This window comes from Streptomyces sp. NPDC021622, from assembly GCF_040640795.1.
GTDB lineage: Bacteria > Actinomycetota > Actinomycetes > Streptomycetales > Streptomycetaceae > Streptomyces.
In genome coordinates this window covers 56,376-112,031 of the sequence record NZ_JBFACK010000024.1, presented here as the reverse complement: position 1 = coordinate 112,031, position 55,656 = coordinate 56,376, and the positions used below count along the sequence as shown (strand labels likewise).

General features: G+C 70.8%; 50 protein-coding genes and 4 pseudogenes (2 of these 54 running past the window's edge). 30 read left to right on the top strand and 24 right to left on the bottom strand.

From position 1 onward, the window contains the following. Positions 1–1,023, top strand: the 3' portion of a protein-coding gene (locus AB0G47_RS36735) for a 4-hydroxybenzoate 3-monooxygenase (protein WP_360779082.1). The gene continues 156 nt to the left of window position 1, outside the view; the window shows 1,023 of its 1,179 coding nt (coding positions 157–1,179); its start codon lies beyond the left edge, outside the window; its stop codon occupies positions 1,021–1,023. Positions 1,024–1,057: 34 nt separating this feature from the next. On the opposite strand, the gene AB0G47_RS36730 is transcribed toward AB0G47_RS36735, so the two are convergent. The 4 genes from AB0G47_RS36730 to AB0G47_RS36715 all read right to left on the bottom strand — a co-directional run bounded on the left by AB0G47_RS36730 (position 1,058) and on the right by AB0G47_RS36715 (position 6,194). Then, positions 1,058–2,449: an NADP-dependent succinic semialdehyde dehydrogenase gene (locus tag AB0G47_RS36730; RefSeq protein ID WP_360779079.1), complete on the bottom strand. Its 1,392-nt coding sequence runs from the start codon at positions 2,447–2,449 to the stop codon at positions 1,058–1,060. Positions 2,450–2,573: 124 nt separating this feature from the next. Then, the gene (locus AB0G47_RS36725) at positions 2,574–3,518 is read right to left on the bottom strand and encodes an aldo/keto reductase (protein WP_360779076.1); all 945 of its coding nucleotides are present in this window, start codon (positions 3,516–3,518) and stop codon (positions 2,574–2,576) included. Between the two features lie 83 nt (positions 3,519–3,601). Beyond that, a complete protein-coding gene (locus tag AB0G47_RS36720; protein ID WP_360779073.1) occupies positions 3,602–4,981 on the bottom strand; it encodes an alpha-amylase family protein in 1,380 nt (459 codons plus the stop codon). Between the two features lie 163 nt (positions 4,982–5,144). Then, positions 5,145–6,194, bottom strand: a complete 1,050-nt coding sequence (locus AB0G47_RS36715) for a LacI family DNA-binding transcriptional regulator (protein ID WP_360779071.1) — start codon at positions 6,192–6,194, stop codon at positions 5,145–5,147. 336 nt (positions 6,195–6,530) lie between these two features. On the opposite strand from AB0G47_RS36715, the gene AB0G47_RS36710 reads away from it, so the two are divergent. The 7 genes and pseudogenes from AB0G47_RS36710 (at position 6,531) to pulA (ending at position 17,005) form a co-directional block, all read left to right on the top strand. Further along, positions 6,531–7,802: an extracellular solute-binding protein gene (locus AB0G47_RS36710; protein WP_360779067.1), complete on the top strand. Its 1,272-nt coding sequence runs from the start codon at positions 6,531–6,533 to the stop codon at positions 7,800–7,802. Further along, the gene (locus AB0G47_RS36705) at positions 7,803–8,813 is read left to right on the top strand and encodes a sugar ABC transporter permease (RefSeq protein ID WP_360779065.1); all 1,011 of its coding nucleotides are present in this window, start codon (positions 7,803–7,805) and stop codon (positions 8,811–8,813) included. It begins immediately after the preceding gene. A 5-nt stretch (positions 8,814–8,818) separates the two neighbouring features. Beyond that, positions 8,819–9,688, top strand: coding sequence for a carbohydrate ABC transporter permease (locus AB0G47_RS36700; protein WP_360779062.1), 870 nt, complete (start codon positions 8,819–8,821; stop codon positions 9,686–9,688). 59 nt (positions 9,689–9,747) lie between these two features. Then, the gene (locus AB0G47_RS36695; RefSeq protein ID WP_360779059.1) at positions 9,748–11,406 is read left to right on the top strand and encodes an alpha-amylase family glycosyl hydrolase; all 1,659 of its coding nucleotides are present in this window, start codon (positions 9,748–9,750) and stop codon (positions 11,404–11,406) included. Further along, entirely contained in the window at positions 11,394–12,452 is a 1,059-nt protein-coding gene (locus AB0G47_RS36690) for a LacI family DNA-binding transcriptional regulator (RefSeq protein ID WP_360779056.1), read from the top strand. Before AB0G47_RS36695 ends, AB0G47_RS36690 begins: the two co-directional genes overlap by 13 nt. A gap of 332 nt (positions 12,453–12,784) precedes the next feature. Then, positions 12,785–14,182, top strand: a pseudogene (locus AB0G47_RS36685) (alpha-amylase family protein); the annotation flags it as partial. Positions 14,183–14,296: 114 nt separating this feature from the next. Continuing rightward, a complete protein-coding gene (gene pulA, locus AB0G47_RS36680) occupies positions 14,297–17,005 on the top strand; it encodes a pullulanase-type alpha-1,6-glucosidase (RefSeq protein ID WP_360779054.1) in 2,709 nt (902 codons plus the stop codon). 32 nt (positions 17,006–17,037) lie between these two features. On the opposite strand, the gene AB0G47_RS36675 is transcribed toward pulA, so the two are convergent. Together AB0G47_RS36675 and AB0G47_RS36670 are read right to left on the bottom strand one after the other, a co-directional pair. Then, positions 17,038–17,340, bottom strand: coding sequence for a carboxypeptidase-like regulatory domain-containing protein (locus AB0G47_RS36675; protein ID WP_360779051.1), 303 nt, complete (start codon positions 17,338–17,340; stop codon positions 17,038–17,040). Between the two features lie 10 nt (positions 17,341–17,350). Continuing rightward, positions 17,351–18,283, bottom strand: a complete 933-nt coding sequence (locus AB0G47_RS36670; RefSeq protein ID WP_360779049.1) for an endopeptidase — start codon at positions 18,281–18,283, stop codon at positions 17,351–17,353. A 473-nt stretch (positions 18,284–18,756) separates the two neighbouring features. Here AB0G47_RS36670 and AB0G47_RS36665 point away from each other — a divergent pair, with 473 nt between their 5' ends. After that, positions 18,757–19,227 carry an SRPBCC domain-containing protein gene (locus AB0G47_RS36665; protein ID WP_360779046.1) on the top strand — a complete coding sequence of 157 codons (471 nt, stop codon included), beginning with the start codon at positions 18,757–18,759 and terminating at the stop codon, positions 19,225–19,227. On the opposite strand, the gene AB0G47_RS36660 is transcribed toward AB0G47_RS36665, so the two are convergent. The 3 genes from AB0G47_RS36660 to AB0G47_RS36650 all read right to left on the bottom strand — a co-directional run bounded on the left by AB0G47_RS36660 (position 19,224) and on the right by AB0G47_RS36650 (position 21,676). Next, positions 19,224–19,904 carry a YoaK family protein gene (locus AB0G47_RS36660; RefSeq protein WP_360779043.1) on the bottom strand — a complete coding sequence of 227 codons (681 nt, stop codon included), beginning with the start codon at positions 19,902–19,904 and terminating at the stop codon, positions 19,224–19,226. The genes AB0G47_RS36665 and AB0G47_RS36660 overlap by 4 nt on opposite strands. Positions 19,905–19,918: 14 nt before the next feature. Continuing rightward, positions 19,919–20,197 (bottom strand): hypothetical protein, encoded by a 279-nt coding sequence (locus AB0G47_RS36655; RefSeq protein ID WP_360779041.1) that lies wholly within the window; start codon positions 20,195–20,197, stop codon positions 19,919–19,921. Between the two features lie 186 nt (positions 20,198–20,383). Then, positions 20,384–21,676, bottom strand: a complete 1,293-nt coding sequence (locus tag AB0G47_RS36650) for an ROK family transcriptional regulator (RefSeq protein WP_360779039.1) — start codon at positions 21,674–21,676, stop codon at positions 20,384–20,386. A 164-nt stretch (positions 21,677–21,840) separates the two neighbouring features. Between AB0G47_RS36650 and AB0G47_RS36645 the strand changes: the two are divergent. Beyond that, positions 21,841–22,079: pseudogene (locus AB0G47_RS36645) on the top strand (beta-glucosidase); the annotation flags it as partial. 60 nt (positions 22,080–22,139) lie between these two features. Here AB0G47_RS36645 and AB0G47_RS36640 read toward each other — a convergent pair. From AB0G47_RS36640 to AB0G47_RS36630, 3 genes are all read right to left on the bottom strand, one after another. Next, the gene (locus AB0G47_RS36640; RefSeq protein WP_266872860.1) at positions 22,140–22,586 is read right to left on the bottom strand and encodes an SPW repeat protein; all 447 of its coding nucleotides are present in this window, start codon (positions 22,584–22,586) and stop codon (positions 22,140–22,142) included. A gap of 105 nt (positions 22,587–22,691) precedes the next feature. Further along, a complete protein-coding gene (locus AB0G47_RS36635; protein WP_360779036.1) occupies positions 22,692–24,584 on the bottom strand; it encodes an ABC transporter ATP-binding protein in 1,893 nt (630 codons plus the stop codon). After that, positions 24,581–25,027, bottom strand: a complete 447-nt coding sequence (locus tag AB0G47_RS36630; protein ID WP_360779033.1) for an NUDIX domain-containing protein — start codon at positions 25,025–25,027, stop codon at positions 24,581–24,583. The genes AB0G47_RS36635 and AB0G47_RS36630 overlap by 4 nt, the downstream gene beginning before the upstream one ends. A 356-nt stretch (positions 25,028–25,383) precedes the next feature. Here AB0G47_RS36630 and AB0G47_RS36625 point away from each other — a divergent pair, with 356 nt between their 5' ends. The 4 genes from AB0G47_RS36625 to AB0G47_RS36610 all read left to right on the top strand — a co-directional run bounded on the left by AB0G47_RS36625 (position 25,384) and on the right by AB0G47_RS36610 (position 28,702). Next, entirely contained in the window at positions 25,384–26,286 is a 903-nt protein-coding gene (locus tag AB0G47_RS36625) for a lytic polysaccharide monooxygenase (protein ID WP_360779030.1), read from the top strand. An 84-nt stretch (positions 26,287–26,370) separates the two neighbouring features. After that, entirely contained in the window at positions 26,371–27,051 is a 681-nt protein-coding gene (locus AB0G47_RS36620) for an ABC transporter permease (RefSeq protein WP_360779027.1), read from the top strand. After that, on the top strand, positions 27,048–27,731 hold the full coding sequence (locus AB0G47_RS36615; protein ID WP_360779024.1) for an ABC transporter permease: 684 nt from the start codon (positions 27,048–27,050) through the stop codon (positions 27,729–27,731). The genes AB0G47_RS36620 and AB0G47_RS36615 overlap by 4 nt, the downstream gene beginning before the upstream one ends. 23 nt (positions 27,732–27,754) lie before the next feature. Beyond that, positions 27,755–28,702: an ABC transporter substrate-binding protein gene (locus AB0G47_RS36610; protein WP_360779176.1), complete on the top strand. Its 948-nt coding sequence runs from the start codon at positions 27,755–27,757 to the stop codon at positions 28,700–28,702. A gap of 224 nt (positions 28,703–28,926) precedes the next feature. On the opposite strand, the gene AB0G47_RS36605 is transcribed toward AB0G47_RS36610, so the two are convergent. The 5 genes and pseudogenes from AB0G47_RS36605 to AB0G47_RS36585 form a co-directional block, all read right to left on the bottom strand. Then, a complete protein-coding gene (locus tag AB0G47_RS36605) occupies positions 28,927–30,090 on the bottom strand; it encodes a betaine/proline/choline family ABC transporter ATP-binding protein (protein WP_360779022.1) in 1,164 nt (387 codons plus the stop codon). A 22-nt stretch (positions 30,091–30,112) separates the two neighbouring features. Beyond that, a complete protein-coding gene (locus AB0G47_RS36600; protein ID WP_360779019.1) occupies positions 30,113–30,817 on the bottom strand; it encodes a lactate utilization protein C in 705 nt (234 codons plus the stop codon). Next, the gene (locus AB0G47_RS36595) at positions 30,814–32,307 is read right to left on the bottom strand and encodes a LutB/LldF family L-lactate oxidation iron-sulfur protein (protein ID WP_360779016.1); all 1,494 of its coding nucleotides are present in this window, start codon (positions 32,305–32,307) and stop codon (positions 30,814–30,816) included. The genes AB0G47_RS36600 and AB0G47_RS36595 overlap by 4 nt, the downstream gene beginning before the upstream one ends. After that, the gene (locus tag AB0G47_RS36590; protein ID WP_360779013.1) at positions 32,304–33,065 is read right to left on the bottom strand and encodes a (Fe-S)-binding protein; all 762 of its coding nucleotides are present in this window, start codon (positions 33,063–33,065) and stop codon (positions 32,304–32,306) included. The genes AB0G47_RS36595 and AB0G47_RS36590 overlap by 4 nt, the downstream gene beginning before the upstream one ends. A gap of 127 nt (positions 33,066–33,192) precedes the next feature. After that, positions 33,193–33,428: pseudogene (locus AB0G47_RS36585) on the bottom strand (rhamnulokinase); the annotation flags it as partial. Between the two features lie 63 nt (positions 33,429–33,491). Between AB0G47_RS36585 and AB0G47_RS36580 the strand changes: the two are divergent. From AB0G47_RS36580 to AB0G47_RS36565, 4 genes are all read left to right on the top strand, one after another. Beyond that, positions 33,492–34,532: a LacI family DNA-binding transcriptional regulator gene (locus AB0G47_RS36580; RefSeq protein ID WP_360779010.1), complete on the top strand. Its 1,041-nt coding sequence runs from the start codon at positions 33,492–33,494 to the stop codon at positions 34,530–34,532. 93 nt (positions 34,533–34,625) lie between these two features. Further along, positions 34,626–35,933: an alpha/beta fold hydrolase gene (locus AB0G47_RS36575; protein ID WP_360779007.1), complete on the top strand. Its 1,308-nt coding sequence runs from the start codon at positions 34,626–34,628 to the stop codon at positions 35,931–35,933. Between the two features lie 40 nt (positions 35,934–35,973). After that, positions 35,974–36,720 (top strand): PIG-L family deacetylase, encoded by a 747-nt coding sequence (locus AB0G47_RS36570; protein WP_360779003.1) that lies wholly within the window; start codon positions 35,974–35,976, stop codon positions 36,718–36,720. Between the two features lie 63 nt (positions 36,721–36,783). Beyond that, positions 36,784–37,623 (top strand): enoyl-CoA hydratase/isomerase family protein, encoded by an 840-nt coding sequence (locus tag AB0G47_RS36565; RefSeq protein ID WP_360779000.1) that lies wholly within the window; start codon positions 36,784–36,786, stop codon positions 37,621–37,623. A gap of 32 nt (positions 37,624–37,655) precedes the next feature. Here the strand turns inward: AB0G47_RS36565 and AB0G47_RS36560 are convergent, their stop codons facing one another. Next, on the bottom strand, positions 37,656–38,552 hold the full coding sequence (locus tag AB0G47_RS36560; RefSeq protein WP_360778998.1) for an SDR family oxidoreductase: 897 nt from the start codon (positions 38,550–38,552) through the stop codon (positions 37,656–37,658). A gap of 71 nt (positions 38,553–38,623) precedes the next feature. Continuing rightward, positions 38,624–39,688, bottom strand: a complete 1,065-nt coding sequence (locus AB0G47_RS36555) for an NAD(P)/FAD-dependent oxidoreductase (RefSeq protein ID WP_360778995.1) — start codon at positions 39,686–39,688, stop codon at positions 38,624–38,626. A gap of 77 nt (positions 39,689–39,765) precedes the next feature. On the opposite strand from AB0G47_RS36555, the gene AB0G47_RS36550 reads away from it, so the two are divergent. From AB0G47_RS36550 to AB0G47_RS36495, 12 genes are all read left to right on the top strand, one after another. After that, positions 39,766–40,377: an XRE family transcriptional regulator gene (locus AB0G47_RS36550; RefSeq protein WP_360778992.1), complete on the top strand. Its 612-nt coding sequence runs from the start codon at positions 39,766–39,768 to the stop codon at positions 40,375–40,377. A gap of 78 nt (positions 40,378–40,455) precedes the next feature. Then, complete coding sequence (locus AB0G47_RS36545) at positions 40,456–41,424, top strand: NADPH:quinone oxidoreductase family protein (protein ID WP_360778989.1); 969 nt, start codon at positions 40,456–40,458, stop codon at positions 41,422–41,424. Beyond that, positions 41,421–42,602: an acyl-CoA dehydrogenase family protein gene (locus tag AB0G47_RS36540; protein ID WP_360778986.1), complete on the top strand. Its 1,182-nt coding sequence runs from the start codon at positions 41,421–41,423 to the stop codon at positions 42,600–42,602. The genes AB0G47_RS36545 and AB0G47_RS36540 overlap by 4 nt, the downstream gene beginning before the upstream one ends. Then, a complete protein-coding gene (locus tag AB0G47_RS36535) occupies positions 42,599–43,690 on the top strand; it encodes an acyl-CoA dehydrogenase family protein (protein ID WP_360778983.1) in 1,092 nt (363 codons plus the stop codon). Before AB0G47_RS36540 ends, AB0G47_RS36535 begins: the two co-directional genes overlap by 4 nt. A gap of 151 nt (positions 43,691–43,841) precedes the next feature. After that, complete coding sequence (locus tag AB0G47_RS36530) at positions 43,842–45,437, top strand: ABC transporter substrate-binding protein (RefSeq protein ID WP_360778980.1); 1,596 nt, start codon at positions 43,842–43,844, stop codon at positions 45,435–45,437. A 32-nt stretch (positions 45,438–45,469) separates the two neighbouring features. Then, positions 45,470–46,435, top strand: coding sequence for an ABC transporter permease (locus tag AB0G47_RS36525; protein ID WP_360778978.1), 966 nt, complete (start codon positions 45,470–45,472; stop codon positions 46,433–46,435). Continuing rightward, positions 46,428–47,318 (top strand): ABC transporter permease, encoded by an 891-nt coding sequence (locus tag AB0G47_RS36520; RefSeq protein WP_360778976.1) that lies wholly within the window; start codon positions 46,428–46,430, stop codon positions 47,316–47,318. The genes AB0G47_RS36525 and AB0G47_RS36520 overlap by 8 nt, the downstream gene beginning before the upstream one ends. A 41-nt stretch (positions 47,319–47,359) precedes the next feature. Further along, complete coding sequence (locus tag AB0G47_RS36515) at positions 47,360–48,274, top strand: ABC transporter ATP-binding protein (RefSeq protein WP_360779173.1); 915 nt, start codon at positions 47,360–47,362, stop codon at positions 48,272–48,274. Beyond that, complete coding sequence (locus tag AB0G47_RS36510; protein WP_360778973.1) at positions 48,267–48,938, top strand: ATP-binding cassette domain-containing protein; 672 nt, start codon at positions 48,267–48,269, stop codon at positions 48,936–48,938. Before AB0G47_RS36515 ends, AB0G47_RS36510 begins: the two co-directional genes overlap by 8 nt. Before the next feature lie 163 nt (positions 48,939–49,101). Continuing rightward, positions 49,102–49,962, top strand: coding sequence for a phosphatidylinositol-specific phospholipase C/glycerophosphodiester phosphodiesterase family protein (locus tag AB0G47_RS36505; protein ID WP_360778970.1), 861 nt, complete (start codon positions 49,102–49,104; stop codon positions 49,960–49,962). Positions 49,963–50,061: 99 nt separating this feature from the next. Then, positions 50,062–50,256, top strand: coding sequence for a hypothetical protein (locus tag AB0G47_RS36500; RefSeq protein ID WP_360778967.1), 195 nt, complete (start codon positions 50,062–50,064; stop codon positions 50,254–50,256). A gap of 90 nt (positions 50,257–50,346) precedes the next feature. After that, positions 50,347–51,918, top strand: coding sequence for a hypothetical protein (locus tag AB0G47_RS36495; protein WP_360778964.1), 1,572 nt, complete (start codon positions 50,347–50,349; stop codon positions 51,916–51,918). 16 nt (positions 51,919–51,934) lie between these two features. Here the strand turns inward: AB0G47_RS36495 and AB0G47_RS36490 are convergent, their stop codons facing one another. From AB0G47_RS36490 to AB0G47_RS36470, 5 genes and pseudogenes are all read right to left on the bottom strand, one after another. Next, a complete protein-coding gene (locus AB0G47_RS36490) occupies positions 51,935–53,119 on the bottom strand; it encodes a phosphodiester glycosidase family protein (protein ID WP_360778961.1) in 1,185 nt (394 codons plus the stop codon). A gap of 200 nt (positions 53,120–53,319) precedes the next feature. Continuing rightward, positions 53,320–53,676, bottom strand: a complete 357-nt coding sequence (locus AB0G47_RS36485) for a DUF779 domain-containing protein (RefSeq protein WP_360778958.1) — start codon at positions 53,674–53,676, stop codon at positions 53,320–53,322. Between the two features lie 110 nt (positions 53,677–53,786). Next, entirely contained in the window at positions 53,787–54,224 is a 438-nt protein-coding gene (locus AB0G47_RS36480; RefSeq protein ID WP_360778955.1) for an ATP-binding protein, read from the bottom strand. Between the two features lie 136 nt (positions 54,225–54,360). Continuing rightward, positions 54,361–54,781 (bottom strand): annotated as a pseudogene (locus tag AB0G47_RS36475) (SAM-dependent methyltransferase). Beyond that, a protein-coding gene (locus AB0G47_RS36470) for a YncE family protein (protein WP_360778953.1) crosses the window boundary here: on the bottom strand, positions 54,778–55,656 show its 3' portion. 195 nt of this gene lie beyond the right edge of the window; only the last 879 of its 1,074 coding nucleotides appear in the window; the start codon falls outside the window, past its right edge — the gene reads right to left on this strand; the stop codon is at positions 54,778–54,780. The pseudogene AB0G47_RS36475 and the gene AB0G47_RS36470 overlap by 4 nt, the downstream one beginning before the upstream one ends.

The following is a 55,656-nucleotide window of genomic DNA, read 5'->3' as shown; positions in this document are numbered from 1 at the left end:
GCCCTGGAGGAGCGCGGGCTCGCCGACCGGCTCCTGGAACACGCGACGGCGCACAGCGAGTGCGAGTTCCGCAGCGCGGGGGAGCGGCACCGGTTCCGCTATGCCGAGTTGTCCGGGCACCGCCATTTCGTCTATCCCCAGCCGCTGTTGGTGACGGATCTGGTGCGCTCCTACGCCGACGACGCGGGCGGCGACATCCGTTTCGGCGTACGCGATGTGGAACTGCACGGCCTCGACACGGACCGGCCGTCGGTGTCGTACACGGACCCGGCGACGGGTGAGCGGGTGCGCGTCGAGTGCGACGCCGTCGCCGGCTGCGACGGGGCGCGCGGTGTGACGCGCGCCTGCCTGCCCGATGAGCACGTGACCGTCGCCCGGCACGACTACGGCATCGGGTGGCTTGCGCTGCTCGCCGAGGCACCGCCGTCATCGGACTGTGTCGTCTTCGGGCTCCACCCCCGAGGCTTCGCCGCCCATATGGCCCGCAGCCCCGAGATCACCCGCTACTACCTGGAGTGCCCGCCGGGCGACGACCCGGTCAACTGGCCCGACGAGCGGGTGTGGTCCGAGCTGCACGCCCGCCTCGCGGCGGACGGCGCGCGGCCGCTCACCGAAGGGCGGATCGTCGAGAAGCGCGTCCTGGACATGCACAACTACGTCGTGGAGCCCATGTCCTACGGGCGGCTCCACCTCGCCGGCGACGCCGCCCACCTCGCGGCCCCGATCGCCGCGAAGGGCATGAACCTCGCGCTGCACGACGCGTTCCTCCTCGGCGACGCGCTCGTCGCGTACGACAAGGACGGCGACGACAGCGGGCTGCGCGGCTATTCGGCGGCCTGTCTGCCGCGGGTGTGGCAGTACCAGGAGTTCTCGCAGTGGTTCGCGGACGTGCTGCACGGGACATCGTCCGGTGACGCCTTCAAGGCGGGCACCGCGGGTGCCCGCCTGCGCAGGGTGCTCGGCTCGCGCGCCGCGGCGGCCGCCTTCGCCGAGCTCTACATCGGCAGGGAAGTCGACAACTGAGCCGGTGAAGGCGGGAGTTGAGCCTTGGGGTCGCCTACTGCCCGTACCAGACCGTCGTCATGTTGCAGAACTCGCGGATGCCGTGCCCCGACAGCTCACGCCCGTAGCCCGAGCGCTTCACGCCGCCGAAGGGCAGGCCGGGGTGGGACGCCGTCATGCCGTTGAAGAAGACGCCGCCCGCCTGGATGTCCCGTGCGCAGCGTGCCATCTCGTCGTCGTCACGGGTCCAGACATTTGAACTGAGCCCGAACGACGTGGTGTTGGCGAGCTCCACGGCCTCGTCCAGGTTCGCCACGCGGTAGAGCGTGGCCACCGGGCCGAACGCCTCCTCGCGGTGGATGCGCATCTGCGGGGTGACATCGGCGAGGACGGTGGGGGAGTAGTACCAGCCCCGCTCCTGCTCCTTGGGGCGCTGCCCGCCGCACAGCGCGGTGGCGCCGTGGCCCAGCGCGTCGTCGACGAGCTCCTCCAGATCGGCGCGGCCCTGCTCGGAGGCGAGCGGGCCGACGTCGGTGTCCTCGTCCATCGGGTCGCCGACGGTCAACTCCCGCATTCCGGCGACGAATCGGTCGCGGAACGCGTCGTAGACGTCGGCGTGCACGATGAAGCGCTTCGCGGCGATGCAGGACTGGCCGTTGTTCTGTACGCGGGCCGTCACCGCGACCGTGGCGGCGCGGTCGATGTCGGCGCTCGGCAGCACGAGGTAGGGGTCGCTGCCGCCCAGTTCCAGGACGGTCTTCTTGATCTCGTGGCCCGCGATGGATGCCACCGACTGGCCCGCCGGTTCGCTGCCGGTGAGGGTCGCCGCGGCCACCCGCTCGTCGCGCAGGATGCCCTCCACGGCACCCGAGCCGACGAGCAGCGTCTGGAAGCAGCCGTGCGGGAACCCGGCGCGCAGGAAGAGATCCTCCAGGTACAGGGCCGTCTGGGGGACGTTCGACGCGTGCTTGAGCAGCCCGACGTTGCCGGCCATCAGGGCGGGGGCGGCGAAGCGGACGACCTGCCAGAGCGGGAAGTTCCACGGCATCACCGCGAGCACGGGGCCGATCGGCCGGTAGCGGACGACCGCACGGGACGCCCCGGAGTCCGCCACATCGGCCGGCGCGGGGTGCTCGTCGGTGAGCAGTGCCTCGGCGTGCTCGGCGTACCAGCGCATGGCCTTGACGCACTTGGCCGCCTCGGCCCTCGCGGCCTTGACGGGCTTGCCCATCTCCGTCGTCATGGTGCGGGCGACGAAGGGGACGTCCTCCTCCAGGAGGTCCGCGGCCCGGTTCAGGAGCCGGGCCCGCTCGGCGAAGTCGGTGAGGCGATGCTGGGCGTACGCGGCCTCGGCGGCCGCAAGGCGGCGCTCGACCTCCTCGTGCGCGAGCGGCTGGAAGGTCTCGAGCGTCTCGCCGGTGGCGGGATTGACCGTGGCGATGGGCATGCCGTTCCTCCTCGGGGCGCCTGTTGGGGCGTCCGGACGATGCGTCCCCCGGGATTTCCAGCGTAGGGGGACGGAGCCGAGGGGGCACGTGCACGAGCCGTGGTCGTTTAGGGCAAGGGGGCACCTAGGGCAACGGTTCACCGCGGGCGGCGACCCACAGCTCGTACCACTCCTCGTGGGTGAGGTCCGGCTCGCGGTGTGCGGCGTCGCGGCAGGCGAGGATGCGCTCGGGCCTGCTGGTGCCGATGACGGGCGCGATACGCGCCGGATGACGCTGGAGCCACCACAGGAGAATCGTCTCCGGCGTCGTCTGCTTGCGCTCGGCCAACCTGGTGACGAGCCGCCCGGCGGGTGAGTCCTGGCCTCCGCTGTAGCGGCCCTGGGCGAGGGATCCCCAGGCCTGCAGCTGGAGACCGTTGGCGGCGCAGTACTCGATCGTTCCGTGCGGGAAGCCGTTGCCGGTCGCGGCCGGAGTGTTGAGGAGCACGCCTGACTCGACCCAGTCGCGGCTGCCCAGGCTCATCTCCAGCTGATTGGCGACCAGCGGAACGTCGAGATGTGCCTGCAGATGGTCGATCTGCGCGGCGCTCATGTTGGACACGCCGAAGTGGCGCACCAGGCCCTGCCCGTGGAGCGAGGCGAGCGCCTTCGCGATCTCGTCGGGGCCGGTCAGCGGGTCGGGCCGGTGCAGCAGCAGTACGTCGATGACATCGGTGCGCAGCCGGGTGAGGCTCTCCTCGACGCGCTGAACGATGTTCGCCTCCCGCAGGTCGTACAGGCCGGGGCGCTCGCCGTCGGTGAGCCGGATGCCGCACTTGGTCTGCAGGAGGATGCGCCCGCGCAGTTCGGGCGCCCTGGCGAGGACCTGGCCGAAGACCGCCTCGGACTTGCCGTGCCGGTAGATGTCGGCGTGGTCGAACGCCGTGATGCCGACGGCGAGCGCGGCTTCCACCGACGCCTCGGCGTGCGCGATGTCGGCGGCCGTGTACGGCGTGGTGTCCCAGGTCCCGCCGATTCCCATGCACCCGTACAGCAGACGGTGGGTGCGTACGTCGGACTGCGCTGTCATGCCACTCCCTCGATGATGGATCCGCTCATCCTCGCGCGGGTGCCGCCGTCCTGGGAACGGCGGCACCCGCGCGAGACGCGGCGTCAGCCGGCCTTTGCCCCCGTGTGCAGGGCAAGGGCGCTGCGCGCGGGCAGCTTCGTCTCGATCTTGCCGTCGTCGCCGACGGTGACGGTGTTGCCGTCGCAGCTGTCCGGCGAGGCCTTGGCGACATTGCAGTATGTGCCGCCGGGCAGGGATGTCGCGAACGTCTGGGTGAGCTCGCCGTCGCCGTTGTTGAGGGCGACGAATCCCTTGGCGCCGCGGCCGAAGGCCAGCGCGCTGCCGCCGTTGTCCCACCAGTCGGTCAGCTCGGCCGTGCCGACCTCGTTGCGGAACCCGACCAGGCCGGTGACCGCCTTGTCGGCGTGCGTGTTCGTCCAGCCGTCGGCGCCGCTCGGCGGGCCTGCGTCCTTGTCGGACCACTCGTAGCCGGAGTACACGTTGGGCGAGCCGTAGGGCGATGCGAGCATGAAGACATTGGCCAGCGTGTAGCTCGCGCCGTCCTTGTAGGTGAGCGTCGAGCCGTTGCGCTCGGTGTCCCAGTTGTCGACGAACGTACGGGCCGAGGCGCTGCCCAGCTTGCCGTCCGCGACGGACTTCAGCTGGGCGATCGAGCCGCCCTGGAAGGCGCTCTTGAGGTGCCCGCCGTAACGGAACTCGTCGACGTCACCGATGCCCGTGTACTCCTCGGGCTGAACGGCCTCGCCGCCGCCGTGGATGACCTCCGACACCCAGTAGCCGGGGTCGCTCATCTTGCCCTTGATGGCGGCGATGTCGTCGGCGGCCATGTGCTTGGCGGCGTCGATGCGGAAGCCGTCCACGCCCAACGACCGCAGATCGCCGAGGTAGTCGGCGATCGTGGTGCGGACCGCGTCGCTGCCGGTGTCGAGGTCGGCGAGGCCCACCAGCTCGCAGTTCTGGACGTTGTCCCGGTTGGTGTAGTCGTTGATGTTCGAGCGGCAGGTGTGGAAGTCCGCGTCCCGGAAGTACCCGGGATAGCCGTACTTCGTGTACGCGGTGCCGCCGGTGCCCGTCCCGGAACCGGCCGCCATGTGGTTGATGACGGCGTCCGCGATGACCTTCACGCCCGCCTTGTGGCAGGCGTCGACCATGCCGGCGAACGCGTCGCGGTCACCGAGCCGTCCCGCGATCTTGTAGCTGACGGGCTGGTACGAGGTCCACCACTGCGCGCCCCGGATGTGCTCGGTGGCGGGTGACACCTCGACATAGCCGTACCCGGCAGGGCCGAGCTGATCGGTGCAGGCCGTGGCGACGTCCTTGAACGGGCGCTCGAACATGGTGGCCGTGACGGTCTTCTCGCCGGGGGGTGTCGCCTGTGACTGCCAGGGCGCGAACGTGGCGAGGCCGGCCGCGGCGAGTATTCCGGCCGACACCCCGCCCAGCAGGCGGAATCGGTGGTGCATGGATGCGGCTCCTTCGAGGAACGGGCACGGGTGTGCCCACGAAGACAGCCACGCGCCAGGCTGTCGTGGGGGGATTTCCGCGGCCGAGCCTGCCTGTTGCGCAGAAAACCGTCAAGATTTTCTGCAAGAACCGTCATGGGCTTGCACCCGGGCTCAGGCGCGCTCAGGTCGGACGCTGGTCCTGTCGTCCCGAGTCCTGTCGCCCCGATGCCGTCGAGTCGCGCACCACCAGCTCCGGCATGAAGACGAACTCGCTGTGCGGCGCGGGCGTTCCGCCGATCTCCTCCAGGAGCGTACGCACCGACGCCTGGCCCATCGCCTGGACGGGCTGGCGGATGGTGGTCAGCGGCGGATCGGTGAACGCTATGAGCGGGGAGTCGTCGTAGCCGACCACGGAGATGTCGCGCGGCACCGCCAAGTCCCGTTCCCTGGCTGCCCGGACGGCGCCGAGCGCCATCATGTCGCTGGCGCACACGATCGCCGTACAGCCACGGCCGATCAGCGTGCCCGCCGCGGCCTGGCCGCCCTCCAGCGTGTAGAGGGAGTGCTCGATCAGCTCCTCCGACTCCGCGGGCGACATCCCGAGGCGCTCGCGCATGCCGATCTGGAAGCCCTCGATCTTGCGCAGTACGGGCACGAAGCGCTTGGGCCCGACGGCGAGCCCGATGCGCGTGTGGCCGAGCGATGCGAGATGCGTGACGGCAAGGCGGGCCGCGGCCCGGTCGTCCGTGGAGATGAAAGGGGCCTGCACCTTGGGCGAGAAGCCGTTGACCAGGACGTACGGAACGCCCTTGCCGCGCAGCACTTCGTACCGCTCCATGTCGGCGGTGGTGTCGGCGTGCAGCCCGGAGACGAAGATGATCCCCGAGACGCCGCGGTCCACCAGCATGTCGGTGAGCTCGTCCTCGGTGGAGCCGCCCGGGGTCTGGGTGGCGAGCACGGGCGTGTAGCCCTGGCGGGTCAGGGCCTGGGCGATGACCTGGGCGAGCGCCGGGAAGATGGGGTTGTCCAGCTCGGGCGTGATCAGACCGACCAGGCCCGCGCTGCTGCGGAGGCGCAGCCGCGAGGGGCGCTCGAAGCCGAGCATGTCGAGTGCGGCGAGGACGGATTCACGGGTGGCGGCCGCGACTCCGGGCTTGCCGTTGAGCACCCGGCTCACGGTGGCTTCGCTGACGCCCGCCTGCGCTGCGATGTCGACGAGCCGTGCGGTCATGGACGGGACTGTACCGGGCGGCTGCCGGATTGCCCACAGGCTGCCGAAACTTGCAGAAAGTCCGTCTCTGCAAGGTACTTGCAGGGTTGCGGCGGCAGAAGAGGCGAGTCGGGGGCGCCTGAAGTGGCCTGTCAAGCGGGGTGACGGCAACCTTCAGGACACGCGGCGGTAACGATCAACAGTCCTTGCTGAAATTTCCCGCAAGGTCTTTCGGTCGCTTTTCAATCCTGTTACGTTCCGTGGCAACCCGGCGCCGCGTCCAGTGCGGCTCGTAGGAGACACCTCTCGTCGGGGTCCCGTCTCCCCTTGTCTTCGGGTTCAGTTGAAGGAGTTCACATGCGGCGTGGCATAGGAGCCACCGCGCTGGTCGCGGCCCTGACCTTGACGGCGGCAGCGTGCGGTGGCGACGACGGTGACAGTGGCAAGAACAGTTCGGGCAAACTGTCCGGCACCGTCACTTTCTGGGACACCTCGAACGACGCCGAGAAGGGGACGTACGAGAAGCTCGCCAAGGGCTTCGAGGAGCTTCACCCGGGCGTCAAGGTCAACTATGTGAGCGTCGCGTTCGGCGAGGCCAACGCCAAGTTCAAGAACGCCGCGGGCGGCAACTCCGGAGCCCCGGACGTGATGCGCACCGAGGTCGCCTGGGTCGCGGACTTCGCCAACCTCGGCTACCTCGCCCCGCTGGAGGGCACCCCCGCGCTCGACGACGCGGGCGACTACCTCCCGCAGGCCGCGGCGAGCACCAAGTTCAAGGGCAAGACGTACGCCGCCCCGCAGACCATCGACACCCTGGCGCTCTTCTACAACAAGAAGATGCTCAAGGCCGCCGGCGTCGAGGCGCCCAAGACCTTCGACGAGGTGAAGAGCGCCGCGAAGAAGATCAAGTCGAAGTCCGGCAAGACCGGCCTCTACCTGCGCGGCGACGACCCGTACTACTACCTCCCGTACCTCTACGGAGAGGGCGGCGACCTCCTCGACACCAAGAACAAGAAGATCACCGTCGACGACCCCCAGGGCGCGGCCGCGTTCAAGGTCATGAAGGACCTGGTCGACTCCAAGGCGGCGACCACCGACGCGAGCGACGGCTACAACAACCAGCTGAACGCCTTCAAGGACGGCGACGTCGCGATGGCGCTCGACGGCCCCTGGTCCATCGAGGGCGCCCTGCAGGGCGAGGAGTTCAAGGGCGACAAGGACAACCTCGGTGTCGCCCCGGTCCCCGGCGGCAGCGACCGGCAGGCGGCCCCGCAGGGCGGCTGGAACCTCGCGGCCTACGCGGGCTCCAAGAACCTCGACGCGAGCTACGAGTTCATCAAGTACATGAGCTCCGCCAAGGTGCAGCAGCAGACCACCGAGAAGCTGAGCCTGCTGCCGACCCGCACCTCCGTCTACGACGTGAAGTCCGTCAAGGGCAACCAGATGGTGCAGTTCTTCAAGCCGGCCGTGGACAAGTCCGTGGAGCGGCCGTGGATCCCCGAGGCGAACGCCCTCTTCGAGCCGATCCGGCTGCAGATGGAGAAGGTGCTCAGCGGCAAGACCTCGCCCGAGGGCGGGGCCAAGGGTGTCGGTGACGCGTACCGCAAGCTCCTGAAGGACTACAAGTAAATGGCTGTTGACAGCAGCCAGTCGCTGGCCAAGGCCGCGGACGCCCAGGGCGTCCGCGGCCGCGGCCCGCGGGCCGGCAAGACCCCCGGACGGCTGCGCAGGGCGCTGTCCACCCACTGGTACGCGTGGGCCATGGTCGCCCCCGTGGTGGCCGTGATCGGCGTGATCATCGGCTATCCGCTGGTGCGCGGCCTCTATCTGTCGACGACCGATGCCAACGAGGCGAACGTCGAGCGCACCATCGGCGTCAACCACATCCCGGCGACGTACAAGTCGGTCGGCCTGGACAACTACACCGCGGTCCTCCAGGACGGCGTGTTCTGGGACCGGCTGACCTGGACCGTCATCTGGACGGTCTCCTGTGTCGCGCTGTCCTTCGGGATCGGCCTGATCCTGGCGAACATGCTCAACCGCAAGCTCGCGGGGCGCTCCTTCTACCGGATGGCGCTGATCCTGCCGTGGGCGGTGCCGGCCTTCGTCTCCGTCTTCACCTGGCGGCTGATCTTCAACGAGAAGAACGGCATCCTCAACAAGATCCTCGCCGGCGGCGGCATCGACGCGATCCCGTGGCTGAACGACCCCACGTGGGCCAAGCTCTCGGTGATCACCGTCAACGTCTGGCTGGGCGTCCCGTTCATGCTGGTCGCCATGCTCGGCGGACTGCAGTCCATACCGGGCGAGCTGTACGAGGCCGCGGAGATGGACGGCGCGAACGCCTGGCAGCGGTTCCGCAACATCACCCTGCCCGGCCTGCGGTCCGTCAGCAGCACGGTCATCCTGATCAGCGGCATCTGGACCTTCAACATGTTCCCGGTGATCTTCCTGCTCACCCGGGGCGGTCCGGGAGACGCCACCGAGATCCTGGTGACGTACGCCTATCGGCTCTCGTTCGTGGTGAGCCCGCGCGACTTCGCCGGATCCGCCGCCTGGGGCGTGATCATTCTGCTGCTCCTTTCGCTCTTCGCGGTGGTCTACCGCCGTGCGCTCCGCAAGCAGGGAGAGGTGTGGTGACCGCCATGACCACGAAGACCACTACCACCACGAAGGCGAAGGTCCGGCCGCGCGGCGAGCGCGGGCCGCTGGCCTCCGTCGGGCTGCACCTGACCCTGCTGATCGCCTCCGCCGTCGCGGTCCTGCCGCCGCTGTGGCTCCTGATCACCTCGTTCAAGCCGAAGAGCGAGGCCTTCTCCACGGACGTGGTGAAGGACTTCACGCTCGGCAACTACAGCCACGTCATCAACGACACCGAGTTCCTCAGCTGGGTGGTCAACTCGCTGCTCGTCGTCGGACTGACCACGGTGATCGGCGTCTTCATCTCCGCGACCACCGGATACGCGGTCAGCCGCTTCAAGTTCCCCGGCATGCGCCCGCTGATGTGGATGCTCCTGATCACCCAGATGTTCCCCGTCGCGGTGCTCATCGTGCCGCTGTACAACCTGCTCGCGAACCTCGGCCTGCTCAACCAGCCGATCGGCCTGGTCGTCACGTATCTGACGATCGCCGTGCCGTTCTGCGCCTGGATGATGAAGGGGTACTTCGACACCATCCCGGTGGAGATCGACGAGGCGGGGCGGGTGGACGGGCTCAACCCGTTCGGCACCTTCTGGCGGCTCATCATCCCGCTGGCCAAGCCCGGTCTTGCCGTCACCGGCTTCTACAGCTTCATCACCGGCTGGGCCGAGGTCGCGTACGCATCCGCCTTCATGACCGGCGAGGAGAACCTCACGCTCGCGGGCGGCCTGCAGACCTTCGTCAACCAGTACACCAGCGACTGGGGTTCGCTGACGGCGTCCGCGGTGATCGTCGCGCTGCCCGCCGCGGTGATCTTCGGCTTCACCCAGCGCCACCTGGTCTCCGGACTGACGGCCGGCGCGACGAAGTCCTGACCCGGCGCCCAGCGCACGCACCCCCCTCGGTCTCTCGAACTCTCGATCTCAGGGAAGACATGACCCAGCATCTCGCTGCCCCTGCAGCCCCCGCCTCCGGCACCCACACGGACTGGTGGCGCGGCGCGGTGATCTATCAGGTCTATCCGCGCAGCTTCGCCGACGGCAACGGCGACGGAATGGGTGACCTGGAAGGCATCCGCACCCGCCTTCCGCACCTCAGGGACCTCGGCGTCGACGCCGTCTGGCTCAGCCCCTTCTACTCCTCGCCGCAGGCCGACGCCGGTTACGACGTCGCCGACTACCGTGCGATCGACCCGATGTTCGGCAGCCTCCTCGACGCGGACGCCCTGGTGCGCGACGCCCACGACCTGGGCCTGCGCATCATCGTCGACCTGGTGCCCAACCACTCGTCCGACCAGCACGACTGGTTCCAGCGCGCCCTGCGCGAGGGCCCCGGATCGCCCCTGCGCGAGCGTTACCACTTCCGGCCGGGCAAGGGCGCGGACGGCTCGCAGCCCCCGAACGACTGGGAGTCCATCTTCGGCGGCCCGGCATGGACGCGCACGCCGGACGGCGAGTGGTACCTCCACCTCTTCGCCCCCGAGCAGCCGGACTTCAACTGGGAACACCCGGCCGTCCACGACGAGTTCCGCTCGATCCTGCGCTTCTGGCTCGACATGGGCGTCGACGGCTTCCGCGTGGACGTCGCCCACGGCCTGGTCAAGGCCGAAGGCCTGCCCGACATCGGCACGCGCGACCAGCTGAAGCTGCTCGGCAACGACGCCATGCCGTTCTTCGACCAGGACGGCGTGCACGCGATCTACCGCAGTTGGCGCAAGGTCCTCGCCGAGTACGTGGGCGAGCGCATCCTGGTGGCCGAGGCGTGGACGCCCACCGTCGAGCGCGCCGCGGCCTACGTACGTCCCGACGAGATGCACCAGGCCTTCAACTTCCAGTATCTGGGCACCCATTGGGACGCCGCCGAGCTGCGCGAGGTCATCGACGTCTCGCTCGCCGCCATGCGGCCCGTCGGCGCCCCGGCCACGTGGGTGCTCTCCAACCACGACGTCACCCGCCACGCCACACGGTTCGCCAACCCGCCGGGCCTCGGCACCCAGCTGCGCGAGGCCGGCGACCGCGAGCTGGGCCTGCGGCGGGCCCGCGCGGCGACGCTCCTGATGCTTGCGCTGCCCGGTTCGGCGTACGTCTATCAGGGCGAGGAGCTGGGTCTTCCGGACGTCACCGACCTGCCCGACGAGGTGCGCCAGGACCCGTCGTTCGTGCGGGCCAGCGGGCAGGACGGGTTCCGTGACGGGTGCCGGGTGCCCATCCCGTGGACCGTCGACGGTTCCAGTTACGGCTTCGGCGCGGGCGGCAGCTGGCTGCCGCAGCCCGAGGGGTGGGGCGAGCTGAGCGTCGAGGCGCAGACGGGTGACCCCGGGTCGACCCTGGAGCTGTACCGCAGGGCGCTCGAGATCCGTCGTACGCAGCAGGGGCTCGGCGCGGGCGACTCGCTGGAGTGGCTGGAGGCGCCCGATGGCGTGCTCGCGTTCCGCCGCGAGGGCTTCGTGTGCACCGCGAACACCACCGGCGCTGCGGTGCGGATCCCGGCTCCCGGCCGGATCCTGCTCGCGAACGCCGATGTGGAGCCCGCAGAGACCGCAGCGGGCAAGGTCGAGCTGCCCGCCGACACCACCGTCTGGTGGGCGGTGTGACGTTCTCCCCGCCGCGGGGCGCCGATCGAGGCGCCCCGCGGCTCGCGGACATCGCGGCCCAGGCCGGGGTCAGCGAGGCCACCGCGAGCCGGGTGCTCAACGGCAAACCGGGCGTGGCGACCGGCACCCGGCGCCGGGTCCTCGCGGCCCTCGACGTCCTGGGTTACGAGCGTCCGGTCCGGCTGAAGCGGCACAGCGCGGGCCTGGTCGGGCTTGTCGTGCCCGAGCTCAGCAACCCGATCTTCCCGGCTTTCGCCCAGGTCATCGAGCAGGTCCTGTCCGGGCACGGCTACACCCCGATGCTCTGCACCCAGATGCCGGACGGCGCCACCGAGGACGAACTGGTCGAGCAGCTGGAGGAACGCCGGGTCAGCGGCATCGTCTTCCTCTCCGGGCTGCACGCGGACACCACGGCCGAACCCGCCAGATACCTCGAACTGGCAGGCAGGGGCGTGCCGTTCGTGCTCATCAACGGCTTCAACGAACACATCCCCGTGTCCTTCGTCTCGCCCGACGACCGGGCGGCCGCGCGGATGGCGGTGCGCCATCTCGTCGATCTGGGGCACGAGCGGATCGGCCTGGCCATCGGTCCGACCCGGTACGTCCCCTCCCTGCGCAAGGCGGAGGGGTTCACGGCGGCGCTGCACGACCTTCTCGGCCTGGCACAGGGGGAGGCCGAGCAGCTCGTGCAGCGCACGTTGTTCACCGTCGAGGGCGGGCACGCCGCGGCCAGCGCGCTGCTCGACCAGGGCTGTACGGCGATGGTCTGCGGCAGCGACATGATGGCCCTCGGCGCCGTCCGCGCGGCACGCCAGCGGGGCCTCTCGGTGCCCGGTGACATCTCCGTGGTCGGCTTCGACGACTCGCCGCTGATCGCGTTCACCGACCCGCCGCTCACCACGGTGCGCCAGCCCGTGCAGGCGATGGCGACCGCCGCGGTGGGCGCGCTGCTCGAGGAGATCCAGGGAAATCCGGTGCAGCACACGGAGTTCGTCTTCCAGCCCGAGCTGGTGGTGCGCGGCTCCACGGCGCAGCCACGCCGCTGAGCGACTACGGCGAAGTAGGGCCCCGGTCCGAACAGCCGGGCGCGTGGGGCCCGTTGTCCGGGTCCCCCGACTGCTCGGACCGGGGATGTGGTTGAACGTAACACCGTCGCAATCACTTGCGTAAGGTCTTGCGGCCCATGAAAAACCCGTGGACCCCCAGAGATGCCGGGCCCGGGGCGAGAGTGTGTCCAGAGGGTTGACCGGGGTCGATGGGAGTCGTACGGTCTCGACCGAAAACGGCGTTGAAATATTTCTGCAACATCCTTCAACGGCCTTACGGGCACGGCGCGTTGCCGGACAAGGTCATCCCTCACCGCTGCAGGAGGCCCTTCATGGCTGTCCGGAAGACCAGATCCCGCAGACCGATGGCCGGCGTGCTCGCCCTGGTGGCGGGAGCCGCCTTCGGTGTCGTCGGCGGTTCGTCGCCGGCGCAGGCCGCCCCGCCCGGCGGCAAGGACGTCACCGCGGTCCTCTTCGAGTGGAAGTTCGCCTCGGTGGCCAAGGAGTGCACGGATCGCCTCGGCCCGGACGGCTACGGCTATGTGCAGGTCTCGCCGCCCCAGGAGCGCATCCAAGGCGACGCCTGGTGGGCCGCGTACCAGCCGGTCAGCTACCGGATCGGCACCCGGCTCGGCGACCGGGCCGCGTTCAAGAACATGGTCGGCACCTGCCACTCCGCGGGGGTCAAGGTCGTCGCCGACGCGGTGATCAACCACATGACGAACGCCTCCGGCACCGGCTCGGCGGGATCCGCCTTCACCAAGTACGACTACCCGGGCACGTACTCGGTCTTCGACATGGACAACTGCCAGTCGGACATCGGCAATTACCAGGACCGCTGGAACGTCCAGAACTGCGAACTGGGCGGACTCGCCGACCTCGACACCGGTGAGGAGTACGTCCGGGGACGGATCGCCGGCTACCTCAACGACCTGCTGTCCCTGGGCGTCGACGGCTTCCGGGTCGACGCCGCCAAGCACATCCCGGTCGACGACCTGAAGAACATCAAGTCCCGGCTGAGCAACCCCGGCGTCTACTGGAAGCAGGAGACGATCTACGGCGCGGGCGAGGCGGTCTCGCCGAGCGAGTACACCGCCACCGGCGACGCCCAGGAGTTCCGCTACGGCTGGGACCTCAAGCGGGTGTTCACCAACGAGAAGCTCGCCTACCTGAAGAACTTCGGCGAGGGCTGGGGCTATATGCCCAGCGGCTCCTCCGCGGTCTTCGTCGCCAACCACGACACCGAGCGCCACGGCCAGACCCTCAGCTACAAGGACGGCGCGAACTACACCCTCGCCCATGTCTTCATGCTGGCCCTGCCCTACGGCAGTCCGGACGTGCACTCCGGCTACGAGTTCAGCAGCAATGACGCGGGCTCCCCGAACGGCGGCCAGGTGAACGCCTGTTACAGCGACGGCTGGAAGTGCCAGCACGCCTGGCCCGAGATCCGCAGCATGGTCAAGTTCCGCAACACCGCGAGCGGAACAGGAATGACCAACTGGTGGGACAACGGCAACGACGCCGTCGCGTTCGGCCGCGGCGACAAGGCGTACGTGGTCATCAACCACGAGGGCTCATCGGTCAGCCAGACCTTCCAGACGTCCCTCGCCGCGGGCGGCTACTGCGACGTCCAGAGCGGCAGGAGCGTCACGGTGGATGCCTCCGGCCGATTTACGGCCACCGTGGCGGCGAACACCGCGCTCGCCCTGCACACCGGGGCCAAGAGCTGCTGAGTGCCGTCACGCGGCACCCGCACCGTCCCCCCCATAAATCGGGCCGCCCGGCTCCTCCCCGCCGCCGGGCGGCCGCACTTTCCGCATGTTCCGCACAAAGGAGAAGCACCCTTGACCGGCTCCCCGCGCCGCACCGTCGTCGCCACGGCTCTCGCCCTGCTCGCCGCGGTCGCGCCCCTCACCTCCTCGGTGGCCGCAGTTCCCCGGGTGTCGGTCGCCGCCGCCGACGCGGCAGCCGCGCTCGACCTGGCCAAGTCCAAGGCCCAGTGGATCGACCGGAACACCCTCGCCTGGGACGTCCAAGGAGAGGCCGCCACCCAGGAGTTGGCGTACTCGCGCGACGGGCGGCTCACGGTGAAGAACGGCGAACTGGACGGCCAACGGCAGCGCATACGCCTGACCCCGGCCGAAGGCGGCCTCACCGACGCCCAGAAGAAGAAGTACCCGCACCTGAAGGACTACGCGGCGTTCACCGTCGACCCGCGCGACCGCGACCGTGTCCGTCGCGCCCTCACCGGCCAACTCGTCGCCACCCGCAGCGCCGCCGACGGCACCCTCCTCGCCGCCACCGGCGTACAGACCCAGGGTGTCCTCGACGACCTCTACAGCGCGGCCGCGACCAAGGCCACGCTCGGTCCGCAGTTCCGCCACGGCCGTACCACCCTCGCCGTGTGGGCCCCCACCGCCCAGTCCGTCGTCCTCGAACTCGACGGCAAGAGCGTGCCGATGCGGCGCGACGACGCGAGCGGGGTGTGGTCCGCCACCGGCGCCGAGAGCTGGTCGGGCAAGGAGTACCGGTACGTGGTGAAGGTGTGGGCGCCCAGCGTCCAGAAGGTCGTCACGAACAAGGTGACCGACCCCTACTCCACCGCGCTCACCGCCAACTCGGAGCGCAGTATCGCCGTCGACCTCGACGACCCCAAGCTCGCCCCCGCGGGATGGGATCGGCTGAGGAAGCCGAAGGCGACGCCGCTGCGGGACGCGCAGATCCAGGAGCTGCACATCAGGGACTTCTCCGTGGAGGACCGCACGGCCAAGCATCCGGGCAAGTACCTGGCGTTCACGGACACCGCGTCCGACGGCATGCAGCACCTGCGGAAGCTGGCCGGCGCGGGCACGTCGTACGTGCACCTCCTGCCCGCCTTCGACATCGGCACCATCCCGGAGCGCGCCGCCGAACAGGCCACCCCCGACTGCGACTTGACGGCACTCGCCCCGGACTCCGACGAGCAGCAGGAGTGCATCACCAAGACCGCTGCCAAGGATGCCTACAACTGGGGCTACGACCCGCTGCACTACACCGTGCCGGAAGGCAGCTACGCCAGCGACCCGGACGGCACCCGGCGCACGGTCGAGTTCCGGCGGATGGTCCAGGGTCTGAACGGCTCCGGCCTGCGCACCGTGATGGACGTCGTCTACAACCACACGGTCGCCTCCGGCCAGGCCGACAAGTCCGTACTCGACAAGATCGTGCCCGGCTACTACCAGCGGCTGCTCGCCGACGGGACCGTCGCGACCTCCACCTGCTGCGCCAACACCGCGCCCGAGAACGCCATGATGGGCAAGCTCGTCGTCGACTCGATGGTCACCTGGGCCAAGGAGTACAAGGTCGACGGCTTCCGCTTCGACCTGATGGGTCACCACCCCAAGGCCAACATCCTGGCCGTCCGCAAGGCTCTCGACGCGCTGACCCTGGAGAAGGACGGCGTCGACGGAAAGAAGATCGTCCTCTACGGGGAGGGCTGGAACTTCGGCGAGATCGCCGACGACGCCCGCTTCGTGCAGGCCACCCAGAAGAACATGGCGGGCACGGGCATCGCCACCTTCTCCGACCGGGGCCGTGACGCGGTGCGCGGCGGCGGCCCCTTCGACGAGGACCCGGGCGTCCAGGGCTTCGCGAGTGGCCTCTACACCGACCCCAACTCCTCGAAGGCCAACGGAACTCCGGCCGAACAGAAGGCCCGCCTCCTGCACTACCAGGACCTTCTCAAGGTGGCCCTCACCGGCAACCTGGCCGGGTACACGTTCACCGACTCCGCCGGCCGCCGAGTGAAGGGCTCGGAGGTCGACTACAACGGAGCCCCGGCCGGATACGCGGCCGCCCCCGGCGACGCCCTCTCCTACGCCGACGCCCACGACAACGAATCGCTGTACGACGCGCTCGCCTTCAAGCTTCCGGCGGACACGACGGCGGCCGAGCGCTCCCGTATGCAAGTGCTCGCGATGGCCACCGCGACCCTCTCCCAAGGCCCTTCTCTCTCCCAGGCCGGAAGCGACCTGCTGCGCTCCAAGTCCCTCGACCGGAACTCCTACGACAGCGGGGACTGGTTCAACGCCATCCACTGGAACTGCCAGGACGGCAACGGCTTCGGACGCGGCCTTCCCCCGGCCGCCGACAACAAGGACAAGTGGCCTTACGGAAAGCCCCTGTTGACGTCCGGCGCACTGACCCCGGGGTGCGCGGAGATCAACGGGGCGTCGGCCGCTTACCAGGACCTGGTGAAGCTGCGCGCGACCGAGCCCGCGTTCTCCCTGGCGACCGCCGACCAGGTCAAGGCCCGGCTCTCCTTCCCGCTCTCCGGGACCTCCGCCGAGACGCCCGGCGTCATCACCATGGAGCTCGGCGACCTGGTGATCGTCTTCAACGCCACTCCGGAGGCGCAGTCCCAGCAAGTCGCAGCGCACAAGGACACCTCGTACGCCCTGCACCCGATCCAGGCGAAGGGCGCCGACCCGGTGGTCAAGTCATCGTCGTACGAACCGAGTTCAGGAACCTTCAGCGTCCCCGCACGGACGGTCGCCGTCTTCGAGCGGGACTGAATCAGGAGGCTGAGTAGCGCGCGGCACGGCCTCTAGCCGATCGTCAGCTCGACCCGTACCGGCTCGTTGACAGCGCCCCCGGTGGCCGCGCCGACCCGGACGGTGGCCTCGGCGGTGCCGGGCGGGCCCATGATCGGGTCCGCCCGGCACGTGAGCGTGTACGCGCCCGCGCTGGGCGCCGTGAGGAAGAAGCGTCCCTCGGTGTCCGTCAGGGCAGCGATGTCCGGCAGCGGCCGTGGCCCGCTGGTGAACAGGACATGGGCCCCCGCCACCGGCGCGCCCGAGGCGTCGCGGACGACGCCGGTGATCTGTACTGCCGAACCGCTGCCGCTCATAGGGATTCGCTCATGCCTTCCATGCCACGTAGTTGTTGAAGACGGGGGTGGTGAACCGGGTGCCCGAGTTCACGCGGGAGCCGCCGTAGGCGTGTATCGCGAAGCCATAGCGGCCGTTGCTGTCGATGCGGTAGACGGAGCTGCCGCTCTGTCCGCCGGCGGTGTCGATGTCGTAGTACACCTTGCGCGGGGCGACCGAGTCGATCCCGCGTGCCGCGTACCACATGGTCCCGGACGGCTTGTCGCCCGGATAGCCGGCGATGTTGCCGGTGGTCTTGAGCAGATCCGAGTCCGACCATACGCCGAAGCCGAACCAGCCCGTGGTGGAGCCGATGTTGGAGGGCGTGATGATGGCGCCGTAGTCGAAGTTCTCGTCGCCGTTCTGCGTCCAGCCGAGCACCGACCGGAAGCTCGTGCAGGTGATGCTGCCGTACGGCAGCGCCGCACCGTTGCGGCCAGGCATGACCTGAATGCTCTTCACCCAGCCGTCGCGGCCCGCCACTCCACTGCCCTTGATGTAGACCACGTGCCCGGCCGTGGCCAGGGTGTGCGGTCCGAGCAGCCAGCCGGTTCCCTGGTAGAGCGCGTTGTCGCGGGCGGTGATCAGCAGGTAGCAGTGGACGCGCCACGGGTAGACGCTGGTGTTGTTGATCTGTACGCGGTCATCGGGTCCGTGCACCGTCTCCGGGGCCAGCGGCGGCGGACCGAACGACGCCTCCCCGATGTCGGGCAGCGTGGCGGTCGGGGCCGTCCAGGCCTCGGGCGCGAAGTGTTCCGGCCGGCGGTAGCCCTCGATGTGCTCGAGCCCCTCGCCCGTCGGGTGCTGTGTCTCGCCCTGCGTGCCCTCGGACGGCGGCTGCAGGACCGCTTCCTGCTCAGGGGCCAGTGTTACCGCACCGTCGTCCGGCTCGTTCGTCACTGCGGTGTGTGGATCTTGCGCCATTCTGGATCACCCGGCTTCTCTCAGAGCTGCGTTGTACGAGCTGTGATGTTCAGAGCTGTGATGTTCAGAGCTGCGATGTGATGCCTTTCAGGACGCCGCGGCCGCAACGTTTTGGGTCAATGCCCCTTCTACTGCCGCCTGACAAGTGCCGCAATGAGCCTTTTGCGCCGACCGGGCGGGGAGGCGGCCGGGCCGGTGAAGGGCGGGCCGAGACCGCTGGCTGATGGCCTCTCATGTCCCGTACGGCACACAGGACTTCGGCTCGCTCCCGTACCTCACCGCGAGCGGCCGGGTCCGCGCCCCCGAGGCCACCGCACTCCCACAAGACCGGCCGGGTCCTGCGAACAATTGGCGCCTGCCCGGCCTCCGCCGCCCCCTCGCCCCTCACCCCGGCACTCACGCCCCGCGCGCAGCGGGAGAGAACGGGGCGCGATGCCCGAATCACGCCGACCTTGCTTGCTACGTTGCTGCGCATGTACGCGACGCGGATCTCCCATCACGTGAACGCCTCCCGCCCGGCCGTCTACCGGGCGCTCGTCGACGCGGACGCCATCGCCCGATGGCGGGTGCCGAGCGGCATGACGAGCAAGGTGCACACCTTCGACGCCCGTGAAGGAGGCGAGTTCCTCGTGTCGCTCACCTACGACGCGCCGGACGGCGCCGGCAAGTCGGCCTCGCGCACCGACACGTACCACGGCCACTTCGCCGAACTCGTCCCGGACGAGCGGGTGGTCGAGGTCCTCGCGTTCGAGGCCGAGGATCCGGCACTGCGCGGCACCATGACGATGACGACGACGCTCACCGACGCCGCGGACGGCGGCACCGACGTGGTGATCGTGCACGAAGGCATCCCCGATGTGATCCCCGCGGCCGACAACGAGACGGGCACCCGCATGGCCCTGGCCAACCTCGCCCGGCTCGTCGAGGAGAACGAGGCTTCCTAGCGGCGGGTACGCGGGGCAAGGGCCGCCACCAGTGCGACGACGGTGAGCAGGGCGAGGGCGGGCGCGAGCGCTGCCGGTGTGCCGTGGTCGAGTTGCAGCAGGCCGCCCGTCAGGGCGCCGGCGAACATCGCGGCGACGGAGAGGGATCTGCGCAGGGTCGCCGGGCCGGGACGGTCGGAGGCGAGGGCGGTCAGGGTGCGGGTGAGGACCGTGGTGGTCAGATCCGGGACGGCGATGCGGTGCACGACCGCGTTCTGCAGGCCCATCCCCAGGGCAAGGAGCGCGATCAGTACGTGATCGACGTCGACGGCGACGCCGGTCACCAGGGCCGCCGCCACCAGCACGGCGTGCGCCGCGACGAGCACCGCGAACAGCCGCACCCGGTCCGCGACCCGCGGCGCGAGCCGCCCTCCCGCCCACGCGCCCGCCACGAACGCGCCGCCCGCGAGGAGCGACGCGGTGGCGGACAACTGGGCGTAGCCCGCGAGCGCGAACCCGAGGAAGACCACGTTCCCGGTCATGTTGGCGACGAAGACGTGGTCGAGGCCCAGATAACTGACGGCGTCCACAAGGCCGGTGACGAAGGTCAGCACGACGAGCAGCGGGGGCAGCACGCCGTGGTGCTCGGGGTCGTCGGGGAAGAGCCGGGCGGCGGCGCGGTCGAGCAACGAGGTCATGCTTTGACGGTGCGTCAGGGCTCGATCGCCTGCCCGAGCCTGCCCGCAGGCACGATCGTCTGCCCGAGCCTGCCCGCACGCCGCTCCCAGCCGGCCTTTCCGAGGGGGACCTTGCCGTGCGTCGTGTTCATGGTGGAGGTTTCGGCGGTTCCCTTGACCAGGCAGCCGCTCGGCCCGGCCGCGTAGCCCGTGTCGTCGGGGGCGGCCGCACGGGCGGCGTCGGGAGCGGTGAGGGCAACGCCGGTGAGGGCCGGAGCGGCGAGGGTCGAGGCGAGGGCGCGGTGAGGTCGCACTGCGGTCCTCCTGTCGAAGTGGTCGGGGCCGGGCCACCGTCAAGTGACCGGAGCGAGGCCACCGTCAAGGTGATCGGGGCCAGGCCACCGTTACCCGAAACGCCGGACGGCGGCGGCATCCGCGCGCCCGGTCACGCCGAGAACGACCCGAATGGGCGGCCGGTCCCAAGGGCACCGAAAGCCCTGTCACTTGGGCGTTCGCCCCTCCAGCGCCGTCTGCCAGGCCGGTGCCGCCGCCTCGGGGGTCGGCGCCGCGCGGCGGCCGCCCCGGGCGAAGAAGTCGGCCAGCGGGAGCGTCGCCGCCCCGACGGTCACCGCGTCGGGTCCGAGGCGGCCCAGGCCGATGGTGACCCGGTCCGCGGGGTAGGCGAGGGCGTAGGTGGGGATGTGGCGCTCGACCGCCGTGAGGAAGCGCTGGCCGAGCTGGAGTCCGGCCCAGCCGCCGACCAGGATGCGCTCGGGCTGGAAGAGGTTGATCAGGTCGGACAGGCCCGCTCCCAAATACTCGGCGGTCTCCTCGAGGACAGCCAGGGCGGTCGGGTCGGCCGCGCGGTCGCCGTCCGGGTAGGCGGCGCCGAGCATGGCGGTGAGCGTGCCCTCCTCGTCGGCGCCCCGGGGCGGCCGCCCGCCCGCCTCCTGCCACCGTTCGAGCAGCGCCTCCGCCCCCGCGTACGCCTCAAGACAGCCCAGCGCCCCGCACCGGCACCGTCTGCCACGGACCCGCACCGTGAGGTGTCCCCACTCGACGGCGCGGCCCTGCTTCGCGTCCTCGGTCACCACGCACGCGCCCACACCGGAGCCGAAGAGGACCACCACCGCGTTGCGCGTGCCGCGCCCGGCGCCGAACCACATCTCCGCCTGGCCCAGCGTCTTGGCGCCGTTGTCGATGAAGTACGGGACAGAATCGGGGAGTTGACCCGTCTCGCGGAGCAGTGACTCCAGCGGGACCGCGTCCCAGCCGATGGTCTGCCCGTGTACCACCGCGCCGAGTTCGGGGTCGCGGGCGACGATTCCCGGTACGCCGATCCCGACGCCGATGACGGCGTCGTCCGAGCCGCCCGCCACGCCGATGACCTCGGTGATCCCGTCCCTGATGAGTCCCGCGACGCCTTCCACGTCGTGGCCCTTCAGGGTCAACGGCCGCTCAGAGCGGGCGAGTTCGGAAAGCGACAGGTCGAAGAGCTCGACGCGGACCCGGGTCTCGCCGACGTCCACACCGATCAGCCGCCCGCGGTCCGGTGCGACACGCAGCAGGGTGCGGGGCCGGCCGCCGTCGGACTCCACGCTGCCCGCCTCCTCCACGAGGCCCTCCGCCACCAGCTCGGCCACGACATTGCTGATGGAACCTGAACTCAGCCCCGTGGCCGGCCCGAGCGTGAAGCGGCTCATCGGCCCGTCGAAGTACAGCCGCCGCAGCACGGCGGCGCGGTTCTCCCGCCGCAGGTCGTGCACCGTACGCCCGTTGCGCTGCCCTGCCATGTGGTTCCTTCCGGCCTGCTCTGCCTCGCACTTGGTCCTGTGCGACCTCTTGACGCTATCGTCCCCGCCGGTTTAACTCACATCCTAAATTAAGGCATGAGGTCACCGGAGGGGACACCCGGAGGCATGAGCAGATTCCGAGCGCCCGCCGCCGGCGCCGCCACATCGCGGCCGCCCGGCGCGTCGACGGCCACACCAACCGCTGGTGGCTCGACCCGGTGCACGGCCTCGGTTTCCCCGCCTACACGCGTGAGGCGTACGGGGTCGAACTCCCGGAGCGGGCAGGGGGCTTGGCGACTGGGAGATCGACGCGCAGGGCATCGAGACCCTCCTGCTGCGCCTCACCCACGAGTACGGGGCGCGCAAGCTGTACGTCACCGAGAACGGCTCGGCCTACGGCGAGCGGCGGCTCCCGGCCGTGTTCGACCGGGAGCCGCCGCCTTCGTTCAGTCCTCGACCTCCGTCAGGGTGTGCTTGGCTGCCGGCCCTCCTTCGCCGCCGCGCCCGTGCAGGCGAGGCCAAGGACGAAGGTGAGACCGCCGATGATGACGTTGGTGAGGATGACGCCCGTGTCGGGGCTGTCGCCCACCACCCACGGAGAGACGATCATCCATACGCCCATGGCGCACATGGCCCAGCTCAGGCTGTACATCCTGGCCGGGGTGACGGTGAACCCGACCGCCAGCACTGCTATCGCGATGCCCATGATCAGGTTGTGCGTCGCGAGGGTGGGCTGGTTGGCGGCGAAGTGGATCGTCCACGGGGATATGGCGCAGAAGAGGCCCGTGAGGAACACAGGCCCGTCCACGAGTGCCACATCGTGACCGCCGAGCACGCGGGCGTAGCGATCCCGCATCTCGGATACATCGGGGTGATGGGTGATGTCGCCCCTGTGTGAGACGTCGGCCATGAGACTCGTCTCCTCTGATTCGAGCAGGCCTGAAGAGCTATCGCGGCATAGTTGTCGCGCATATCCATTCTGCGCTTATTTTTTCTTTATGTGTAGTGCTGGCCCTCAGCGGTCCTTCGAAAGGGCGAGCAGCTCCGCGAAGAGGCCCCCTCCGTGGGCCAGGTCGTCGTAGTGGCCCTGCTCCGTGATCCGGCCGTGCCGCATCACCACGATCCGGTCCGCCACCCTGGTGTTCTCCAGCTGGTGGGTGACGACGATGGTGATCTGGTCCGGGGCGCTCGCCCTGAGCGCGTCGAGCACGGCCCGCTCACCGCGGACGTCCATCTGCGACGTCGGCTCGTCCAGGATCAGCACGGGCGGCCGCCGGTAGAGGGCGCGGGAGCAGGCAAGCCGCTGCCACTGGCCACCGGAGAGCTCGCAGCCGCCCCAGAGCTCACGGGCCAGCAGGGTGTCGAGGCCGTGCGGCAGTTGCTCGATCGCGGTGCGCATGCCGACCGCGTCGACGGCGTCCCAGACAGGACCGTCGTCGAGGCTGCGGGGCTGGCCGAGCGTCACGTTCTCGCGGGCCCGCAGCGGCCATTGGGCGAAGTTCTGCGCGACCAGACCGGTGCGGGCCCATACGGAGTCCGGGTCCGCCGTCGCGAGATCGACTCCGTCCCAGGTCACCCGGCCCTTGTCGGCGAGGAAGATGCCGGTGATCAGACGCGTGAGGGTGGACTTGCCCGAGCCGTTCTCGCCGACGACGGCCACGATCTCGCCGCGGCGCAGGGTGAGCGAGACATGGTCGACGGCCGGCTTCTCCTTGCCGGGGTACTGGTAGACCGCCTCGTCGACACGGATCTCCGCGACCTGCTCGGGAGCCTTCGACCGGCCGCGCTCGGGGGCGAGTTCGCGGGCGAAGTCGAGGAACGAGCGCATGTCGGCGAGGTACAGACCGGTGTGGAACATCGCCGCGCCGTGGATCACCAGCTGGGAGAGCGCGGCGAGGGACGTCTGCACGGCGACGACCGCCGTGGCCGCGACGGCCAGGTCCACACGTCCCGTGACGGCGAGCCAGGCCAGCGCCGCCCAGGCGCCGACGAGGAAGGTCCCGCCCAGTGCGGAACTGGCGAGCACGATGCGCAGCATCCGGGGCGCGGCGGCCAGGGTGCGCCGGTCGATCCGGGCGGACAGGGCGCGGTACCAGTGGACCAGGTACCCGGTCATGCCGTTGGCCCGCACCTCGTCGCTGAACTTCGGGGTGGTCGACCACCACCGCATCATCTGGCGTACGTTGCGGTCGCCGACGTTGGCGTAGTGCGTCTCGTAGGTGACGCGCGCCGAGAGGACGGCCCCCGCTCCGGCGGGCACGACGGCGAGGACGAGCAGCGGGAACATCAGCGGATGCAGCACGGAGAGCACGCCGCTCGCGGTGACCATGCGCACCAGGGCGGCCGTGAAGCGCGTCGCGTCCTGCACCATCATCCGGCTGCGGGTCACGCCCATCTCGGCCGCCTCCTGCCGGTCGGCGAACCCCGGTTCCGCGTACGCGGCGGCCTCGGCGCGGCACACCGCCTCGACGAGGGCGCTGTCGGCGCCGGTGGTGAGCCGCGGGGTGATCCGGCCGTCCGCGTACGAGGAGAGCGCGGTCGCGACGCGCGTGACGGCGGCCGCGAGCGCGATCACGAGCAGGGCGGGCAGCGCCGAGCGCAGCCGGTCGGCGGCGGGGCCACCGCCCAGGAGGGGCTGCATGGCCGTGGCGGTGAAGGCGAGTTGCACGGCCGCGCCGGCGCCGACGAACAATTGGCAGCCGATGAGCAGCAGCACGGCAGGGCGGTCGGCCTGCCACGCCATCCGGGTCGTGTGCGCGAGGACCGAAGGCAGACGGGAGCACATGTCCCGGAAGGAGGCCTCGCCCAGGGGGTTCTTTCCGGGGTTCCCCTCGAACTTGATCTCCGCGGGCGGGGGAGGGGGCAGCGGGGACGTGGTGGCAGCGGGGCCGGTGTTCTGGCTTGTCATGCGGCCGCCCATCCCATCTCCGTGTACGTACGGCCCGCGGCGATGCCCGTGAGCGCGACGGCGGTGTAGTCGACGAGCGGGGAGGGGAGGGCCGCGTAGGGCCACCACTCCAGGGCGGTGCAGCGATCAGGTTCGCGGATGGCGGGAGTGCCGGCGTAGTCGAGGACGTGGAAGAGGAGCTGCATCCGGGCCCTGCCGTCGCCGCCGTCCCGGTGGTGGACGATGTGGACGAGCCGGAGGTCCTGCTCGTGGATGGTGACGCCGAGCTCCTCGCCCGCCTCGCGCACGGCACACGCCGTGGCCGATTCGCTTTCGAGATGACCGGCCGGAAGGTGCCAGGTGGCGGGGGCGTAGGCGGAGTCGGGGGAGCGCAGTCCGAGCAATACCCTGCCCGCCCGCTCGAACACAAGGTGAACACCGACGATGTTGGCGTGCAGTTCCAAAGGGGCTCCCTGGCGGCATCGGTACGGACAGACGCTCGGGAAACGGGGTCGAGCGGTGGTGCGTAACGGTGACGTGGGAGCGATGTCTCGGGCTGAAGTTCGAGGCCGGGCGCCGAGGGCCGGGATGCCGGGCCACCGGGCCGTGATCTTGCGTTCGATTCACTCTGGCGGATCGGACCACCCGATTCGGGGATTGCCGATGCCCGGCCTGGGGTGGGCCCGCGCGAGGCAGGGGAGGGGTGCCGTCCGCAGGTTATTGGTGCAGACCTCTTGCCGCTTGGTCTAGGCCAATGCCACTCTCCTCTCACATGCCCCCCGGGGCACCGTGTCCTGCCCTGAATGGATGGAGTCCCACCATGTCCGCTCGACACAAGGCCGCCTCCTTAGGTGCGCTCGGCGCGGCGTCCGCGCTGCTCGTCTCGATCACGCCGGGTCAGGCCAGTGCGCACGGCGCGGTGTTCAACCCCGTCAGCCGGGTCGCGGCCTGCTACGCGGAAGGCCCCGAGACCCCCAAGTCCCAGGTGTGCAAGGACCTCATCGCGGCGAGCGGCACCCAGCCGCTGTACGACTGGAACGAGGTGAACATCGCCAACGCCAACGGCCAGCACCAGCAGCTCATCCCGGACGGCAAGCTGTGCTCGGCGAACCGCGAGAAGTACAAGGCGCTCGACTGGCCCCGCACCGACTGGCCCGCCACGCAGGTGACCCCAGGTGCTTTTGACTTCCGGTTCCGTGTAACTGCTGCCCATCCCGGCACCATGACCGTGTACATCACCAAAGACAGCTATGACCCGACGAAACCGCTGAAGTGGTCCGACCTGGAATCCACCCCGGTGGCGACGACCGCCACGGCCAAGACCTCGACGACCGGCTACTACGAGTTCTCCGGCACCCTGCCGAACAAGTCGGGCCGCCACCTGCTCTACAAGGTCTGGCAGCGCAATGACAGCCCCGAGGCGTTCTACAGCTGCTCCGACGTCGTCTTCGGCCAGGGCGCGCGGACTGCGGGGACCCCGAAGTCGCCCACCGAGAAGCAGCTCGACGCCGGGGAGTCCAAGTCCACGGTGAGCCACCACGGCCACGGCGGCGACACCGCGGGCGAGCAGAACCCCGCCAAGGACGACGCCGTCGCGCTGAACGCCGAGAACACCGCCGCCGCCACGGAGGGCGACAGCGCTGTCCCACCGGCCCTCGCGGGCCTGACCGCGGCGGGCCTCACCGCCGCCTGCTTCGTCTTCTTCCGCCGCCGCAGGACCTGACGGGCCGCCGGGGTCCGGTGCGCCGCCGCCCGTACGGGTGACCAGAACGCGCCGTTCCCCGCCGCCGCCCGCTGCAATGGACAGGTGACCGCGCCCCCGGACGACTGCCTCGCGCGCAACGAGTGGATCTGCGGTGAGTATCTGAGCACCCGCCGCCAGATCATCCTCGACGCGGTCGTCCAGCATCTGGAGCTGACGGCGCTCTCCGTCCTCATCGCGCTCGTCCTGGCCGTGCCGCTCGCCGTCATCGCCCGCCGCTGGGCCCTCGCGGCGGGTCCGGTGCTCGCGCTCACCACGGTCCTCTACACGATTCCCTCGCTCGCGATGTTCTCGCTGCTGCTCCCCGTGTACGGCCTGTCCTCGACCCTGGTCGTCGCCGGGCTCGTCCTGTACTCGCTGACGCTGCTCGTCCGCAACATTCTCGCCGGTCTGCGCGGCGTCCCCGAGGACACCCGCCAGGCCGCCCGAGGCATGGGCTACGGCCCGATCCGGCTGCTGCTCACCGTCGAACTGCCGCTCGCACTGCCCGCCGCGATGGCCGGCCTGCGGATCGCCGCCGTCTCCGCCGTCTCCCTCGTCACGGTCGGCGCGATCGTCGGCTTCGGCGGGCTCGGCAACCTCATCTACGCCGGCATGAACACCTACTTCAAGGCGCAGGTCCTCACCGCCTCCGTCCTGTGCGTCGTCATCGCCGTCGCCGCCGACCTGCTGCTGCTCGGCGTACAACGGATCCTCACCCCCTGGACCAGGGCGGTCCGCTCATGAACACCCTCGGCGAGGCCTGGCAGTGGCTCACCGACGCGGCGCACTGGTCGGGCGACGACGGCATCTGGCACCGCCTCACCCAGCACCTCGTCCTCACCGTGGTGTGCCTGCTGATCAGCTGTCTGATCGCGCTGCCCGTCGCACTCGTCCTCGGCCACCTCGGCAAGGGCGGCGCGCTCGCCGTGAACATCTCCAACGTCGGCCGAGCGGTGCCCACCTTCGCGGTCCTCGTCCTCCTGCTCCTGACTCCCATCGGACGCTGGGGCGAAGGGCCCACCGTCGTCGCCCTCGTGCTGTTCGCCGTGCCGCCGCTGCTCACCAACGCGTACGTCGGCATGCGCGGCGTCGACCGCAGCATCGTGCAGGCCGCGCGCGGCATGGGGATGACGGGGCGGCAGATGCTGTGGCGCGTCGAACTGCCGCTCGCGATGCCGCTGGTGCTCAGCGGGGTGCGGATCGCCGCCGTACAGCTCGTCGCCACGGCGACCATCGCGGCGCTCGCGGGCGGCGGGGGACTAGGCCGCATCATCACGGCGGGCTTCAACCTCGCGAGCACGCCCCAGGTCGTCGCGGGCGCCGTCCTGGTCGCCGCGTTCGCGCTGCTCGTCGAGGCGCTCTTCGAGATCGGCGAGCGGCTTGGCCCGGCGTGGGCGCGGGGCGGCAAGGGGCGGGCCGGATGAGACGCCGCACCGGACAGAGCCGGATGAGACGGCGCACCGGACCGACCCTGGTGGCCGCCACCGCGCTCGTCATCCTGTCCGGCTGCGCCTCCGGGCCGTCCCTGGAGACCCAGGACGAGGTCACAGCGCCGCCCGGCGACAGCCGCGACCTGGTCGTCGGCTCCGCGGGGTTCACGGAGAGCGATCTGCTGGCCCAGATGTACTCGCTGCTCCTGAACAAGGCCGGATACGGTGCGGAGATCCTCTCCGTGGCCAACCGCGAGCTCTATGAACCGGCCCTGGAATCAGGGCAGATCGATGTCGTCCCCGAGTACGCGGCGACGTTCGCCGACTGGCTGAACGCCAAGAAGAACGGCGCCGACGCGCAGCCCGTCGGCTCGCCCGACCTCGACGCCACCATGCGGGCCCTGCGCGGCCTCGCCACACCCCGCGGTCTCGGCGTCCTCGACCCGGGCAAGGCCGTCGACCAGAACGCCTTCGCGGTCACCGCGTCCTACGCCCGGCAGCACCGGCTGAAGACCCTGACCGACCTCGGCAAGTCCGGCCTGCCGGTGCGGCTCGCCGCGGGCGACGAATGCGTGCAACGCCCGTACTGCGAACCGGGGTTGAGGAAGGTCTACGGCATCGACATCACCGCCGTCGACCCCAAGGGCGTGGGCACGACACAGGCCAAGAAGGCCGTGCAGAGCGGCCAGGACCAGATGGTCCTGACGACATCGACGGACGCCACCCTCGACGAGTTCGGCCTGGTCCTGCTGAAGGACGACAAGAAACTCCAGAACGCCGACTACATCGTCCCGGTCGTCAACCGCTCCCGCGCGGGCAGCGAGGGCGTCGCCAACGCACTCGGCCACCTGAACGCCGTCCTGACGACGCCGGACCTGGCATCCCTGAACGAACAGGTCGACAGCTGGCGCAGGCTTCCGGAGGACGTGGCACGGGCTTATTTGGAGGAGAAGGGCTTGCTGTGACGCCGCCGGGGCGGGCACTCGCCCTCCCCGCCTGGGCGAGTACTCCCTCTCCCCGCCTGGGCGGGCACCCCCTCTCCGCCGCAACGGCGATCAAGCCGGACGGCGGAATTCGGCGGTGCCGAACTGCCTTTGCCCGTTAGGGGTTGTGCGCTGACAGATCTCCGCTCGCCGCAGGCGCAAAGGACTCGGGCCCGCCCGGACACCGCACCCCCGGCCGGCAAGGCCTACGCGTCGGCAACGGAGTCGAAATCCACCTGAGCCCGCGGCACGCCCTGCGCATCCGCGTCCACCGAGCGGCGCAGCGCCTCATGCAGTTTCGCAGGGGTCAGTACGCCGAGGAAGCGGGCCCCGTCGAGGACCGCCACCCAGCCCGCGTCGTGCTGCAGCATCACGCCGAAGGCCTGCTTGAGCGGCGCGCCGACGGGGACCCACGCCTTCATCCGGTGGGCCAGATCGCCGACCTTGCCGCCCTCCCCGGCAAGGGCCACCTCGTCGACCCCGACCCAGCCGTGCAGATCGCCGTCCGCGTCGAGGACGACGGCCCAGCGCTCGTCCTGCTCGCGCAGCCGGGCCGCGGCCTGCGCGGCGGGCTCGTCGAGACGGGTCACCGACGGCTGCTCCAGGTCGTCGGCCTGGATCTCGGTGACCGAGAGCCGCTTCAGGCCCCGGTCGGCGCCCACGAACTCGGCGACGTACGGCGTGGCCGGAGTGCCGAGCACCGCTCCCGGCGTATCGAACTGCTCGATGCGCCCCTGCCCGTACACCGCGATCCGGTCCCCGAGCCTGACCGCCTCCTCGATGTCGTGCGTGACAAGCAGCACCGTCTTGCGGACGGCCGCCTGCATCCGCAGGAACTCGTCCTGCAACTGCTCCCGCACCACCGGGTCGACCGCCCCGAACGGCTCGTCCATCAGGAGGACCGGCGGATCGGCCGCCAGCGCCCGTGCCACCCCGACGCGCTGACGCTGGCCGCCCGACAACTGCTCGGGATAGCGGGAGCCGTACATCTTCGGATCGAGCCCCACCAGGTCGAGCAGCTCGGCCGCACGCGCCCGGGCCTTCCCCTTCTTCCAGCCGACCAGCGCCGGCACGGTCGCCGTGTTGTCGAGGACGGTCCGGTGCGGGAAGAGCCCCACCTGCTGGATGACATAGCCGATGCGACGGCGAAGCCGGACCGGGTCGACATCGGCGATGTTCTCGTCGTTGACGAAGATGCGGCCCGATGTCGGCTCGATGAGCCGGTTCACCATCATCATCGTGGTCGTCTTGCCGCACCCGGACGGGCCGACGAGCGTGACCAGTTCACCCTGGGCGACCTCGAAGGAGAGCTCGTCCACGGCCGTCGTGCCGTCCGGGTAGCGCTTGGTCACCTGCTCGAACCGGATCATGCACTCACGCTAACCGCGCCCCTCACACTCCGCTCACCAGCACCACCTCGAGCCTGCGCGGGCCGTGCACGCCTTCCACCCGGTCCAGTTCGATGTCACTGGTCGCCGACGGCCCCGAGATCCACGTGAGCGGCCGGGCCGGGTCGAGCCGTTCGAGTGCCAGGGGGACCGAGGCGACGACCTGATCCGGGACCCGCACGACACAGATGTGGTGATCGGGGACGAGCGTGACCCGGCGGCGGCCCTGGTCCGGGCCGCCGTCCAGGACGATCGTGCCGGTCTCGGCCACGGCCACCGCGCAGCCCGTGACGACACTGTCGACCTCGTCAAGCTCCCGGGCGGTGTGCGTGGCCAGGTCCTCGACGCGGTCCGGTCCTTCCGCGGGCAGCCAGCCGGTCGGCAGCGCGGGCGGCACGAGCACGCTGCGCGAGCCCCGCTCGGCGAGCAGCCGCCCAAGCAGTTCCGGCAGCTGCCCCGCCTCTGCGCGATGCACGATCGCCCGGTAGTCCGCGAGGTTCTCGGCGAGCAGCTCGACGGTCTGCTCCGTGGTGCGATCACCGTGCTCCCGCAGATAGCCGCGCCCGACGCCGCCGTCGTCGTCGGAGTACGTCACGCCGTCGGCTCGCGCGTCGCCCCGCACGCTGTCGCGCGCGTCGGCTCGTACGTCGTCTCGTACGTCGGCCAGGGCGCGTCGCACCCTGCCCAGGATCAGGTCTCTGCTGCTCACTTGCCGCTCCTCCGCGCCCGGCCGCCTTCGGTCCGCTGCCACCAGTCCCGGAACGGCTCCGCCGGCACCTGCGGCAGGTCCCGCGTCGCGCTCCACGCCCGACCGGGGCCGGGGAGCGTGCGCGGATGGAGGCGCCGGGTGCGCGAGGCGAGCCGCTGGCCGGCGCGCAGCGCCCCCGGGCGGCCGAATGCCCAGCCTGCCGCGCGCATCGCCGCCCGCTCAGCGGCATGCCCGCGCGCCGGCCGCAGCGTCACCTTCGTGCCGTTCCTGGTCACTTCGCCGCCCTGGACCACCCGCTCCCGCAGATGGACCAGGACCTCGGGGATGTCGATGGCGACCGGACACACCTCGTAGCAGGCGCCGCAGAGCGACGACGCGTAGGGGAGCGAGGCGTCGATCTCGCTCTGGGTACCGCGGAGTTGGGGGCTGAGGATCGCGCCGATGGGGCCCGGGTAGACCGAGCCGTACGCGTGGCCACCGGCCCGTTCATAGACGGGGCAGACATTGAGGCAGGCCGAACAGCGGATGCAGCGCAGCGCCTGCCGGCCCACCTCGTCGGCGAGGGTGTCGGTGCGGCCGTTGTCGAGCAGCACGAGATGGAAGTCGCGCGGCCCGTCGGCCGTCTCCGCGTCCGTCGTACCAGTCCACATCGAGGTGTACGGGTTCATGCGCTCGGCCGTGGAGGAGCGGGGCAGCGTCTGGAGGAATACCTCGAGGTCCCGCCACGTCGGCACGACCTTCTCGATGCCGACGACCGAGATCAGCGTCTCGGGAAGGGTGAGACACATCCGGCCGTTGCCCTCCGACTCGACCACGACCAGCGTGCCCGTCTCGGCCACCATGAAGTTCGCCCCGGAGACGCCGACCTTGGCCCGCAGGAACTTCTCGCGCAGATGGAGCCGTGCCGCCTCGGCGAGCTCGGCGGGCGTATCGGTGAGACCGTCCGGCGCGGGGCGGCCCCATTCGCTCATCTCGCGCGCGAAGATGTCGCGGATCTCGCCGCGGTTGCGGTGGATGGCGGGGACCAGGATGTGCGAGGGGCGGTCCTTGCCGAGCTGCACGATGAGCTCGGCGAGGTCGGTCTCGTAGGCGCTGATGCCCTCGGCCTCCAGGGCTTCGTTGAGGCCGATCTCCTGCGTGGCCATCGACTTGACCTTGACCACTTCGGACTCGCCCGTGGCCTTCACAAGGCGGGTGACGATGCGGTTGGCCTCGTCGGCGTCCGCCGCCCAGTGCACGGTGCCGCCCGCGGCCGTGACCGACTCCTCCAACTGGAGCAGATACCGGTCGAGATGACGGAGCGTCTCGTCCTTGATGCGCCTGCCGGCCTCGCGCAGCTGTGCCCAGTCGTCGAGCTCGGCGACGGCCTTGGTCCGCTTGTCCCGGATGGTGTGCGTGGCGTGCCGCAGATTGGCGCGCAGGGTCTTGTTCCCGACGGCCTCACGGGCGGCCTCGGGGAAGGCGGGCATGCCTACGAATGTGCCGCTCATGCCAGAGGCTCCTCTTCCGTGCTCGCCAGGATCTCCGCGATGTGTACCGGACGTACGCCGCTCCTGAGGCGGGCTGCCGTCCCGCCGATGTGCATCAGACAGGAGTTGTCGGCCGCGCACAGCACATCGGCACCCGTCGACTCGGCGTTGCGGACCTTGTCCTTGCCCATCGCCGCCGAGACATCGGAGTTCTTCATCGCGAAGGTGCCGCCGAATCCACAGCACTCCTCGGCGCCGGGCAGCTCGCGCAGCTCAAGTCCCTTGACCGACCTGAGCAGTCGGGCGGGTCGCTCCCCGAGACCGAGGGAGCGCAGACCGTGACAGGTCGGGTGGTACGTCACCGTGTGCGGGTAGTACGCCCCGACGTCCGTCACGCCGAGCACGTCCACCAGGAACTCGGTCAGCTCGTACGTCTTGGGGACCACGGGCGCAAGCGCCGTCGCCAGCCCCTCGCCCCGCCCCTCGGCCCGAGCCCGGTCTCCCATACGCGGGTACAGCTCGCGGACCATCGCTCCGCACGAGCCGGACGGCGTCACGATCGCGTCGTACCCGCCCTCCCCGAAAACATCGGAGAAATGCCGGGCGAGCGGCTCTGCCTGGTGGCGATAGCCGGTGTTGTAGTGCGCCTGCCCGCAGCAGGTCTGCCCCATCGGAAAATCGACCTCGACGCCGAGCCTGGTCAGCAGTTTCACCACCGCGCGGCCCGTATCCGGATACAGCGTGTCGTTGACACACGTCAGGAACAGAGCGACACGCATCGCGGGTTCCTCCTCGTCGATCATCGGATGGATGCAGGGTATGCGCTGCGCCGGCGTTACGGGAGTCGGTGTGCGGCGATGCGTTGAGACGCTTCGGCCCACGCCGACCGGGTCCGGCGGTCGCCCCGGCGGGCATGGTCGCCCGCACCTTGTCCGGCGCGGACTCGGTGCGGGTGTCCCGGTAGTGCACCGGGTTGCCCAGGAGGGCGCCGTCCGCGTCCAGGAGTCCGTAGTCGACCGCCCAGCCGTCTATGCCTGGAGGGTGTCGGCCGTGCGGATGGGGCGGTTGGGGAAGCGGTGGGCTTCTGTGAGGGTGAGGGTGAGGGCGTCGGGCGTGACCTTTGCTGCAATTTCTGAGGGGATCGCACGCGGCGGTGCACGAGGCGGTGCACAAGGCGCCGCACGAGCAAGGGAACAAGGGGACGCATGGTCGGCATCAAGGACGTGGCGAACCATGCCGGGGTGTCGGTGGGCACCGTGTCGAACGTGATCAACCGCCCTGACATGGTCTCCGAAGAGACCCGCCACCGGGTGCAGTCCGTCATCGACCGGCTCGGCTTCGTCCGCAGCGAGTCCGCGCCGCAGTTGCGCGCGGGCCAGAGCCGCATCATGGCGCTGCTCGTGCTCGACATGGGCAACCCCTTCTTCGTGGACGTCGCGCGCGGTGCCGAGCGGGCCGCGCGCGACGCCGGGCTCCGCGTGATGATGTGCAACAGCGGACAGAGCCCCTCCGAAGAGGCCGAATATCTGGCGCTCTTCGCCGAACAGCGGGTGCGTGGCGTCCTGCTGACCCCGGCGGACGCCACGGGACGGAACATAGAAGCGTTCCGTCGGCACGCCATCCCCTTCGTCCTCGTCGACCGGGTCGCCGATGGCGCCACCGAGTGTTCCGTCTCAGTGGACGACGTACAGGGCGGGGCGCTCGCGGTGCGCCATCTCCTGGACACCGGGCACCGCAGCGTCGCGTACGTGAGCGGTCCCGTGGGGCTCAACCAGGTCAAGGACCGCCGCGAGGGGGCGCTGCAGGCGCTCGCCGAGGCGGGCCTGCCGGCATCGGCGCTGCGGGAACTGCCCACCGAGCGCCTCGACGTGTCGGCGGGACGCGACGCGGGCGCCCGCCTGCTCGGGCTCGCCGAGCGGCCGACCTCCGTGTTCTGCGCCAACGACCTGCTGGCCCTGTTCTGTGCCAACGACCTGCTGGCCCTCGGAGTGCTCCAGGCGATGTACGCCGCCGGTGTGCGCGTCCCCGAGGACATCGCCATCGTCGGCTACGACGACATCGAGTTCGCGGCCGCGGCGGTCGTCCCGCTCACCTCGGTGCGCCGACCCGCCGTCACGATGGGCACCATGGCCGCGGAACTCCTCCTGGAGGAGACCGAGTCGGAGGCCCCTCAGCGGCACGAGCACCGGCGCGTGGTGCTCCAGCCCGAGCTGGTGGTCCGGCGCTCCAGCCTGGTGCCTCGCTGACCACATCAGCCTTGATGCCCCCTTGATCGCTCCCTGCGCGGGTGTGCTCAACTGTGACGAAGCCCCCGTTCCACGCGTCGCCCAGGAGCCCCCTTGACCGCCAGCGCCCCCTACCGCCAGCCCGGCGTCGTCCTCACCGACCACCGCTTCTCTCTGCCGCTCGATCACGACGACCCGGCGGGCGAGCGCATCGAGGTCTATGCGCGGGAGGCCGTGGCCGGTGCCCACGCGGGCGGGAACCTGCCGTGGCTGGTGTATCTGCAGGGCGGTCCGGGATGCGGCGCCAACCGCTTCGTGGGCAAGGAGGCCTGGCTCGGCCGTGCCCTGCGGGACTACCGGGTGCTGCTCCTGGACCAGCGCGGCACGGGCAGCTCCACACCCGCCAACCGCCAGACGCTCCCGCTGCGCGGCGGCCCCCGCGAACAGGTGGACTATCTCACCCACTTCCGCGCCGACTCCATAGTCCGCGACTGCGAACTGATCCGGCGCGAGCTCACCGGCGGCGCCCCCTGGACCGTGCTCGGCCAGAGCTTCGGCGGCTTCTGCACCACCCACTACCTCTCGGCAGCCCCCGAAGGCCTGGACACCGCGATCATCACCGGTGGCCTGCCGACGCTCGACGGGCACGCCGACGACGTCTATCGCGCCGCCTATCCGCGCATGGAGCGCAAGACCGCGGCGCACTACGCCCGCTACCCGCAGGACGTCGAACGCGTCCGCCGCATCGCCGCCCACGTCGCGGAGCACGAGCCGGTGCTGACCGGCGGCTACCGCCTGACCGTCGAGGCGTTCCAGTCCCTCGGCATGCTCCTCGGCACGGGCGACGGCAGCCACCGGCTGCACTACCTGGTGGAAGACGCCTTCGTACGGACGCCGTCCGGGCCCGCGCTCTCCGACGCGTTCCAGGAAGCCGTGCAGGCTGCCCTCTCGCTCCGGAGCAATCCGCTCTTCGCGCTCATGCACGAGACGATCTACGGCCAGGGCGGCCGGGCCGCCGACTGGTCCGCGCAGCGGGTGCGCGGTGAGTTCCCGCAGTTCGACCCGGCCAAGGCGCTCAACGGTGACGCTCCGCTGCTCTTCACCGGAGAGGCCATCCAGCGCTGGCAGTTCGACTGCGACCCGGCCCTGAAGCCGCTGCGCGAGACCGCCGACCTCCTTGCCGCACGCACCGACTGGGCACCTCTGAACGACACGGCGCGCCTCGCCGCCAACGAGGTTCCGGCCGCCGCCGCGATCTACCACGACGACATGTACGTCGACACCGAGCACTCCCTGCGCACCGCCCGCGCCATCCGCGGCCTGCGCACCTGGGTCACCGACGAGTACGAGCACGATGGCCTCCGGGTGGGCGCACCGCGCGTCCTCGACCGGCTGCTCGCGCTGGCCCGCGGCGAGGCCTGACGGCTCCTCGGCCGTGGCCCCGCGGAGCTAGGCTGCGGCCATGACAGAGCCGTTGAACGACCAGCTCACCCCCATGCCCGAAGACTGGCAGCGCGCACTCGCCGTCGTCGCCCACCCCGACGACCTGGAGTACGGCTGCTCTGCGGCGATCGCCGGATGGACCGACGGCGGGCGCGAGGTCGCCTACCTCCTCGCCAGCCGCGGCGAGGCCGGCATCGACACGCTCGACCCCGCCACCTGCGGGCCGCTGCGCGAGCGGGAGCAGCGGGCGAGCGCTGCCGTGGTCGGCGTGTCGACCGTGGAGTTCCTCGACCACAAGGACGGAGTGATCGAGTACGGGACCGCGCTGCGCCGCGACATCGCCGCCGCGATCCGCAGGCACCGGCCCGAGCTCGTCATCACGCTCAACCACCGCGACACCTGGGGCGGCGTCGCCTGGAACACCCCCGACCACGTCGCCGTCGGCCGCGCCACCCTCGACGCGGCGTCGGACGCGGGCAACCGCTGGATCTTCCCCGAGCTGATCGAGGAGGACGGCCTCGAACCCTGGAACGGTGTGCGCTGGGTCGCCGTCGCCGGTTCCTCGTCACCCACGCACGCGGCGGACGCGACGGCGGGACTCGAGCGCTCAGTGCTTTCCCTCCTCGAACACCGCACCTACATCGAGGTGTTGACGCAGGAGGACCCCGAGAAGTACTGCCGCGAATTCCTCACCGGCAACGCGCAGCGGACGGCTGCGCGCTTCGGCGGAAAGCTCGCCGTGTCCTTCGAGGTCTTCAGCCGCTGAGCCCCCGCCGGTACGCTGCGGCTCTGACGGTACGTCAGAAACGTGGGCGGAGGGCTGGTCCTGATGATCGACACCATCGGCACGGACATTCCGGAGGGCGAGGAACGCCTGCGCCTGGAAGTCGAGGACGGGCTCGGCATCCTCACCCTCTGCCATCCGGCCAAGCTCAACGCGTGGAGCTGGGAATCCACCCGCCAGCTCGGCATCTTCGCCGACCGGATCCGCTTCGACGACTCGATCAGGGTGGTGCTGCTGCGGGCGGAGGGGCGGGCGTTCTGCGCGGGGATCGACGTCACGTCGCTCAACGGATTCGGTGCGATCGACGGCCGCTCGGGTTCCGAGCGCACCCGCAACTATTACGAAGGGCTGCGCTGGGTCCACGAGCGCTTCCGTACGTTCGCCCGCCTGCCGCAGCCCGTTGTGGCCGCCGTGCAGGGCTACTGCCTGGGTTTCGGCTTCGAGCTCGCGCTGATGGCGGACGTCCGGATCGCCGCCGACGACGCGGTGTTTGCGCTGCCCGAGGCGCAGATCGGCGTCGCCGTCGACGCGGGCGGCGATCTGCGGATCGCGCGGGACACGGGCGCGGGCTGGGCCAAGCTGCTCTCGCTCACCGGCCGCCGCATCGACGCCGCCACGGCCGAACGGCTCCGCCTTCTCCAACTGGTGGTGCCGGGCGACGAGTTGGCGAAGTCGTCCCGCGACGTCGCCGCGGAGATCGCCGCCAACGCCCCGCTCGCGGTGCAGGGCATCAAGCGGGGCATCGACGCCTACGCGGACGCGGGAATGGACGCCGCCCTCGACCGGGTGGCGATGAACGCGGCGATCACGCTCACGTCGGAGGACTCGCGAGCGGGGTACGCGGCGCGGGCGGCGCGGCGGGCGGCGGAGTTCGAGGGGAAGTGATGCCGGCGGCCGGCGGCCGGCGGACACCACCGTCACCCCTCGAAGGCCCCCCGCCCCATCTGCTCGCGCACCGTCACCATCCGCGGACTCACCAGGCCGCGCCGCTGCCAGTTCGCGCCGTCGACCACCAGGGTGTGCCCGGTGATGAAGCGGGCGTAGGGCGAGGCGAGGAACGTCGCCGCCCAGCCCAGCTCGCGTGGTGCGCCCACGCGGAGAGCGGGCTGACGGGCGGCCTCGTCCCGGGCCCGGTCCAGGTTGCCGCGGATGTCTGCGGTCATGTCCTCGTGCGGCATCAGGCCCGGCACCAGGCCGTTGACCTGGATGCCGTACGGCCCCCATTCCACCGCCAGGGTCTCGACCAGGCTCCGTACGCCCGCCTTGGCCGCCGCGCTGTGTGCGAAACCGGGCCCACCCGTCCACGCGTACGACGCCCCGATGGCGATGACCGAACCGGGCGTGCGCGCCGCGAGATGGCGGCGGGCGAACTCGCGCGTCATGAAGAACGTCCCGGTCAGCGTGATGTCCACGACCGAGCGCCACGCGTTCGGGGACATGTCCTCGGCGGGCACGGGGAAGTTCGCCGCCGCGTTGTTGACCAGCACGTCCGGCAGTCCGTACGCCTCCTGCGCGGCATCGAAGGCCGCGGCGACGCGGTCCGGGTCGCGGATGTCGCAGGGCACGGCCGTCACCCGGCCGCCGAGGCCCGCGAGTTCGTCCCGCGCCGCCTTCAGACGGTCCTCCTTGCGGCTCGCGATGACCAGATCCGCGCCGAGCCGTGCGAACTCCGCCGCGATCGCCTTGCCGAGCCCCGTCCCGCCACCGGTGACCAGGACGACCGCCCCGTCGTAGGTGCCGTCGGGCAAGGCGCTCACGCCCGGCGGGGGAGGCGCGGGAAGTCCGGGTGGCGGCGCGCCGGTCTCGTCCGTCATGGGCGCATCGATACCGCCTTCCGCATCAAAGCTCCATGGCTGTACGGGAATTGATGCGCAGTGACGCTGGTTCAGCGCAGACCGTGGCGGTCGGCGCCCCGTACGTGTTCGGAGACCTCGGCCTCCATCTCCGGTGAGAAGACACCCGCGCGCCGCCGTGCCGCGGCCGCTTCGATGTCCGCGAGCACGAGCTCGTAGTTGATCACCACGCCGGCCTGGTAGCCCGCGGCCGCCGCCTGGATCACCTGGACCTTCGGGCCTGTCGCGTTGCCCACGGCCCAGACACCGGGGACGCTCGTGCGGCCTGTCGGGTCGACGGCCGGGTAGGGGCCGACGGGCGTGTCCTGCATGTCGGCGCCGAGCTCGTTCAGGAGACCGTGCCTCGGCACCGGCTTCGCGTCGACGAACAGCGCCGAGCACGGGAACACCTGGCCGCTAGCGAGCCGCACCCCCACCAGGCGGTCGCCCTCGATCGCAAGCCCGGCCACCTCGCCCTCGACCACCGTGACGCCGGCCGCGGCCAGCTTCGCCCAGTCCTCGTCGGGCAGCTCCCGCACGGTGTGCAGGAAGAGCGTCACGTCCTTCGACCACTGGGTGACCAGGAGCGCCTGGTGGATCCCGGCCACCTCCGAAGCGATCACTCCGAAGGGCTGGTCCCGCACCTCCCAGCCGTGGCAGTACGGGCAGTGCAGCACGTCACGGCCCCAGCGCTCGGCGACACCTGGCAGCTCGGGCAGCTCGTCGACGAGGCCCGTGGCGACGACGATCCGCCGGGCGTGCACCGACCGGCCGCCCGCCAGCGTGACGTCGAACTCCCCGGCGCGGTCCGGCAGTACGGCCGTCACACGGTCATCGGCCACGTCCACGTCGTACGCCGCAAGCTCCCGCCGCCCCTCGGCGAGGAACTCGGCGGGCGGCATGCCGTCCCGCGACAGATAGCCCTGCATGTGCGCCGCGGGCGCGTTGCGCGGTTCGCCCGCGTCGACGACGAGGACGCGCCGCCGCGACCGGCCGAGCACGAGCCCCGCGCTCAGCCCGGCCGCACCACCGCCGACGACGACCACGTCGTACGTGGCGCCGGTGCTGCCGCCGGTGCTGGTGCTGTTGCCGTTCACGTTCCTGGTGTCTTGGGTCATGGTGACCACCTCCACGGAGACCGTCGCACCGGCGGCGCGGTATTGACAAACAACATTGCCGAAACTGCAATAGAGCCATGTCGAAGAAGACCGAAGAGGACGCGAATCTGGACGGAGTGCTCGCCGAGGTCGGCCCGCGCCTGCGGCGCGTCCGCAAGGAGCGCGGCGCCACCCTGGCCGCACTCTCGCAGTCCACCGGCATCTCCGTGAGCACGCTCTCGCGCCTGGAGTCCGGCCGGCGCAAGCCCAGCCTGGAGCTGCTGCTGCCCATCGCGCGCGCCCACCAGGTCCCCCTGGACGAGCTGGTCGGCGCCCCGCCCGTCGGCGACCCCAGGGTGCGGGCCAAGCCGATCGTCCGGCACGGCCGCACGATGGTGCCGCTGACCCGGCAGCCCGGCGGCCTCCAGGCGTACAAGGTGGTCGAGCCCGCCCGCTCCGTACAGCCCGATCCGCAGACCCACGAGGGGTACGAGTGGCTGTACGTCCTTTCGGGGAAGCTACGGCTCGTGCTCGCCGATCATGACGTGGTCCTCACGGCGGGCGAGGCCGCCGAGTTCGACACCCGCCTGCCGCACTGGTTCGGGTCGACGGGTGAGGGCCCCGCCGAATTCCTCAGCCTGTTCGGGCCGCAGGGGGAGCGGATGCACGTCAGGGCGCGCCCCGCCCAGCGGCAGTCCAAGGGCGCCTGACAGGACCTTCCCCTGCCTGCAAGCGACCGCTTAGTATGCGACGGAGCCCGGTCTACGAAAGCCCCGTGGAGGCCCCGCATGCAGGCATGGCAAGTGCACCAGAACGGCGAGCCGAGCGCGGTGATGCGCCTCGAAGACGTGGACCGCCCGGTGCCGGGTGAAGGACAGCTGCTCCTGAAGGTCCGCGCCGCCAACATCAACTTCCCCGACGCCCTGCTCTGCCGGGGGCAGTACCAGATCACGCCCCCGCTGCCGTTCACACCCGGCGTGGAGATCTGCGGCGAGACCGAGGACGGGCGCCGCGTGATCGCCAACCCCGCGCTGCCGTACGGCGGTTTCGCCGAGTACGCGATCGCCGACGCGGCCGCCGTGCTGCCCGCGCCCGACGCGCTGGACGACGCGGAGGCCGCCGCCCTGCACATCGGCTACCAGACCGGCTGGTTCGGCCTGCACCGCCGCGCGCACCTCCAGGAGGGCGAGACGCTCCTGGTGCACGCGGCCGCCGGCGGCGTCGGCAGCGCGGCCGTCCAGCTCGGCAAGGCGGCGGGCGCCAAGGTCATCGGCGTCGTCGGCGGCGCCGCGAAGGCCGAGGTCGCGCGGGAGCTCGGCTGCGACGTCGTGATCGACCGGCGCACGGAGAACGTCATCGGCGCCGTCAAGGAGGCCACCGGCGGCCGCGGCGCCGACGTCGTCTACGACCCGGTCGGCGGTGACGCGTACACCCAGTCGGCGAAGTGCGTCGCCTTCGAGGGGCGGATCATCGTCGTCGGCTTCGCGAGCGGCGTCATCCCGACGCCCGCGCTCAACCACGCCCTGGTGAAGAACTACTCGGTGCTCGGCCTGCACTGGGGCCTCTACAACGCCAAGGACCCGCAGGCGATCCTCCGCTGCCACGAGGAGCTCACCCAGCTCGCGGCCAAGGGCGCCATCAAGCCCCTCATCAGCGAGCGGGTGCCGCTCGGCGATGCCGCGGCCGCCGTCCAGCGCGTCGCCGACGGCATCACCACGGGCCGCGTGGCCGTGGTCCCCGAGGGAGCCGCCGCATGACCGACGCCGCCGAACTGCGCCGCCGCACCCAGGAGTTCCTCGCCGCCAACCCGCCCGCGTCGACGGACCGCGTCGACTTCCTCAAGGCCCGCTTCGACGCCGGACTCGCCTGGGTGCACTATCCGGAGGGGCTCGGCGGCCTCGGCGCGGCACGCGCCCTGCAGGCCGTCGTCGACGCCGAGTTGGAGGCCGCGGGCGCGCCCGACAACGATCCGCGCCGCATCGGCATCGGCCTCGGCATGGCGGCGCCCACCATCCTCGCCTTCGGCACCGACGAGCAGAAGCGGCGCTTCCTGCGGCCGCTGTGGATCGGCGAGGAGGTGTGGTGCCAGCTCTTCAGCGAGCCGGGCGCAGGATCCGACCTCGCCGCGCTCGGCACCCGCGCCGTCTGTGACGGCGACACTTGGGTGGTCGACGGGCAGAAGGTGTGGACGTCCGGCGCGCACGCCGCCCGCTGGGCCATCCTCATCGCCCGCACCGACCCGGAGGTGCCCAAGCACCGCGGCATCACCTACTTCGTCTGCGACATGACCGACCCGGGCGTCGAGGTGCGGCCGCTGCGCCAGATCACCGGCGAGGCCGAGTTCAACGAGGTCTTCCTCACCGGCGTACGCATCCCGGACGCGCACCGTCTGGGGGAGGTCGGCGACGGCTGGAAGGTCGCGCAGACCACCCTGATGAACGAGCGCGTGTCCATCGGCGGCGCGCGCATTTCGCGTGAGGGCGGCCTGATCGCCCCCGTCGCCGCGACCTGGCGCGAGCGCCCCGAGCTGCGCACGCACGACCTGCACCAGCGCCTGCTCAAGCTGTGGGTGGAGGCGGAAGTCGCCCGGCTCACCGGTGAGCGGCTGCGCCAGCAGCTCGTCGCGGGGCAGCCGGGTCCCGAGGGCTCCGGCCTGAAGCTCGGGTTCGCCCGCCTCAACCAGGAGATCAGCGGCCTGGAGGTGGAACTCCTGGGCGAGGAAGGCCTGTTGTACGAGGACTGGACGATGCGGCGGCCCGAGAAGGTCGACTTCGCGGGGCGTGATGCGGGATACCGCTATCTGCGTGCCAAGGGCAACAGCATCGAGGGCGGCACCAGCGAGGTGCTGCTCAACATCGTCGCCGAGCGTGTCCTCGGCCTGCCGTCCGAACCGCGCACCGACAAGGACGTCGCCTGGAAGGACCTCGCGCGATGACTGATCTGCTCTACTCCGAAGAGGAAGAGGCGCTGCGTGCGGCCGTGCGCGGCCTGCTCGCTGACCACTGCGACGCGGCCGCCGTCATCGCCCGCAGCGAGACCGACCAGCCGCACGACCGCGAACTATGGAAGGCGCTCACCGACGGCATGGGCCTTGCGGGCCTGCTCGTGCCCGAGGAACTGGGCGGCCAGGGTGCCACCCACCGCGAAGCGGCCGTCGTCCTGGAGGAGTTGGGCCGCGTGGTGGCGCCCGTGCCCTACCTCACCAGCGCCGTCGTCGCGACCGAGGCGCTCCTCGTCTGCGACGGGGAAGCGGCGGCCGAACTGCTCACGGCGCTGGCGTCGGGACGCACGGTCGGCGTGCTCGCCGTGCCGCTCTCCGCGGCCCCCGGCCAGACGTTCGCGGACGTACGCGAAGAGGGCGGCGCCCTGCACGGCCGTGTCACGGGCGTCGCCGACGCGGCCGCGGCCGACGTGCTGCTCGTGCCGACGGCTGCCGGGCTCTTCGCGGTCGACGTCGCACAGGACGGCGTGACCGTCACCGCGCAGACCTCCCTCGACCCCACCCGTCCGCTCGCCACGGTGACGTTCGATGCGGCACGCGCGCGTGCCCTCACTTCGGACACCGACCTTGCGGTACGCGTGGGTCTGCGCGCCGGGGCCGGGCTGCTCGCCTCCGAGCAACTGGGCCTCGCCGAATGGTGCTTGACCGAGACCGTGCGTCACACCAAGGAACGCCACCAGTTCAACCGGCCCGTCGGGTCGTTCCAGGCACTGAAGCACCGGCTCGCTCAGGTGTGGCTTGAGGTCGTCAACACCCGCGCCGCCGCCCGGCACGCCGCCGACGCCCTGGCCACCGGCAGCGACGAACCCAACCTCGCGGCGGCCCTCGCCCAGGCCTATGCCGCTCCCGTCGCGGTCCACGCGGCCGAGGAGGCGCTCCAGCTGCACGGCGGCATCGGCATGACGTGGGAGCACCCGCTGCACCTCTATCTGAAGCGGGCCAAGGCCGACTCGATCGCCTTCGGGACGGCGGGCAGGCACCGCGATGAACTGGCGGGGCTGCTCGACCTCCAGGCGCCCTGACCGACGCACATCCCGACGTACATACCTCACAGCAGTATTCGATGCAGCCCGCACGTACCGCGTGCGGGCTGCGCGTTTTACGCCTCCATTACGTGAGGCATAATTGCGAGCTGTTCGCAATAACTGTTGATCTTCAGTAGGGGTGTGGAGCATGAGGGCCCGATCGATACGGGGCACGGGCGCGGTGGCGGCGGCCGCCTCTCTGGCGGTCGCCGCCTCGGCCTGTTCGGCGCCGGGCGACGGCGAGAGCGCCGGCGCCGCCAAGGACTCCGCGGTCGTCGGCATCGCGTACGAGCCGGAGACCCTCAGTCCGCTCCTGGGCTACGGCAAGGACGGCAACTCCAAGATCTTCGACGGTCTGCTCACGCACGACGCCGACATGAAGCTCAAGCCCGCGCTCGCCGCAGAGCTGCCCGAGGTCGCCGACGACGGCAAGACCTACACGTACAAGCTGCGCGAGGGCGTCGAGTTCAGCGACGGGAAGCCCTTCACGTCCAAGGACGTCGTCTTCACCTACGAGACGATCCTCGACAAGAAGACCAACAACGCCGCCAAGACCGAGCTGGATGCCGTCAAGAGTGTCGAGGCCAAGGGCGACGACACGGTCGTCTTCCACCTCAAGTACCCCTACGCGCCGTTCGCCGAGCGCACCGTCCTGCCGATCGCGCCCGAGCACATAGCCGGCAAGCAGGACGTGAACACGGGGAAGTTCACCACCGATCCGGTCGGCACGGGCCCGTACAAGCTGGTGAAGTGGTCCAAGGGCGAGAAGCTCACCTTCAAGGCCAACCCCGGCTACTGGGGCGGCGCCCCGAAGGTCAAGAACTTCACCATGGCGATCATCAAGGACGACGACATCCGGGCCACCCGGCTCGACGCCGGTGAGCTCGACGGCGCGATCCTGCCGCCCAACCTCGCCGAGAAGTACGAGAACGACGGCAACAAGAAGACGTACGCAGCCAAGACCTTCGACTACCGCGTGGTGACCCTGCCCACCGGCAACAAGGTCGCGGGCGACACCGCCATCCGGCGCGCGCTCGACACCGGCGTCGACCGCAAGGCGATGGTCGACTCCATCCTGGACGGCGCGGGCAAGGAGGCCTACGGGCCCGTCCCGACCGACAGCCCCTGGTTCACCAAGGGCACCGAGCGGAAGTTCGACGCCGCCAAGGCCAAGAAGATCCTCGACGACGCGGGCTGGAAGCCGGGCAAGGACGGGATCCGCGAGAAGGACGGCGTCCAGGCGAAGTTCCCGCTCTGGTACCTCTCCGGCGACAAGCTCCGCCAGGACCACGCGCTCGCCTACGCGTCCGACGCCAAGAAGCTCGGCATCAAGGTCGAGGTGCAGGCCGGCACGTGGGAGGTCATCGAGCCGCGGATGCCCAAGGACGCGGTCCTCGCGGGCGGCGGCTCCCCGGCCGACCCGGACTTCGACCAGTACACCCTCCTGAAGTCCTCGCTCGCCGGTGACGGCTTCAACAACATGGCCCACTACGACAACCCCAAGGTCGACAAGGCCCTCGACGAGGCCCGCGAGAGCGGCGACCACGCCAAGCGGCAGGCCGCGTACGACACCATCCAGCGCGAGCTGGTGAAGAACCCGGGCTACACCTTCCTCACCCACATCGACCACCTCTACGTAGTCGACAAGCGCTTCGGCGACCTGACCACCCAGACCGAGCCGCACGACCACGGCCTCGCGTCAGGACCGTGGTGGAACGTCGAGGACTGGCAGCCGAAGCAGTGAAGTCCGCGCTCCACAAGCTCCCGTGGGGGCCGATGGCGCGCATGACGGGACGGCGGGCCCTGTTCGCCGTCCCGGTCCTGCTCGCCGTCACCTTCGGCGTCTTCGCGATCGCCGCCGCGTCCCCCTTCGACCCCGTCAAGGCGTACGCGGGGACGGCCGGGCTCACGGCGTCCCAGGAGAACCTCGACCAACTGCGCGCCAACCTCGGCGTCGACCAGCCCCTGATACAGCGCTGGTGGAACTGGCTCACCTCGGCCCTGACCGGCGACCTGGGAGACTCGAGCACCCTGCGCCAGCCCGTCTCCGACGCCATCGGCGAACGCATCGGCTGGTCCGTGCTGCTCGCTGCCACCGCGTTCCTGCTCGCGATCCTCGTCGGCACCACGCTCGGCGTCCTCGCCGCGCGCCGTCCGGGCGGCTGGCTCGACCGCGCGGTGACCTCGCTCGCGTACACGCTGGAGGCGGCGCCGCCGTTCTGGATCGGCCTGCTCGCCGTCTGGCTGTTCGCCCTGAAGCTGGGCGTGCTGCCGTCGGGCGGGCTCACGGACACGGCCAGCTCGACCGTGACGGCCGGACAGGTCGCGAGCCATCTCGTGCTGCCCGCCGCCGTCCTGGCGATCTCGCAGCTTCCCTGGTTCGTCCTGTACGTACGCCAAGGCGTCGGCGACGCACTCGGCGACGACCCCGTCCGCGGTGCACGCGCGCGTGGCCTCGCCGAACGGACCGTCCTCCTCGGCCATGCCCTGCGCTCGGGCATGCTCCCCGTGCTCACGCTGATCGGCTCGCGGGTGCCCGAACTGATCACCGGCGCGCTCCTGGTAGAGACCGTTTTCAGCTGGCCCGGCATCGCCGCCGCCACCGTGCAGGCCGCCACCTCCGTGGACTTCCCGCTGCTCGCCGCGCTGACCGTGCTCGCCACGGCGGCGGTGCTCCTGGGCAACCTCCTCGCCGATCTGCTGTACGGCCTCGCCGATCCGAGGGTGGGTTTCGATGGCTGACGTGACCTGGCGTGCCACTACAGGGAGCGCCTCTACTGGTGGCGCTCCCAAGAAGCCCTCCACGCGCGCGTGGCGGGTGCGTTCCTCGGCGGTGATCGTCACGGCGGTCGTCCTCGCCGTCCTTCTCGTACCGCCGCTCGTGAACCTCGACGAACAGGCCGTGAACCTGGCGGCCAAGCTGCAACCGCCGTCCTGGGCGCACCCCTTCGGCACCGACGACGTCGGCCGCGATCTGCTCGTGCGCTGCGTGTACGGGCTGCGGGTCTCGCTCCTGGTGGGTGTGGTCGCGGCCGTCGTCGCCACCGTCATCGGCACGGCCGTGGGCGCGCTGGCAGCCGCGTCGGGCGGCTGGGTGGACCGGGTCGTCATGCGGCTCGTGGACGTCTTCTCGTCCGTGCCGCACCTGCTGCTCGGCATTTTCATCGTGGCGATGTTCCGGCCCGGCGTCTGGCCGGTCGTCGTCTCCGTCGCGCTCACCCACTGGCTGTCCACGGCCCGCATCGTCCGCGCCGAGGTGCTCTCGCTGCGGTCCCGCCCCTACGTCGACGCGGCGATCTCCGGCGGCGCCTCGCGGCTGCGCGTCACCGTGCGCCATCTGCTGCCCGGCGTGCTCCCGCAGGCCGGACTCGCCGCCGTCCTGATGGTGCCGCACGCGGTGTGGCACGAGTCCGCGCTCTCCTTCCTCGGGCTCGGACTCCCCACCCACCAGGCCAGCCTCGGCACACTCGTGCAGAGCGCGCGCGGCTCGCTGCTCGCCGGGGACTGGTGGCCGACCCTCTTCCCCGGCCTGTTCATCATCGTGCCCACACTGGCGATCGCGGGCCTCGCGGGCGCCTGGCGGGAACGGATCAACCCCCGGCGCCGATCGGAGCTGATGCTGTGACTCCCGTGCTGTCCGTGCAGGGCCTTTCCGTACGTTTCCGCATGCGCGGCGGCAGCTTCGTCTCCGCCGTCACCGACGCCCGCTTCGATCTCGCTGCGGGGGAGTGCCTGGCCCTCGTCGGCGAGAGCGGCTGCGGCAAGTCCGTGCTCGCGTCGGCGCTGCTCGGGCTGCTCCCGCAGAACGCGGAGACGGCCGGGTCGGCGCTCATCGGCGACGTGGACCTGCTGGCCGCCGACGAGCGGACCCTGGCCCGCACCGTGCGCGGGCGGCGCGTCGGCCTCGTACCGCAGAGCCCGGCCGCGCATCTGACGCCCGTGCGGACGGTGCGCGCCCAGCTGGAGGAGACCCTGCGGGAGCTCGCGGGCGTGCCGCGGCCGAAGCTGCGGGCGGCCGCCGAAGCGGCCGCCGAGCGCGCCGCGTTCCCCGCCGGGCACCTGGACCGCTACCCGCACGAGCTCTCCGGCGGCCTCGCCCAGCGCGCCGCCACCGCGCTCGCGCTCATCGGCGACGCACCGCTGCTGCTCGCCGACGAACCGACGACCGGGCTCGACCGCGACCTCGTCGACCGCACGGTGGACGAACTGCGCCGGCACGTCGGCGAGGACCGCGCGCTGCTCCTGATCACCCACGATCTGGCCGCCGCCGAGCGGATCGCCGACCGCGTCGCCGTGATGTACGCGAGCCGCATCGTCGAACTCGCCGACGCCGACGACTTCTTCGGCACCCCCGGACCCCGCCACCCGTACGCGCGCGGCCTGCTCGACGCCCTGCCGGAGCGGGAGTTCACGCCGATCCCCGGAATGCCGCCCGAGCTGTCCGCGCTGCCGGGCGGATGCGCGTTCGCGGCACGCTGCCCGGCGGCGGACGAGGCCTGCGGGGCCGTTCCCGAGCCGGTGGACTCGGTCGCCTGCCACCACCCCCACCCGGCGGCTCTGCTGGAGGCGCCCCGTGCTTGAACTGCGTTCCGTCACCGCCGGATACGACCGCCGCGCCCCCGTCGTACGCGGCGTCGACCTCACCGTCGACGCTGGCGCCTCCGTCGGACTGCTCGGCCCCAGCGGCTGCGGCAAGTCGACGCTGGCCCGCGTCGCCGCGCTGCTGCACAAGCCGGACGCGGGCCGCGTCGTCATCGACGGCGATCCCGCGCGCGGCTGGCGGCACCGCGCGCCCCGCGAACAGCGCACCGCCTTCGGCGTCGTCTTCCAGCAGCCGCGGCTCTCCGCCGACCCCCGCCTGACCCTCACGAACCTGATCGCCGAGCCGCTGCGGGCCGGCGGCCGGGGGAGCGAAGCAGCCGAGCGGGTAAGGGAGTTGGCGGCCACCGTCGGACTCGGCGACGACCTCCTGGTCCGCAGGCCGCACGAGGTGAGCGACGGCCAGCTGCAGCGCGCCTGCCTGGCCCGCGCGCTGGTGCTCCGCCCCCGCTGGCTGATCTGCGACGAGATGACCGCGATGCTGGACGCCTCGACGACGGCGGCGCTGGTGCACGCGGTGGAGGAGTACCGGCGCGAGAGCGGCGCCGGCCTGCTCGCTGTCGGCCACGACCGGGTGCTTCTGGAGCGGTGGTGCGACCGGACGGTGCACTGGAGCGAGCTGGTGGCGGACGGCGAGATGCCGTGAAACTCACCGCGACCGGTACCGCCCAGCCAGCACCGTGAGCCTTCCGGAGTGAACGAAGGGCGTCGATAGCGCCAACTCCCCGCCGCAGGGGGTTTCTTGACGCGGGCATGGCCTCATACTCACTGAGGCCCCGCCCGTCGTCCCTCGTTCTCCGGGAGTCTCCATGGCCCTCTTCAGCCGTCGTAGAGCCCTCACCACCTTCGGCGCCGCCCTCGCGGGCACCGTCGCCGTTCCCGCGTACGCCCAGGCGAGCGAGCGCGGACACGGCCCCCGCCCCCTCATCCGCGCCCACGCGCACAACGACTACGAACACCCCCGGCCCCTGTTCGACGCCCTCGACCACCGCTTCGGCAGCGTCGAGGCCGACATCTACCTCGTCGACGGCCAACTCCTGGTCGCCCACGACCCGGTGGACCTCGACCCCACCCGCACCCTCGAATCCCTGTACCTGGACCCCCTCGCCGCCCGCGTCCGCGCCAACGGCGGCTCCGTGTACCGGGGTTACCACCGCACCCCCTTCCAGCTCCTGATCGACATCAAGACCGAGGGCGCGGCGACGTACCTGGAACTCGACCGTCATCTCCAGCGCTACCGGCACCTGTTCACCACGTACTCCCACGGCAAGGTGCGCCGCTCCGCCGTGACGGCGGTGATCTCCGGCGACCGCGCGGCCCGTGCGCCGATGGAGGCCCAGCGGGTGCGCCGCGCCTTCTACGACGGCCGCCTCGCCGATCTCGGCACCGCGGCCCCCGCCTCCTTCATCCCGCTGATCAGCGACAACTGGACGCTCAACTTCAGCTGGCAGGGCGTCGGCGCGTTCCCCGCGGCCGAGCGCGACAAGCTGCACGGCATCGTCTCCACCGCCCACAAGCGCGGTCAGCGCGTCCGCTTCTGGGCCACCCCCGACCTGGCGGGTCCGGCGCGCGACGCGGTGTGGGGCGAGCTCCTCGCCGCCGGCGTCGATCACCTGAACACGGACGACCTCGCGGGACTCGAGGCGTTCCTCGACGCACACGGGAAGTAACACCCGTTCGGAGGACGTGCCGGTCGACCGGATGGTCCCTTCGCTGCGCAACACTGACGGCCGAAGCCGCGGTGCTGACGCGGCGGAGGAGGGTGTTCCATGGCCATCTCGGTCTCTGTGGTGCTGCTGCTCGTGATCCTTGCAGTGGTCTTTCTGCGTAACGGCGCGCTGAAGTTCTCGCACGCTCTTGTCTGCGCGCTGCTCGGCTTCTACCTGGCGAGTTCCAGCGTGGCGCCGACCATCCACAACGGGCTCACGGCCACGGCCCACATCGTCAGCGGCCTGCAGCCGTGAACATCCGCCTGCTGCCGTGATCGTTTCGCCTTCATGAACAACTGTCACGTTTCCATGGACACTTCAAGGGTGCCGACCTAGCTTCGGCGCATGTCCAGCAGACTGCGTCGTCTCGGTTTCAGCAGTGCGGTGGCCCTGGCCGCGGCGTCCCTCGCGTACCCGGCCCACGCCGACGACATCCCGAAGGCACCGGGGCACCGGCTCGTCGAGCAGTACGCGGGAGCTCCCGCCGTCGCCCAGCCGTTGCCCGGCGAACAGCCGCCCCGGCACCCGTATCTCGCGGCCAACGGCCGCAGCGGCATGCACGCCGACGCGGCGGGCAGCGGAACGTACCCATGGAACGGGCCCCTCGGAAAGAAGCCGCAGGTCGCCAGCGCGAAGATGGCGGCGATCGGCGGTGAGTGCGCCACCGTCACCTTCGACCGCGCGGGCCGCATCGTCACCGTCTGCGGCACCTTCACCGGCTTCCTGGTGAAGCTGCTCGATCCGGACTCGCTGGAGACGCTCGCCGAGTACAAGCTGCCGCAACGCCCCTCCACCGTCGAGGCGATCACCCGGCTCGACTTCTCGAAGATCTTCAAGGACACCTCGGGCGGCGCCTACTCGTACCTCGACAACGAGGACCGGCTCGTTCTCGCCGACTCGCGGCAGCACATCGTCCGGCTCGCGCACGAGCAGACGGCGGACGGCAGTTGGCGGTTCGTCGTGGACAAGGACTGGGACCTGACGGAGCACGTCCCGCACGACTGCGTGACCTGGTCACATCTCTACCCGAGTGGCGAATGTGACCCGGTCACGTCGGTGATGCCCGACTGGGAGGGCCGGATCTGGTGGGTGACCCGGCAGGGCCGCGTCGGCACCGTCGATCCCGACTCCGGGGACATCCGCTCCATCCGCCTGGAGGGCGAGGAGATCCAGAACTCGTTCTCCGTCGCCGATGACGGCGTGTCGATCGTCTCCGACCACGCGCTCTACAGCTTCCGGGCGGCCGCCGACGGGACGCCGAAGGCCGTCTGGCGCCAGACCTACGACCGGGGGACGGGCACCAAACCAGGCTCGGTGAACCAGGGTTCGGGCACCACCCCCGACCTCTTCGGCGCGGGCGACGACTACGTGGCGATCACCGACAACGCCGACGACCGCATGAACGTCCTCGTCTACCGCAGAGGCGCCGACGTCCCCGCCGACAAGCGCCTCGTCTGCAAGGTCCCCGTCTTCGGCTCCGGCGCGTCCACCACCGACAACTCGCTGATCAGCTGGGGCAACAGCCTGGTCGTCGAGAACAACTACGGCTACGAGAACATCACGTCGCTGACCTTCGGGCGCAGCGTCGTCGGCGGGGTCAGCCGGATCGATGTACGCGAGGACGGCAGCGGCTGCGACACCGTGTGGGAGAGCGCTGTCCGCGCACCGTCGAATGTGCCCAAACTGTCCACGGCCGCCGGTCTTTTGTACTTCTACACGAAGGAGCCCAACAGCCTCGGCATCGATGCCTGGTACCTGACGGCGGTCGACTTCCGCACCGGCGAGACCAAATGGAAGCGTCTCGCCGGCACGGGCATCGCCTACGACAACAACTGGGCGCCGGTCACCCTGGGCCCCGACGGCACGGCGTACGTCGGTGTCTTCAACGGGCTCGTGGCGGTGCGGGACACCGAGTGACCGGCGGCGCCCGGGCTCACGCCGTGGAGAACACGCCGATGCCGTTCGGCACCGGGCGCTCCGCGCCACCGCTCGGGTTGTTCCGTACGGTGACGGAATCGGCGCCCGGTGGCCTGGCGACCAGGGTGCTCGACGAGACCAGTGTGGACGAGCCGCCGCCGTCCAGGCTGAATCCGTCGGCCGCGCCCAACTCGCGCAGGGTGCCGGCCACTTCGGCGATCGTCAGGCCCGTACGGAACTCGGGGGAGCCGTCGAGCGAGAGCAGCAGCAGACGCTTGCCGTCGTCGGCGATTCCGGCGGCGGTCCGCACCGCGGAGGTCACGGCGTCGATTCCGGGCAGTGGCGCGCCGCCGCGCAGCACCGGGTAGCCGCCGAGCGCGAAGCGGAACGGGGTGCGGGACTCGGCCGCCACCAGACGGTGCCGGACGCTCACCGGGTCGCCGACCGACAGCTTGCGCAACTGCTGGGCGCCCGCCTCGCGGCCCACCAGGACCGTGCTGCCGCGGGCCACGGGGCCGCTGCCGGGCGTGTCGGCCGACTCCACGACACGCCCGTGGCTGACGGTCACCTCGTGGGTGTCCGTGCTGCAGGGCGCGCCCCGGTTCGTGTCGGTGCCACAGGTGGAGCGCACCCGCGATGTGCTGCCCCAGTCGCTGGTGAACGCGCCGACGGAACCCACGGGCAGGGCGTACTGGTTGAGCCCGCCGAGCGGCAGCCGGGTCTCGGCGGTGCGCACTTCGCCGTCCAGGCGGAGATCGTCCATGCGGGCCCGCCGGTCGAAGCCGACGCCGAGCACGGCCTCGGTCGTCACGCCCGGCGGCATCGCAGGGCCGAAGCGCTGGCCATTGGGCACCGCACCCTTGAGGGCGCGGCCGCGGGCGACCGCAGGGCCGACGGGCGCGCCGGTGGCCTCGACGCCCGGATGCTGGGTCTCGCTGATGTTGAAGAAGTCGCCGTTGATCCCGCCGACCGCACCGGCCCCGTCGGCGAGCGTGGACACGGCGGAACGGGCGCCCACCGCACCGGGATAGAGCAGGTCGACGCCGGTGCGCGGGTCGCTCAGGTCGATGTCGAGCACATGTGCGCGTGCCATGCCGTGCGATGCCGGAATGTCGAACTGCTGGTAGGACACGCCCGGAGCGATCTCCGAACCACCCGCCTTGCGGGTGCCCTGCACGGCGTCGGCCGGTGCCGCTCCCATCAGAGCCGCACCGGCCAGCGTGCCGAATGCCGTCAGTACCGAGAGCGCCGCTCTCGCCGTTCTGAATCGTAGGAAAGTGTGTTCGCGTAGTGTCGCCACTGCGCCCCCTGTTGTCTCCCTGGCCAGGCCAACTGCCCCAGTGTGGGGGCCGTGTGAGGAGTTCACCAGATGACGGTGCCCGTCGGCTGCAGGGCTTGCGGCTAGCTGCCGACCAATCGGGAACGGATGAGAAAACGTACACCTTCGGGTGCCTCGAGGGAGAAGCCGCTGCCCCGGCCCGGTACGACATCGACGATCAGCCGGGTGTGGCTCCACACCTCGTGCTGGCTCTTCGACATCCAGAAGGCGACCGGCTCGGCGACGCCCGCCACGTCCAGCGAGGCGAGGCGCACATCGGAGTCGCCGGTCCGGAACTCGCCCGCCGGGTAGCACATCGGGGCGCTGCCGTCGCAGCAGCCGCCGGACTGGTGGAACATCAGCGGTCCGTGGGTCTCCCGCAGCCGCCGCACCAGTTCGGCGGCCGCGGGGGTGAGCTCCACGCGCGGGGATTCGGTCATGGGCCGCCGCCATTCCTTGCTCGCCGGGCCGCCGTTGAGGCGGTGACCCAGTCAACCCCGCGCAAGGTTGCGAGGACGTTGCACACGCGGCCGGACAGGGTGACGGTCCCTCACCAGACCAGGACCGCCCGCACCGTCTTGCCGCCCCGGCCGGTGCCGACGACCTCAAGGCGCGCCGCGAGGTGCCGCACCATCGCGAGGCCGCGCCCGCTCTCCCGCTCGGTGTCCGCCTTGAGATCGGTGTCCGCCTTGAGCACATGCGGACTGACCGGGCTCGCGTCATGGACCTCGACGGTCACCTGGTCGTTGGAGACGACCAGGCGCAGGCGGCAGGCGCTGCGGCCGTGCCGGGTGGCGTTGGTGACGAGTTCGGACACGATCAGCGTGGCGTCGTCCACCCGCTCCGCGTCGACCTTCGTCACATGGCGATGGGGGCGGGTCAGGAACACGGAGGTCAGCTTCCGTGCCCGGCCCGCCGAAGCGGCCTCCTGAGGCAGGGCGAATTCGGCGCGTGCAGTGTGCCGATGGGCGCGCGTGTGCGCACGCATGGCGACTCACTTCCCCTCCCTGGGACAAACCGGCGCACTCATGGAACTCCGTCCACCGGGGCCACGGCATGTCTTGCGTGGCCGGTCCTGCCCCACGGTGATGCCCATCCCGGGGGATCGCCAACCGGGCCGCCGGTCAGGGAATGCGAGCCACCGCGGCGTAGATCCCGCTGCTTTCCGGCTCCGGGCGTGCGGTGTCCCTGAAGTAGAGGTCGGACGCCGCGTGCGAGAGCACCAGATGACTGCCGGAGGGCAGCGCGTCGACGAGGGTACGCACGATGCCGTACGGGTCCTGGTCGTCGGGAAGGAAGTGCATGAGCGCGATGAGCGAGAGGCCGATCGGGCGCTCGAAGTGGCATGAACGCGCGGTTCTGCCGTGCGGCGTCCTTCGCCTCGGGCGGCAGCTTCTCACCCACCGCCTCGTCGACGGGGTGGTTGTCCTTGCCGCCGAGGAGCCAGTCATAGACGCGCGCGGGATGCGGCGACCATGGTGATGGGGCGTCCCGCCCGGAACGCGGTCGCGGCGGGCGGGACGCGGGGTCGGTACGTGCGGTCAGCTGCCGAGGCCGATGCGGTGCACCTGGTCCTGGCCCTCGGGGCCGGAGCCCGACTTGTCGACCGCGTACGCGGTGCCGTCGGTCACCTGGACGTGGTTGGGGTTGGCGCCGGTGGCCAGGGTCTCGACGACCGTGCCCTGGCGGGGGTCGACGACGGTGATGTTTCCGGGCGTCCGGTTGGCGACCAGGACGTGGCCCGAGCGCCGGTCGGTGGCGACGGACAGGGCGCCCGCGCCGGTCGGAACGGTTTTCGTGACGGCGCCCGCGCGCAGGTCGACGACCGAGAGGGCGCCGGCGGCCTGGTCGGTGGTGTAGGCGGTGCGGCCGTCCTTGGACAGCGCGACGGAGATCGGGCCGTCGCCGACCGGGATGAAGCGGGGGCTCTCGCCCTTCGGGGTGATCTCGATGATCCGGTCGTTCTTGAGGTCGGTGGCGTACGCGGCGCCGGTCTTCTCGTTCACCGCGAGTCCGGCCGGGCTCGCGCCTTCGACCGTGACGCGCTTCTTCTCCTTGTACGTACGGGTGTCGAAGGCGACGACGGTGCCGTCCCCGAAGCCGCTCGCCCACACCAGGTCGTGCTTCTCGTCCACGACGATCTCGCGGGCGTGGTTCACGCCGGGCAGCGAGGCGAGGTGCTTGCCGGTGCGCTGGCTGTAGACGGCGACGGAGTTGTCGCGGGTGTTCGTCGTCCAGACGGTGTTGTGCTCGTCGTCGACGGCGACGCCGTAGACGGCCTCGACCGCGCCGGTCTCCTCGTTGGTGACGGGAGGCGTGTACGTCGCCTCGACCTTCAGCGTGCTCGGGTCGACCTTCAGGAGGCTGGAGTTGGTGACCGGCGGGCGGCCCACCGCCGCAGTGGCCCACAGCACGTTGTT

Excerpts from the sequence above, each read along its gene's own strand:
- AB0G47_RS36730 (WP_360779079.1), bottom strand. The coding sequence starts at position 2,449 with ATGCCCATCGCCACGGTCAATCCCGCCACCGGCGAGACGCTCGAGACC.
- AB0G47_RS36725 (WP_360779076.1), bottom strand. The coding sequence starts at position 3,518 with ATGACAGCGCAGTCCGACGTACGCACCCACCGTCTGCTGTACGGGTGC.
- AB0G47_RS36720 (WP_360779073.1), bottom strand. The coding sequence starts at position 4,981 with ATGCACCACCGATTCCGCCTGCTGGGCGGGGTGTCGGCCGGAATACTC.
- AB0G47_RS36715 (WP_360779071.1), bottom strand. The coding sequence starts at position 6,194 with ATGACCGCACGGCTCGTCGACATCGCAGCGCAGGCGGGCGTCAGCGAA.
- AB0G47_RS36710 (WP_360779067.1), top strand. The coding sequence starts at position 6,531 with ATGCGGCGTGGCATAGGAGCCACCGCGCTGGTCGCGGCCCTGACCTTG.
- AB0G47_RS36705 (WP_360779065.1), top strand. The coding sequence starts at position 7,803 with ATGGCTGTTGACAGCAGCCAGTCGCTGGCCAAGGCCGCGGACGCCCAG.
- AB0G47_RS36700 (WP_360779062.1), top strand. The coding sequence starts at position 8,819 with ATGACCACGAAGACCACTACCACCACGAAGGCGAAGGTCCGGCCGCGC.
- AB0G47_RS36695 (WP_360779059.1), top strand. The coding sequence starts at position 9,748 with ATGACCCAGCATCTCGCTGCCCCTGCAGCCCCCGCCTCCGGCACCCAC.
- AB0G47_RS36675 (WP_360779051.1), bottom strand. The coding sequence starts at position 17,340 with ATGAGCGGCAGCGGTTCGGCAGTACAGATCACCGGCGTCGTCCGCGAC.
- AB0G47_RS36670 (WP_360779049.1), bottom strand. The coding sequence starts at position 18,283 with ATGGCGCAAGATCCACACACCGCAGTGACGAACGAGCCGGACGACGGT.
- AB0G47_RS36665 (WP_360779046.1), top strand. The coding sequence starts at position 18,757 with ATGTACGCGACGCGGATCTCCCATCACGTGAACGCCTCCCGCCCGGCC.
- AB0G47_RS36660 (WP_360779043.1), bottom strand. The coding sequence starts at position 19,904 with ATGACCTCGTTGCTCGACCGCGCCGCCGCCCGGCTCTTCCCCGACGAC.
- AB0G47_RS36650 (WP_360779039.1), bottom strand. The coding sequence starts at position 21,676 with ATGGCAGGGCAGCGCAACGGGCGTACGGTGCACGACCTGCGGCGGGAG.
- AB0G47_RS36640 (WP_266872860.1), bottom strand. The coding sequence starts at position 22,586 with ATGGCCGACGTCTCACACAGGGGCGACATCACCCATCACCCCGATGTA.
- AB0G47_RS36635 (WP_360779036.1), bottom strand. The coding sequence starts at position 24,584 with ATGACAAGCCAGAACACCGGCCCCGCTGCCACCACGTCCCCGCTGCCC.
- AB0G47_RS36625 (WP_360779030.1), top strand. The coding sequence starts at position 25,384 with ATGTCCGCTCGACACAAGGCCGCCTCCTTAGGTGCGCTCGGCGCGGCG.
- AB0G47_RS36615 (WP_360779024.1), top strand. The coding sequence starts at position 27,048 with ATGAACACCCTCGGCGAGGCCTGGCAGTGGCTCACCGACGCGGCGCAC.
- AB0G47_RS36610 (WP_360779176.1), top strand. The coding sequence starts at position 27,755 with ATGAGACGGCGCACCGGACCGACCCTGGTGGCCGCCACCGCGCTCGTC.
- AB0G47_RS36605 (WP_360779022.1), bottom strand. The coding sequence starts at position 30,090 with ATGATCCGGTTCGAGCAGGTGACCAAGCGCTACCCGGACGGCACGACG.
- AB0G47_RS36595 (WP_360779016.1), bottom strand. The coding sequence starts at position 32,307 with ATGAGCGGCACATTCGTAGGCATGCCCGCCTTCCCCGAGGCCGCCCGT.
- AB0G47_RS36590 (WP_360779013.1), bottom strand. The coding sequence starts at position 33,065 with ATGCGTGTCGCTCTGTTCCTGACGTGTGTCAACGACACGCTGTATCCG.
- AB0G47_RS36580 (WP_360779010.1), top strand. The coding sequence starts at position 33,492 with ATGGTCGGCATCAAGGACGTGGCGAACCATGCCGGGGTGTCGGTGGGC.
- AB0G47_RS36570 (WP_360779003.1), top strand. The coding sequence starts at position 35,974 with ATGACAGAGCCGTTGAACGACCAGCTCACCCCCATGCCCGAAGACTGG.
- AB0G47_RS36565 (WP_360779000.1), top strand. The coding sequence starts at position 36,784 with ATGATCGACACCATCGGCACGGACATTCCGGAGGGCGAGGAACGCCTG.
- AB0G47_RS36560 (WP_360778998.1), bottom strand. The coding sequence starts at position 38,552 with ATGACGGACGAGACCGGCGCGCCGCCACCCGGACTTCCCGCGCCTCCC.
- AB0G47_RS36555 (WP_360778995.1), bottom strand. The coding sequence starts at position 39,688 with ATGACCCAAGACACCAGGAACGTGAACGGCAACAGCACCAGCACCGGC.
- AB0G47_RS36550 (WP_360778992.1), top strand. The coding sequence starts at position 39,766 with ATGTCGAAGAAGACCGAAGAGGACGCGAATCTGGACGGAGTGCTCGCC.
- AB0G47_RS36545 (WP_360778989.1), top strand. The coding sequence starts at position 40,456 with ATGCAGGCATGGCAAGTGCACCAGAACGGCGAGCCGAGCGCGGTGATG.
- AB0G47_RS36540 (WP_360778986.1), top strand. The coding sequence starts at position 41,421 with ATGACCGACGCCGCCGAACTGCGCCGCCGCACCCAGGAGTTCCTCGCC.
- AB0G47_RS36535 (WP_360778983.1), top strand. The coding sequence starts at position 42,599 with ATGACTGATCTGCTCTACTCCGAAGAGGAAGAGGCGCTGCGTGCGGCC.
- AB0G47_RS36530 (WP_360778980.1), top strand. The coding sequence starts at position 43,842 with ATGAGGGCCCGATCGATACGGGGCACGGGCGCGGTGGCGGCGGCCGCC.
- AB0G47_RS36525 (WP_360778978.1), top strand. The coding sequence starts at position 45,470 with ATGGCGCGCATGACGGGACGGCGGGCCCTGTTCGCCGTCCCGGTCCTG.
- AB0G47_RS36520 (WP_360778976.1), top strand. The coding sequence starts at position 46,428 with ATGGCTGACGTGACCTGGCGTGCCACTACAGGGAGCGCCTCTACTGGT.
- AB0G47_RS36515 (WP_360779173.1), top strand. The coding sequence starts at position 47,360 with ATGCGCGGCGGCAGCTTCGTCTCCGCCGTCACCGACGCCCGCTTCGAT.
- AB0G47_RS36505 (WP_360778970.1), top strand. The coding sequence starts at position 49,102 with ATGGCCCTCTTCAGCCGTCGTAGAGCCCTCACCACCTTCGGCGCCGCC.
- AB0G47_RS36500 (WP_360778967.1), top strand. The coding sequence starts at position 50,062 with ATGGCCATCTCGGTCTCTGTGGTGCTGCTGCTCGTGATCCTTGCAGTG.
- AB0G47_RS36495 (WP_360778964.1), top strand. The coding sequence starts at position 50,347 with ATGTCCAGCAGACTGCGTCGTCTCGGTTTCAGCAGTGCGGTGGCCCTG.
- AB0G47_RS36490 (WP_360778961.1), bottom strand. The coding sequence starts at position 53,119 with ATGGGAGCGGCACCGGCCGACGCCGTGCAGGGCACCCGCAAGGCGGGT.
- AB0G47_RS36485 (WP_360778958.1), bottom strand. The coding sequence starts at position 53,676 with ATGACCGAATCCCCGCGCGTGGAGCTCACCCCCGCGGCCGCCGAACTG.
- AB0G47_RS36480 (WP_360778955.1), bottom strand. The coding sequence starts at position 54,224 with ATGCGTGCGCACACGCGCGCCCATCGGCACACTGCACGCGCCGAATTC.